This is a genomic window from Anaerophaga thermohalophila DSM 12881, from assembly GCF_000191885.1.
GTDB classification, from domain to species: Bacteria; Bacteroidota; Bacteroidia; order Bacteroidales; family Marinilabiliaceae; genus Anaerophaga; species Anaerophaga thermohalophila.
In genome coordinates, this window is sequence record NZ_AEWI01000007.1 from 57,672 (window position 1) to 115,342 (window position 57,671).

The following is a 57,671-nucleotide window of genomic DNA, read 5'->3' on the forward strand; positions in this document are numbered from 1 at the left end:
ATCCGGGCACATCCATATGCTGTTGAGGAAATTGAAGGTGTTCCTGTGTCTACGCGTACAGCAAGCTCTTATGTTAATCCGATTGCAGCTTCTGAAAAAAGTGGGTATAATAAGGTAAAAACCAATATCATTCAAACGAATCTTTCGTTGAATTATCACATGCCGTTTATTCGGGGATTACAAGCTAAGTTTCTCGTGGCTTATGACATGTCAAATCAAACATCAAAATCTTTCTCTACGCCATATTATACTTATGTCGCAAATCTTCCAACAACTCCTGAGGGAGACATCAATTATTCCTATACATACGATCCCAGGGGTGAAACTGCAAGTCTGGCAGAAGGATCATCAAAGTATACCCATCTGACTACCAATACCAGTCTGAAGTACGATAATCAATTTGGAAAACATAATATCTCTGCTCTTGCTCTGTTAGAAACAATCGAAAGAGAAGGAGATAATTTTGGGGCTTATGGTTATGGTTTCGATATTCTTGAATTGGATGAGCTCGATTTTGCCACACTGCAAGAGAAAACCGATGTCTCCGGTGGCAGCTATAAACAAAGAGAAGTTGGAATTGTAGGCAGGCTTAATTATGATTATGCTTCCAAATATCTTGCAGAACTTTCATTCCGATACGACGGAAGCTATGTATTTGGCGGTATGAACGACCGTTGGGGTGCTTTCCCCGCTGCTTCATTAGGCTGGAGAATTTCTGAGGAAAGCTGGTTTGATAACCTTAATTTTATTAATAATCTAAAGCTCAGAGGTGGTATAGGTTTGACCGGTACAACAGAAATTCCTCCTTACTATTACCTGAACACTCTCTCGTTTCTTAACAATCCGGCTGTAGTTATTGGCGGAGAGCCTAAAAATGGTTTGATAACTTCCCGTCCGGCCAACAAAAACCTGACATGGGCGAAGTCTTTGCAATATAATGCAGGTTTTGATGCTATTTTCTGGAAAGGCAAGTTAGGCGTTGAGTTTGATGTTTTCTATAAATATATTTATGATATGCTCAGCTCTGTAGATGCTACTTACCCTCCATCATTTGGAGGTTATGTTCCGGGATATGCAAACAATAATGAGCAGGACCATAAAGGTTTTGAATTTAATTTATTCCATCGAAACAGGTTGGGTGACTTTTCATATAACATTAACGTGAACGGAACCTATACCAAGAGAAGATGGTTGAGGTATGGAGATTCGCCAAACACGCCTGACTGGCTTAAACTTACAGGAAAAGAAGTTGGTTCACAGGTTGGCTTTATTGCTGAAGGTTTGTTCCAAAGTCAGGAAGAGATCAATAATTCTCCTTTGATTCCGGGGAAAGACGTTCGGGTCGGTGATATTAAATACAAGGACCGCAACGGCGATGGAGTCATTACTTACGAGCAGGATCGCGGATACATCGGGAAATCAGCCTATCCCAAGTTTATCGGAGGATTTTCTTTTTCCGGGGAATGGCGAAACTTTGATGCTTCATTTCTTTTCCAGGGTGCTCTTGGTCGTGATGTAGCCCTTACCGGCGTCTATCCAAGTGGTATAATGGACAATACTTCAATGACAAAGCCATTCTATCATGGAGGAAATTCGCCAAAATATCTGATTGAAAACTCTTGGAGGGAAGACAATCCGGGTGGAGAATTCCCAAGGCTGGCCGTTGTGCCTGCTAGTACCAATAATGGGTATTCCTCATCGTTCTGGTATCGCAATGGTGATTATCTGAGACTTAAGAATTTGCAAATTGGATATACGTTGCCTCAAAGATGGATTGCATCTTTAGGAATGAGTACTTTAAGAATTTATGCTGAGGGTCAGAACCTTTTAACTTTTAGTGGATTGAAAAAGTATAACATCGACCCTGAACAGCCGGGTGTATCTAATGGATACTATCCTCAACAGCGAATTTATTCAATGGGTGTTAAACTGACATTTTAATTTTGAGCACTATGAAAATTATTTATAATATAGCCTTTATTCTGGGTGTTATTGGTTTTGCAGGTTGTGATGATTACCTGGACACAACCCCGACAGACAGGATCTCCGATGAAGTGGTGTGGGCAAATAAAGATAATGTTAACCTTTATGTCAATGCATTTTATCCTTACCTCGACCGTTATGGAAATTTTGGAACTTCACAATTTAATGGGAGTCTGACCGAAGGGATGACCGAAACGTTGAAGTATGGTTCTTATGTTCCCGGAAGTAAAGCGGGCGATGCGAATCTGTATGTTTTTGATCCGGAGATGATCTCTCCATCAGGAAATCTGCTGGATACATGGGGAGAAACCTATGAGAGAATCAGGCGTGTTAATGAATTTCTGGTTGGTTTAGAGCAATATTCTGAGCTTGATGAGGAAACCAATAATCTTTTTGAAGGGCAGGCACGTTTTTTTCGTGCATTTCTTTATTTCCAGCTTGCTAAGCGACATGGCGGGGTTATTCTTTACACGGATATGAATCTTCAAAAGGATAAAGACCGTTCAACAGCTGAAGAAACCTGGAATCTTATCGAGAAAGACCTTGATTTCGCTGCTTCGGTTTTGCCCGTTCAATGGAATGATGCCACAAGTGAACGTGTAACCAAAGGTGCTGCTTATGCTTTCAAATCGAGGGCAATGTTATATGCAGAACGTTGGGAATCTGCAAAAAATGCAGCCGATTCGGTGTTGGCATTGGGAGTTTATAGTTTAACCGACGAGTATGAAGATGCCTGGAAGGGCGGTAATTCTGAGTCTATTCTTGAGTATAATTATTTGCTTACCGGGCCCAATCACACTTTTGATAAAGCTTATGCCACTTATGGTGAGATTGAAAATCAAGGGGGAAGCGGAACACCTACCCAGGAAATGGTTGAAGCTTATGAGAAAGCCGACGGCACTCAGGTAGACTGGTCGCCCTGGCATGTTGAAGGTGGAACTACTACACCTCCTCCTTATGATGAGTTGGAACCGCGTTTTCATGCTACAGTTATATATAATGGTTCTGACTGGATGGGAAAAACCATGGAAAATTCAGTGGATGGCACCAATGGGAGGTACATGGGATACAGAGAAGATACCTACACAAAAGGACGTACAGTTACTGGTTACTATCTTCGCAAATACCGTGATGAAGAACATACCGATCTGGTTACATACAACAGCACCCATCCATGGGTCGAATTACGACTGGCCGAGGTATACCTGAATCGTGCCGAAGCCCATTACAATTTAGGAAATAGCGGAAAAGCTCTGGATGATCTGAACAAGGTCAGAGAAAGGGTTGGTCTTCCTGACAAAACAGGACTGACTGGCGATGAGCTTTTTGAGGCCATCCGTCACGAAAGGAAAATTGAACTCGCCTACGAAGGACATCTTTACTGGGATATGCGTCGTTGGCGACTGGCTCATACAGAATACAACGGTTACAGGGTACATGGAATGAAAATTTCCCAATCTGCTGGAGGTTTTCTCTATGAATATGTTGACTGTGATCTTAAGGATCGTAAATTCCTTGAGAAGACTTATGTTCTGCCCGTTCCTTATAGTGAGCTGGCAAACAATTCAGCAATAGAACAATATGACGAATGGAAATAAAGCGGAAAACTATGAAAAGAAATATAATTTTTGCAATAGCTTTATTACTCACCTTTATTGGTGGGTGTAAAGAACCGGATGAGTTGTTGCCCTCAGTCTCAAGAGAGGGAATAAACAGCATTACAGCAACTTTTCCCGATGGTACAGGTGAGTTCACCGGAACCATTGTAGAAGGAACCAATGAGATCGTGATCCCCATTCCCTACTATTTTCCCGTGAGTAGTAACAACAGGGTTACCGAGGAAATGATTTCAAATATGAGGGTTCGGGCCAACCTTGATGATAACGTTACCGTTTCTCCTCCGCTTCTGTATATGGATTTGTCCAAGGACAATGTTATTACGGTGAATGATCAGCTTGGGGAAGAACACAAATACATTGTTCGGGGTGAAATACGGAAAAGTTCGGAATGCCGGATCAAAGAATTCAGTTTACCGGAACTTGGTCTGACAGGAGTTATTAATGAATCTAAAAAAACAATTTCGCTGGTGGCTATTGGTGAACTTGAACCTGCTCTTGCCGATGTCACATTATCGTATCATGCTACAATTTCTCCGGATCCCCGCGAAGAGGCCCTTGACTATAACGAAGAGGTGGAACTGACTGTCACGGCTCATGACGGAGTGACCCGGAATGTATATACAGTGAAAAAAGAAGTTCCCGAAAAACTTCCCTATGGAATTCGTTCTGGAAGTGCAAAGCTTATGTTTGCTAAGCAATTGAAGGCTGACGTGGGAATTACTGTTGACCATCTGACAGGCGGTATGGCCGTAACAGACGAATACGTTGTTCTTAACACAAGAAACCAGAATAGTATTTATCTGGATGCAAAGAGCGGCGAGAAAGTTGGAGAAATAGAACTTGGTTCTGCAAAAGGGAATTTAACAAACTTTTATAGCACTGCCGATCGTGCTGGAAATATTTTGATCTGCAACCTTGCTCCCAATGATGGGGCATTCAGAATATGGAAAGTAGCTTCAGTCTCAGATACCCCCGAGTTGATGATAGAATGGGATGGTGGTGTTGCCGTAGGCCGGAAAATGTCTGTTCAGGGTGATATTAACGGAGATGCAATTATTACTGCGCCAATTCTTGACTATGGTCAGCAATTTGCCCGTTGGACGATTTCCGGAGGCGTTTTAGCATCCCAGACACCTGAAATTGTAACCATGAGTGGTCTTGAAAAAGGTTGGACGACCAATGTTGATATTGTCCACACTTCAGGTTCTGACGTTAACAGCGACTATTTTGTGGCTTCTTATTCCGACAACACCTTTGCCTGGGTAGACGGAAGCACCAACGAAGTAAGCAGCAAACTGGAGTCGATTAGTGTGAATTATATTCAGAATGCTGTTGATTTTGTTGAGTTCAATAATGCTCAATATACTACTGTCAACTGGGTAAACAGTTTTACCTGGGGTGCAGCAGATATGGTTTGGTTGTTGGATGTTAGTTCCGAAGCCAATTTTACCGGCAATCTTGCATCCGGAACCTGTCCTGCTGTTGTGTGGGAAACACCTCTGAATACTTATGGGCCCAACGCCATTTCTGGAGGCGTTGCTAATGCCAACGGAACCGGAGATGTTGCCCTTAAAGTGTCGGACGATGGTTTCTATCTCTACCTCTATTTCATGTTTACCAATGGTTATGTGGTTGGATACCAGTTCGATTGTATTGATATGTAAAAATTAAATAAGGCGATATTGATATCCGGTATTTCGGATGTCAATATCGCTGTTACTTCAATTATTGGAAATGGAGAATCAAAAGATCAAAATGATAAGGTTGTTTTTCATAATGCTCGTTCCTCTGATGTTGTCTTCTATGTCGTGCGACAAAAATGATGAGACAAAGCCCGGGTGGGAGTGGGATGATAATGAAGAAGATTCCAAACCCAGAGTGTTGTGGATAGATGCTGCTGCCAACTTTATTGATTTTGCTAACAGCAAGGATAATATACTTCGTGATCTTCAATTGGCTAAGGATGCAGGTTTTACAAGTGTCGTGGTTGATGTTCGCCCAACTACTGGTGATGTACTGTTTAACACAGATGTTGTAGAACAGGTTCAATGGCTGGGGGCCTGGCTGACCGAAGGATATTCAAAGGTTGAAAGGACCGCAACGTGGGATTATCTGCAGGCATTTATAGATGCAGGGGATGAAGTGGGGCTGAAAGTTTATGCCGGGATTAATACCATGGTAGGAGGTAACACGACGAGTCTGGGGTCAGAAGGTGTTCTGTTCAGGGATCAGGAGAAAGAAGAATGGGCAACACAGCTGCTGACCGAAACAGGAATTCAAAGCACTATGGAGATTAGTGGAACGGGTGCTAAGTTTTTTAATCCTGCCCGGGAGGATGTGCAAAATTATATCTGCGATATGCTTGAAGATTTAGCTGCTTATGAAGGGCTGGAAGGCATTATTCTTGACAGAGCCCGTTTTGCTGGACTGGATAGTGATTTTTCCTCATATACCAAAGAAAAATTTGAGAACTACCTGGGGTATTCGATCCAAAACTTTCCTGAAGATGTTATGGCCGCCGGTACTACACCCGGTAATCTCCCGTCTTCTACTCCCGAATATTTTAAAAAGTGGCTGGAATTTCGTGTTATGGTGATGCACGATTTTTTCGAAAAGGCAGCAGAAAGAGTGAGATCGGTGAATCCCGATATAAAATTCGGGGTATATGTAGGAGGCTGGTATTCTACCTATTACGGAGTGGGCGTTAATTGGGCAAGTCCTGATTATAACACAGCTTCGGACTATCCTGCATGGGCAACTTCTGAATACGATAATTACGGATATGCGGATATCATGGACATAATACTGATTGGGGCTTATGCTTCGCCAACCAGGGTTTATGGTACAACTGAATGGACGATTCAGGGTTTTTGTTCACAGGCCATGGATAAGATCAAAGGAGATGCCGCTGTTGTTGGAGGGCCTGATGTAGGAAATGGAGAATGGGCCACTGCCGGCGACGAGGTCACTGATAATGCCATCATTGAATCGGTTGATGCTGTTATGGATGTTTGTGATGGTTATTTTCTGTTTGATATGATTCATCTTAAACAAAAGGATCAATGGGATGCAGTAAAAGAGGGAATTGACAATGTAATAAGCAACGAAGAGAATTGATAGTTTTTCATTTAACGACCGGATTTTTCAATTGAGTTAACAATGAAATTGATTGTCTGACATATCAAAATGACCGGTTGTTGTTTAGTGTTTTTACACTCTTTCTTCGAAAATCAGGTTTTTTAAAAAAAGTAGTTAGAAATAATTTTCCGGGTTAATTAAAAAAAACACAACCATGCATTGCGTTATGCCTATTAAGCGACTTTTGCTAATGGTTCTTTTCGGGGTATCCATAGTTGGATGTGGCAGGACCGAAAAAAGAACAGACGCAAAAGATGTGGAGGAGTCTTTGCTCGAAAAGGATTATATAAACACTTATTTTCCATCCGAAGTGAAACCTGCCGCGAGTAAAGAATGTTTTTCCGGTGCTTATTATCGGAAAATTGTGTCATCACACGACTCGTGGGTTGGTATTGAAGGAAAAGTTGTTTTACCGGAGATTGAATTTGATTCGTCCCGGGATAATCCTGAAAAACCAGCACAATTCATGGATAATCCTTCAGTATATGTTGGAGGTAATTCGGAAGGACAAGAAACGGATTTAGGTCTTACCTGGGAAGTTATAATAGATGAAAATGGTAATGTTACAGATGACAGAAGGGCTTTTCGGCCATTTTTAAGGCGTACTGCTTTCAATCCGACAGGACAAAAGGCAATATATGAAAATGCTCCTGCAGTTGACAGTTTTTATTGGTATCCGGGAGATACGGTTACCATTTCTCTACGCCTCATTGAGGATAGAAAACTCTTGTTTGAAGTGGAAGGAAGCAGGAAGACATTTCGAAAAAAGTTTCAATGCGACGGATATAGATATGACGTTCCGGCCGAATACAAGAGGGTTAATGCCATTGACCAGGTAGGGAATGAAGGGAAAGAAGTTTCTCCAACAAGGACTGTGGTAAAAGCCTCAACCTGGCTCTACACTTCCTTATATAGAAACTTTCAGGACGAAATACTTTCTGTCCCCATGCATCAAGGACGATATACTGATATGCGATGTCCTGATGAGACGTATTTTGATATTTCCTGCTCCGGTGATGATATGGAAATCGGTGCTGAAACAATTGTGATTAATGGCGATGGAATTTAGAAACAAAAGAAAAATGAGATTGAATTTTTTTGAGTAAAAAAATCATACTTCATGAATAAAATAATAATTTTAATAATAAGTGTATTTTTTTGTTTAACCTCCTTTGCCCAGCAGAATTATTCAAGAGCATCATTGTGGGATGATGACATTGCTAAGTTTAAGCAAAATGACCTTAATAGCCCTCCTGAGGAGGGAGGTATTCTTTTCATTGGTAGTTCTTCGTTCAGGGCCTGGCGTTCTCTGAATGATGATTTTCCAAAATATAATGTTCTCAACAGGGCTTTCGGTGGATCGCATATGGCCGATCTCATTTATTACTTTGATGATATTGTTGTACCATATAACCCTTGTCAAATCATCGTTTACGAGGGCGATAATGACATTGCTTCCGGAATGAGTCCTGAAGCTTATCTTCAGGATGTCATCACCTTTACCCGGCTGGTAGAAATTTTTCTGCCCGGAACAGAGCTTGCTTTCGTTTCAACAAAACCCAGCCCGGCAAGAGAAAAATGGTCTGATGAATATCAAAAAGCCAACAGTCTGGTAAGAGATTTTTGTATGAGCAAGCCACATTTAAGATTTATCGATGTCAGCCAGTTGATGATCGACAAAAACGGAACAATTAAGGACGATATCTTTCTGGGCGACAAGATACATCTTAATCCTTCAGGATACCGGTTATGGGAAACCCTTGTGCGACCCTACCTGAGCGATTGTGGGAAAAAATGAATCGAGTTTAGGCGTGGTTGATAAATTGTTTTTTATGTAAATAAATTAGAATTATGAAAAAAGTGCCATTATTTATTACAGCTATAATTTCTGTTTTGGTCGCATTTTGCAGTCCTTCAAACAATCAGACTGAAGGAGAAAAGCCGGTTTATATGTGGTTCGATTGCGAAGCCAACTATGAGCGGTTAAGCTATCCCGATTCCATCCGATATTATCTGAAAAAAGTAAAAGATATCGGCGTTACTGATGTAGTGGTTGATGTAAAAGCAATAATGGGAGAAACGTTGTATGATAGCGAGTATGCTCCGTATATGGGGGAATGGGAAGGCGTTGAAAGAAGCAGGGATTATGATATGTTGGGAATATTTATTGAGGAAGGTAAAAAGCTTGGACTTGGTGTGCATGCATCGATGAATGTTTTTGCCGGAGGACACAATTTCCACAACCGGGGAATTATTTACGAAGATCATCCGGAGTGGCAGTCGATCAACTATTGGTGCGATTCTATTGTGCCTATTTCAGAAATGAAATGGCATTACAACGGTATGTTAAATCCTGCACTTCCTGATGTTCAGAAATATCAGCTGAATATTATTGAGGAAGTAGTCAGTAAATATCCGAAACTGGATGGTCTGGTACTTGACAGAGTGAGGTATGACGGTATTACTTCTGATTTTAGTCAGTTTTCGAAAAAAGCTTTTGAAGAATATGCTGGTGTAGAAGTAGAAAATTTTCCAGATGACATCCTTTATTGGGTTCAGGATGAAAATGGAGAGTATGAGTGGAAGCAGGGCAAACATTTCAAAAAATGGATTGAATGGCGAACATCTGTTATCTATAACTTTTTTGAAGACGCGCGGGAAGTTACAAAACAAGCTAATCCTGATATTCAGTTTGGCACCTATACCGGTGCTTGGTATCCGGTTTATTATGAGTTAGGTGTCAATTGGGCCAGTAAAAGGTACGACCCTTCCAAAGATTACGATTGGGCAACCGAAAACTACAGGAATTACGGATATGCAGAACTGCTCGATCTTTACATGACCGGCCTCTACTTTTATGAAGTAACCATTGAGGAAGTTGAAAAACTGAACGAAGTGGCAATGGAGAAAAGAGGAGAAGCTGCCATGGGTGAAGGGAAAGATTACTGGTACTCCGTTGAGGGTAGTGCCCAACTTGCCAACAAGGTGATTAAAGGTGCTGTGCCTGTAACCGGTAGCTTGTACGTTGAACAGTATGAACAGAATACCGGGCAGTTTAAAAAGGCTGTGAAAATGGCTTACAACAAAACTGACGGACTAATGATATTTGATATTGTACACATCATAAATAAAGACTGGTGGCAGGTGCTGGAAAATGCAATTTCTGAAGCCCGGCAAGAAGAATAGAGTGGAATACTTCTCTATTTTTTCAGTACGGGAAAAAAACAATACGGTATCTAACATATAATTCTCGAATAAGAAACTGAATAACATGGAAGTCTGACATTAGAAAGCTTTTTAGCTTGAATCAAGCGATCAGTGTCTGGTCAGGAGTAGCCTTAAAGTATAATAATTTGTTGGAGTTAAGGCCTGTCCAAACGCGTTGCAAGCTTGTGCCGTTAGGCTTTTATTTCTAATTGGCAGACTTCTTTTAATAACAATAAGACTATTTCAATGAACTTATCACTCATCGATATTGGCGTTGTTCTGGCCTATCTGGCGCTGACATTATTCATCGGATTCTGGCTGTCGAAGCGAGCAACAAAAGACCTTCAGGCTTATTTTCTGGGAGGGAACACCATCAAATGGTATTACCTGGGACTTTCCAATGCATCGGGGATGTTCGATATCTCCGGAACCATGTGGACGGTTACCATCGTTTTCGTTTACGGACTGAAAAGTGCGTGGATACCTTGGTTATGGCCTGTCTGGAATCAGATATTTGTGATGGTTTTTCTGGCCATTTGGATGCGGCGTTCCAACACAATGACCGGGGCTCAATGGATTACCTTCCGTTTTGGAGATGGAAGGGGAGGTCGACTTTCACACATAATTGTTGTGGTATTTGCCGTGGTTAGCGTCATTGGCTTCATCGCTTACTTCGTGGAAGGCATCGGCAAATTTGCCACGACCTTCTTTACGTGGGACCTTTCCACAATTATTTTGGGTTTACACCTCACCTCGGAACAGGTATATGCCCTTATCATCATCGCTATAACTACTATTTATACCATGAAAGGCGGGATGTACAGTGTTGTCAGTACCGAAGTGCTTCAGTTCCTGATCATGACCGTGGCGTGTATTTCAATTGGAATAATTGCCTACAACCAGGTGACACCAGAGCAACTCTCTGCCGTTATTCCCGATGGGTGGACCAATCTGTGGCCCGAGTGGCGACTCAGCCTTGATTGGTCGGAAACTTTCCCCGAATTGAATGATAAGATAGGTGCGGATGGTTATGAAATGTTTGGAATGCTGTTAATGATGATGATCCTGAAAGGCATCTTTGCCAGTTTGGCCGGTCCTGTTCCCAGTTACGATATGCAACGAATCCTGAGTACCAGAACACCTGCCGAGGCAGCAAAGATGAGCGGTCTGACTTCCCTGGTTCTTTTTATACCCCGTTACCTGATGATTGGAGGTTTTGCCGTGATGGGACTGGTTTATCTTAAGCCGGAATTAATGAAAATGGGGGCCGATATTGACTTTGAAATGGTTCTTCCTCTGGCTATTCGACAATTTGTGCCTGTCGGCATTAAAGGATTGCTGTTGGCCGGATTGCTGGCTGCCTTTATGGGGACTTTTGCCGCCTTTATTAATGCAGCACCGGCTTACCTGGTCAATGATCTTTATAAAAAATACCTGAATCCTGATGCATCCGATAAAAAGTTGGTTCGCTACAGTTATATGTCTAGCTTTTTGCTGGTACTCATCGGGGTAACCTTTGGATTGTTTGCCAGGTCGCTGAATAGTCTTACATTGTGGATTACATCCTCTCTTTACGGGGGTTATGCCGCAGCCAACGTGTTAAAATGGATTTGGTGGCGTTTTAACGGTATGGGGTATTTCTATGGCATGCTCGGAGGCCTGGTGGCCTCGGTTATTGTACCACCAACTGTAAGAATATTCGTTCCGGGTGCCATTGATATTTATATGTATCCTCTTGTTTTGCTCATTTCTATGGGGGCATCTGTACTGGGGACGCTCCTTACCAAACCGGAAGATATGGAAACCCTTAAAAAGTTTTACAGGCAAACCAAACCATGGGGTTTCTGGGAACCCGTTAAACGTGCAGTGATGAAAGAAGACCCTTCCTTTGTGCCTAATAAAGATTTCAAGCGCGATGCTTTTAATGTGGTAGTGGGAATTACCTGGCAGATGTCAATGGTTGTTTTACCGCTCTATTTCTTATCGGGCGAATATACTTCTGCCTGGGTTTCGCTTGGGGTATTTATCGGAACAACAGTATTGTTGAAGTTTTTCTGGTATGACCATATAAAAAATATTGAATAATGGGTAAGAATATGTTAAACCATCTGAAGCGTTCGAAAACTCTCTGGGGAATAGTTTTTCTTTTTTCTGGTTTGGCGGGTAATGCATCAGGACAGGAGGCAAAAGTTGATACTTCTTATGATAATAATTATTACCTGAATAAACGAACGATGTATGAAACGGTTGAAGTAAAGCCCTGGCATGTTGTTTTTCTGGGCAATAGTATAACGGAACGCGGGCTTTGGAATGAATGGTTCCCCTCGGTTCCTGTTGTAAACAGAGGTATTGGTGGGGATAACTGCTGGGGCGTCTATGCCAGGTTAAATCCGATATTAAAAGGGAAACCGGCTGCCATTTTTATGATGATCGGAATCAATGATCTTGGTCGGGGCCTTTCGGCGGATATGATTGCTTCTAAATATGCACAAATTATTCAGAAGGTGAAAAGTGACAGTCCCGGTACACGCCTGGTACTTCAGACGGTTTTGCCGATTAACGAATCTACTGTAAGATACGACTACATGAAGGGCAAAACTTCTGCCATTAAAACACTGAATGAGCACATCCGTGAATTAGGAAACAGGTATAACCTTCAGGTCATTGATCTTTTCCGTGTTTTTGCAGGAGACGGCGATCAGTTACCGGAAGAATTTTGTGTTGACGGACTCCACCTTAACGAGAAAGGATATCAGATTTGGGTTAAATACTTTAAGGAACATAAGGTGCTCTGTCAATAGAATTTTGAAAAACAGTATTGTTAACGATTTAAGACGATAATTGGATGAGAATCAAAGGAACATTTTTGGACGAGATAAGTCATGATATTCCCCATCAAAACTGGGGGAGAGAAGAATGGAAAAAAGATTTCGGCTACATGAAAAAAGCCGGTATTGATACGGTTATTCTCATTCGTGCGGGTTATGGAAAATGGCAGACATTTCCTTCAGCTGTTTTGACCAGCCATGAAGGGGCCTACCGTCCACCGATCGACCTGGTTCGTATGTTTCTGGAGCTGGCTAGTGAATTCGGGATGGATTTTTATTTCGGATTGTATGATTCGGGAAAATATTGGATCAATGGAAAATTCCAGAAGGAAGTAGATATCAATAAAGAATTCATCGACGAAGTCTGGAATAATTATGGTAAAATGTCGGCTTTTAAAGGATGGTATGTTTCACAGGAAATCAGTCGGAAAACCGGACAGATTATTGATTTGTATGCAGGCCTGGCCAAACATTGCAAGGATGTATCTGACGGACTGCCGGTACTGATTTCTCCTTATATTGATGGGATTAAAAATGTAAGTCAATTTATTACCGATACAACAAAAAGTAACGGCATAACGCTAAAACAGCATGAAAAAGACTGGAGTGAAATTTTTGACGGCATTAAAGGTGCGGTGGATATTGTCGCCTTTCAGGACGGTCATGTGGATTACGATGATTTGACGGGATTCCTTCAGCTCAATAAATCGCTGGCCCATCAATTCGGTCTTGAATGCTGGACCAATTCGGAATCTTTTGACAGGGATATGCCGATCAAGTTTATGCCGATTAAGTGGGAAAAGCTTCGATTGAAACTCGAAATGGCAGCTAAAGCAGGCATTGAAAATGCCATTACTTTTGAGTTTTCGCATTTTATGAGTCCTCAGTCGGCTTATTTGCAGGCAGGTCATTTGTATAACCGCTACATGGAATATTTGAATCAGTTTAAAAGCAAAAAATAATGGACTTCACAAAACTGGCTGTTCAATATAAGGATGAACTTTTAACGAACATAGTTCCTTTTTGGCTCGATAAATCGCGGGATGATGAACATGGCGGGTTTTTTTCGTGTCTCGATCGGGAAGGGAATGTTTACGATACCGACAAATTTGTCTGGATGCAGGCCCGTGAAGTCTGGCTCTTTTCGATGCTTTACAATCGGGTGGAACAAAAATCCGAATGGCTCGAATTTGCACGACAGGGAGGTGACTTTTTAAAAAAATACGGCCACGATGGCTACGGAAACTGGTATTTCAGTCTGACCAAAGAGGGAAAACCACTTGTTCAGCCTTACAACATTTTCTCTTTCACCTTTGCAGCCATGGCTTTTGCCCAGCTCGGACTGGCCACCGGGAACGATGTATATACCGCTCTTGCCCGGCAGACTTACGATCGCATCCTGGAGCGCCAGGATAATCCCAAAGGGAGGTACAACAAAGCTGTTCCCGGAACCAGAAATCTGAAGAATTTTGCCCTCCCAATGATCATGTGCAACCTCAATCTGGAGATGGAGCATCTGCTTGGAAAAGAGTTTGTTGAAGAGTCGGCTGGAAAACTCATAGACGAAGTGATGAATGTCTTTTATCGCCCCGAGTTTGGCCTTATTGTGGAAAATGTGAACCAGGACGGTTCTTTTTCCGATACGTTCGACGGAAGACTACTCAACCCGGGGCATGCTATTGAAGCCATGTGGTTTATCATGGATCTGGCTGAGCGACTTAACAGAAGGGATGTTATTGAGAAAGCACAAGCCATCACCTTGCAAACCCTTGAGCACGGATGGGATCAGGAGTTTGGGGGTATTTTCTGTTTTATGGATGCCAAAAACCGGCCACCTCAACAACTTGAATGGGATATGAAGCTTTGGTGGGTGCATCTGGAAACACTAATTTCCCTGATTAAAGGTTATCGTCTCACCGGTTCGGAAGAGAATCTCCGGTGGTTCGAAAACGTACATGACTATACCTGGAATCATTTTAAAGATATCAGGTATCCTGAGTGGTTTGGTTACCTGAATAGAAGAGGCGAAATTACGCATAACCTTAAAGGCGGAAAATGGAAAGGTTGTTTTCATGTGCCGAGAGGTCTGTTTCAGTGCTGGAAAACACTTGAAAAGATTACCTGGGAACCGGAAATGAAAAAGATGCTCTGAAACAGTTTGGTGGTGGTTAGGCATTGAGCATGGAATAAGGCTATTAGATTATTAGGAGAGTAGAAATATAGACGCTGAGCGGTGAGAGAATGGTAGCACCGATGTCGTTGAATTCATTAAATAAGCTTCGAAGCTGCGACAGTGCTCTTAATCTGAAAAAGGTTATTAGAATGGAGCCTGAAAGGCTGTCATATATATGCGCAAAAAATATCGACGCCGAAGGTGTCGTCCATTCGAGACATAAGATATTATGTTGTTGGATGTTTCAATACATCTAATCCTCATGCGTCAAGGTGTCTATTAATTGAGCGGCTTTATTACGATTTTCATCAGACCAATAACTTTACTGATGAAACGAGCATGACAAGATTTGTCACAAAAGAACATGTATAAACACCATCTAACCTTTAATCATCTGAGAAACCAAAAACAAGGAATAGATTCTTCGTCGTTACCTCCTCAGAATGACATTAGACAGTCTGTCATTCTGAGCGGAGCGAAGAATCTAACATTAATTAAAGTATGATAAGTTGCATCATTACAATAACTTATATAAATTTTATACGGATGAAACGAGCATGACAAAGTTTGTCACAAAAGAACATGTATAAAACACAATCATGCGAGTTCCATCAAACCAATGACTTAGCCTTATTTTATACTGATGAATAACACAAAATACATCATTCTTTTTAGTCTCCTTTTTTCATTCTTTTTTACTTCTTGTACAAAAAGGAATTCTTACGATGTTTTGGTCGTTGGCGGTGGTGCCAGCGGCAGTATGGCCGGTATTCAGTCGGCCCGGATGGGAGCTGAGACTCTCATTGTTGAAGAAGGACCCTGGCTGGGCGGGATGTTAACTTCTGCCGGGGTAAGTGCCATTGATGGTAATTATAATTTGCATTCCGGGCTGTGGGAGGAATTCAGACAAAAACTCTACGACTATTACGGAGGATCTGATTCTGTGAAGACTGGCTGGGTCAGTAATGTTTTGTTTGAGCCATCTGTCGGTGAAAAATTGATCAGAGAAATGGCTATGAATGAACCGAACCTTGATTTGGTTTTTAATACAAAGCTGGATACCCTGGAAAAAACTGATAACGGCTGGCTTTTGCAGCTTGTCGGACCGGATGGAACAATGACCGTGGAAGCTTCGGTCGTTATTGATGGAACAGAACTGGGTGATGTCGCAAAAATGGCCGGAATTCCTTATGATATCGGGATGGATTCACGTTATGAAACAGGGGAGGATATTGCTCCCGAGAAAAGTAATGATATTGTACAGGATATGACTTATGTGGCTGTCCTTCAGGATTTTGGTAAAGATGCTGACAAAACCATTGATCGTCCCGAAAATTACGATCCTTCGCCGTTTTTTTGTACCTGCCGGGGCGTTTGTGATCCCGATACGATCTCGCGTACTCTTTGGCCGTGCGATAAGATGATGGAATACGGCAAACTTCCAAATGACAAATATATGATCAACTGGCCCATTTACGGGAATGATTATTATCTGAACGTTATCGAAATGACTCCTGAAGAACGGGAAGAAGCTTATCAAGAGGCCAAATGGTTTACGCGTTGTTACATATATTATCTGCAAACTGAGTTGGAGTTCAATCACTTGGGAATAGCGGACGATGAATTCCCAACCGAAGATGGTTTTCCGTTAATTCCCTACCATCGTGAGTCACGACGCATAAAAGGGAAGGTCACGTTTACAGTTAATGATCTGGCACGTCCCTTCGATCAGGAGAGGCCTTTATATCGCACCGGAATTGCCGTGGGTGATTATCCAATAGACCACCACCATGCAGCATATCCCGATCAGTCAAAAGTGCCTGACTTGCATTTCTATCCGGTTCCTTCTTATTCTCTGCCTTTGGGAACACTAATTCCTAAATCCACTGAAGATTTTATTGTAGCCGAGAAATCGATTTCCGTTACCAATATTGTCAATGGAACAACACGATTGCAACCTGTTTGTATTCTCATAGGCCAGGCTGCCGGTACTTTGGCTGCACTAGCAGTTAAGGATGATGTTACACCCTCTGAAGTCCCCGTTCGTGAGGTGCAATCCCATCTTCTGAAAGCTGGTGCATATCTGATGCCTTATTCCGATGTTACCCCCGAAGATGCTTTCTGGGAGGACGTTCAGAAAATCGGTGCTACCGGAATTATCCGGGGTGAAGGCAAAAATATAGGATGGTCGAATGTGACGCTTTTTCATCCCGACTCGGTGATGACCGCTGAGGCTTTAAAGATTGGATTAAATGACTTTGTTCCGGAAATGGATTATACTTTCAAAAATGAGACGCTTTCTGTAGAGGAAGGAATTTCAATCGCTTATGAACTGGCAGAATACTTAGGGAAAGAAACTGCCGGCAATGATCAACTGAAAACAGGACAAAATATTTGGAAAGAACTTAATTATGGCACTTTCAATCCCGAAGCTGATCTTACAAGAAGCCAGATGGCTGCTTTGCTGAGCCGTATCGCTGATCCGTTTTCGGTTGATGTAAATATCAAAGGTCGTATTTATTAAAATGCAGTATATTAGGCCTATATGAATCATCTTATATATCTAAAAATCTAACGATCTATTGAGACACGCACTAAATAGTGCTCGTCTATAAACTCGCAAAAAGTTTTCACAATATGTGTGTCTGTTCAGAAAGTCTCATTTACAAGGCTTGCGAAGTCCGAAAATACGGAGTTTACTTTTCGTAAAAGAGTAGTTTTCGGACAAGTGTAACGCAGTAAATGGCATTTTATGGACAGATTGCGCCAAGCTAAGCCCGTGAAAAGGGGATTAGCAAAGTTCTTTGAAACTTTTCATCAGAAACCTGTAGGTAACCAAACCTACCTGGGAAAGCCTAACCAGCACCCGGAACCGAGTGTTGCGTAGTTATCAGAAATGATGGCACGAATCGTACACAGGGAATGCAAAAGCCGTGTGACTGAGCCTCGAAAATAAAGCTAATGTCGTGGTTTTCATGATTCTGTCCATGGGAACGGAAGCACAGTAACCGTTATGGTAAGGAGACTATGCCTGACCGGGGTCGACGAGCAAGGCAAATGCATAAGAGGTTTCTACGGGAACTTGGGAGAGCCTCCCACCTCCATACGAGAGGCGGTCAATAAGGGCAGACCGCACCCGAAATGTACTGGCCAGTCAGGTTCGTATTACCATCTGACAAGGCGTAAAGAAACAGGTAATACCGTAAATGGTATCCTCAACCGAGGGAAACCGAAGGAGAGGAGACGGGTGAAGGCAGTCTTAGCATCCCCATAGTACCGGTTGAAATCTGGCGAATCAGCCCCATGAGAGCCAGAGAGTAGGGAAGGGAAAACTTATCCGGGCAAGGATAAGGGATGCCTAAATATTGGGATTGCAGTTTAGAAACATTAAATGTACCAGTGACATGGAAGAAATGTCAACCGTAGAACTGCAAATAGCAGAGCGGGCAAGGAAATTCAAAGAAGAACCACTAACGAACCTGAGTCAGTTCATCACCCCCCAAATGCTATACAAAGAGTTCATGAGGCTCAACAAGTATAGCTCAGCGGGAACAGACGGACAAGATTGGTTTAATTACGTGGGGATAGCAGAGGAGCGTTTACCGGAGTTGCTCTCCGAGTATAAGTCGGGACGCTACAAAGCGCCTCCGATACGGCGGGTCTACATTCCCAAAGGGAAGACTGATAAGCGTCCGTTAGGTATACCCACGATAGAGGATAAGGTTCTTCAATCAGCAGTACGGCGGGTAATGGAACCTATTTACGAGGAGATTTTTAAAGACTTCTCGTATGGATTCAGACCAAACAGTTCGTGCCACAAGGCTATAGCATACATGTTTCAGCAGGTTAGTTTTGGAGGAATGCGCTATATCATAGATGCAGACATACAAAACTACTTCGGAAGCATCAATCACGGCCAATTAAGAGAATTTCTTGACCGAAGGGTGAAAGATGGAAAGATACGCAAAATGCTGGATAAATGGCTCAAAGCAGGAATACTTGAGGATGAAACCTTGAGTTATCCGGAAGAAGGGACACCTCAAGGTGGTATAGTATCCCCACTGCTGAGTAATATTTACCTGCATTATGTGTTGGATGAATGGTTTTCAGAAGTTATCCAACCCAGATTGAAGGGCAGGAGTTTTATAGTTCGTTATGCCGATGACTTTGTACTCGGGTTTGAGAGAGCAGAGGACGCAAATCGAGTAATGGGAGTGCTATTCAAACGATTTGAGAAATATTTTCTGCGGTTGCATCCGGGAAAGACCCGGTTGATAAACCTTAACAGACCTGAGAGAGGAAACAGGAGTTTTGATTTTCTGGGATTACTCATTACATGGGAAAAAGCAGAAAAGGGAAACTTGTACTCAAACGCAAAACGAGTAAGAAGAAATACTCAGAGGCTCTAAATAAAATGGGAGAATGGTTGAAATGCAACAGGCATAATAAAATCAGGGATATTATCCGGGATTTGAATGTCAAACTGCGTGGATACTACAATTATTATGGAATAACGTTCAATTCCCGAAGGCTGGCCGGTTATTTTCATGAGGTTAAGGCCTTATTACATAAATGGCTGAACAGACGAGGGGGTAAAGCCACGTGGCAATGGGAGCGGTTCACCAAATTGGTGAACCATTGGCACCCATTGTTAAAACCCAAGATATATCATTCTTATCTATCAGCGAAACCAAATTGAGAGGAACCGTATGCGGGAAATCCGCTCGTACGGGTCTGTGGGGGAGCGGCGAAGTAATGAGCCGCTCTACCCGGACACTAAATAAATTTTTTACGAATGAAGCAATTTTCAATAGCTCTTATGGTGTTAACTGCACTGAGCGCCTGTCGTTCTAATAAATTAGAGGTAATCGCTCATCGCGGTGCTTCGGGAAGCGAAACAGAAAATACGATTGAGGCTGTAGAAAAGGCCGTAGAATTAGGCAGTGATGCAATAGAGGTGGACATCTGGAGAACAAAGGATGACTCGCTTGTGGTTTTTCATGACCGTAATACCGCCCGCTTGAGTGTGGACTCACTTGTTGTACCGGAATCGGAATATAAAGCTTTGAAGGAACTTTCCATTAGCGGCAACACTAAAATACCTACACTGAGGGAAATTTTGGAAATACTTCCTTCAGATGTCAGACTTTTTATTGAAATAAAATGTTGTTGGGAAGAAGGTGAGGCAGGAAATGTCTTTCCGATGCTTTCCGACTTATTACAGGGAACCGGGAAAACGAACCAGACTGTAATTATCTCTTTCAATCCGGCTAAGCTGAAAGAGGCTTCAGATTATTTGCCCAAAGTGCCCCTTTATTGGCTCGTATGGGAGAAAAAGCCGGTTGATGAGCTGATTAAAACTGCCCTGGAATATGATGCCGATGGTCTTAACGTCCATTTTAATGTTTTGAGTGAGGAGCTGATGAAAAAGGCGAAACAAAACAACCTTGAAGTTTTTGTGTGGACTGTTAATGATGAGGGTAAGGTTGCAGAGATTCGTCATAAATACAGAGGGATAGAAGGAATTACCACTGATTATCCGGACTTGATTAAAAAACGGCTTAAACTCAATCGACGATGACAGACAAAAAAGTTCGATTTGAAGCATTGGATGCCCTTAGAGGATTGGCTATTTTATTGATGGTTTTATCGGGTACCGTCCCTTTTGAAGGAGCTCTTCCCGGATGGATGTACCATGCACAATTGCCGCCTCCCGATCATGTTTTCAATCCGGATATTCCCGGCATTACCTGGGTCGATCTGGTATTCCCCATGTTTCTTTTTTCGATGGGTACAGCCATCCCTTTTTCGTTTGGCGGACGCATCGACCGGGGAGAACCAACATTCAGAATCACCGGCCATTTGGTGTGGCGTTTCTTAGGGTTGGCGCTGTTTGCCATAATTTCTCAACATGCCCGTCCCTGGGGATTGGAAGCTTCAGAAAACATAAAATGGGCGCTCGCTCTGGTTACAATGGCAGGCATGCTTTTGGTTTTTGCATCTCCCGCTTCAGGATGGTGGCACAATAATAAACGATGGATGTCTCTGGCCGGATGGGGATTGTTGATCATTCTGTTTAGTGTGCTGCACAAAAATGGCATACGTGAGTTTTCAATACAGCATTTCGACATTATTATAATGGTATTGGCCAACACAGCATTAGGCGGAGGTATCCTTTATATGATCTACCGCCGATGGAGCAGTTCGTTATGGATTGCTTTTGCTCTGATGGCGGCTTTCTTTTTAGGTGCCCGTGATGGAAGCAACTGGGTGAGTAAACTTTATAACTGGTCGCCTTTATCATGGCTGATGTCATGGAACTACCTGAAATATCTGATAGTACTTATCCCGGGTATTTATACAGGTATTGTAGTAAGAAATGCATTAAAATCAGATAGTAGAGAATCAGAGGAAAATAAAGATTTGCTCCGCTCAACAACCATTCTGATTTTATCCGGAGCCACCATTGCTGTATCGCTTACCGGGTTGTATGTTCGTGAAATGATGACGACCTTTTTCATCGTTTTTGGGATGTTGATTTTGCTTTGGCTGCTTATCAAAAAGTGGGAAGTGGTTTGGCGTTCGGTTTTTCTGAAAGTAATGCCGGTGGGTATTGTTCTGATCCTTGCTGGCTGGCTTGTTGAACCTTTGCACGGGGGCATAAAGAAGGATCCGGCCACTTTAAGCTATCTGACGCTTACAGCAGGACTTTCTATCGTGTGTTTATCAGGACTTATGGTTTTGACAGAGGTGTTAAATCTGAAAAAATATCTGTATATCCTGACCGGTGCCGGAAAGAATGCTATGATGGCCTATGTAGCCGGTAGCAATTTGATTATGCCCGTTTTGGCTCTGACCGGTTTGGATGCATTGTTTGTCAGTTCCGATTATCCCGTATTCCTGATGGTTGTCAAAGCAATTGTAATAACTTTGGGCGTTGGTTGGGTAAGTGCATTGGCGGCACGCAAGAAGCTTTTTATGAGAGTGTGAAAAAATAACAGTAATAAATTAAGAAAATGAAGTCCATTCTTTTAATAACAGTATTTTTCTATTTAATGCCTGCAAGTCTTATTGCTCAAAATAAAGAAAACTTCCTTCCTGCCACTCACGAGCACCTCAATTACATGGGACGAGTGGATTTTTCAGGTAACCAGATCGCACGTTATGATTGGCCGGGAGTAACGGTACGTTTTCGGTTTACCGGAAATGAGCTGAAGTTGTATTTTAAAGGAGGGGAGCGAAATTATTTTGATTTGTTAATTGACGGTGAGCTGTTGAAGGTTTTGCATGCGAAGGGAGATACTATTGCTGTCATTAAAGGAATAAAAGGTAAAGGGCCTCATGAAGTTCAATTTATTAAACGTACCGAAGGAGAAATGGGGGAGACTCTTTTTTATGGTGTTGAACTGGCTAAAAAAGGAACTTTGCTTCCCGGGGAAGTTAAAATTAACCGCCGCATAGAATTTATCGGCAACTCTATAACATGCGGTTATGGTGCAGAGTCGGAAAGTGCTGATGATGACTTTGACCCACAAACGGAAAATGTAAATAAGTCCTATGCAACTATATTGGCCAATGCTTTTAGCGCCGATTATCATGTGGTAGCTCATTCCGGCCTCGGGGTGGTTCGCAACTACGGCGATCCTCAAAAAGTTTCTACTACCCTGGCCACAATGCCTCAACGCTTTGCCCGCGTAATGGATATGAAAGATTCTCCTGAATGGGATTTTTCCAAATGGACACCTGATGCTGTAGTGATTAACCTTGGAACCAATGATTTCTCTACACTTCCGCATTCCGATAAAGTAATATTTCAGCGCGCTTATGAAGACCTGGTATTGCAAATCAGAGAGGTTTATGGTGCAGTGCCTGTTTTTTGTGTTGTCGGCCCTATGACCGACGAGCCATGCCATTCGTATGTTAAGGAGACAGTCAATAGCATCAGGCTCGTTTACAACGATTCAAACGTTTTTTTTACAGGAATTCCTCCTGCCTTGCTTGACCGGGAGAATGATCTGGGCGCCGATGCACATCCCTCTTTTCAGGGGCAACAAAAAATTGCCGGTCATTTAATCCCCGTAATGAGCACCGTTTTGGGATGGGATTATAAATGGGAATAACCGGGCGGCATCAGATAAGATCGTGTTGTTTAAAAACCATTGCAGAGGCTCCGATACTGCCACTTTCGCTGCCCAGTTGAGATGTTTTGAGTGTTACATATTTTAGAGGAAGTGTGAGGGCTGTTTTATTCATGCCGGTTTTTATGGAATCTGAAAACATATAGCCTGCCTGTGCAAATTTCCCTCCGATAATAATTAATTCCGGATTCAAAAGATTGACAATATTGCCCAGAGCCATCCCCAGAATTTCTCCCATTTCCTGAAGGAGATTGATACATAATCCGTCGCCCTGGTTGGCTGCTTCAAGTATGTCGTCGTAACGAATATCTTCAAGCGGTTTGTCATTTATGGCCAGCGACGTCCCTCCCTCTTTTATGGCTTGCTTGAAGTTTTCTTCCAGGGCATAACCGGAGACTTCCATTCCAAGACACCCTCTCTTCCCGCAGATGCATAACTTGTCGGAATTCCCCATTTGCATGTGACCGAACTCGCCGGCAAATCCCATACCTCCTGTAATCAGCCTCCTGTTGGCGATGATGGTCATTCCCAATCCCCGGCTCACATTCAGGATCAATGCATTTCGTGCCTCTTTCGCCTGCCCCAAAACTTGCTCCGCCAGGCCCATAACATGCGTGTCATTGTCAACAAATACCTGCTTATCTAATCTTTCCGTCAGATATTGGCCGACCGATTTTTCGGTAAAAGTGAAAAAGTTATAAGACTCGCCTGTCAGACTGTTGACACGTCCGGTCAGACCAATGCCTATGCCAAGAATATTATCCATTGAAACATCACAATCATCAAGGGTTTCACGGATAAAGGAGACGACTTCCTCGAGACATTCGGGCGTATTTTCCAGTCTGAATTCCCTGTTCTGTCTTTCAAGCATGACTTCCTGATCAAGACGAACAACAGAAACGCTGATTCTCTTGAACAGAATTTCTACTCCTACGGCATAAAACCTGTTGATGTTTAAGGAGTAAAGAGTGGGGCGACGCCCGTTGTCGGTCTCTTTTTTGCCCTCTTCCTGTACCAGGTCGTCTGTAATAAGCTCGTTAATGAGCTTGATAACTGTCGGCGTACTGATCCGCACCTGCTTCTGAAGTTCAGGTATGGTCAGTGCATGATTGGATTTGGAAAGGGTTCTTATTATTTTATTTTTCTGTTTAGCCTGCCGACTTTGATTACTCACTTCATCAGAGTCGGATAACACAGTTCGAAGATTCATGGTTGAGGTATTTAGTGCCTGTCTATAATCTGATAATTGTTTGTATACAGTTGCAATACGCCGTTTTTAGTGTTCGTCTATAAATTCGCAAAAAATTTTACAATATGTGTGTCTGTTCAGAAATTGCCAGTTGCAAGGCTTGCGAAGCCGGCAAAAACGCAGTTTACTTTCCGTAAATGAGTATTTTGGCGGCGAGCGTAACACAGCAAATGGCACTTTATGGACAGACACTATTTAGTATGTGTCTATAAAGTAGGAAAAGTTTCCTACTTATCATGTGTCTGTTCAGAAAGTGTCATCTACAAGGCTTGCGAAGTCCGAAAATACGGAGTTTACTTATCGTAAATGAGTAATTTTCGGACGAGCGTAACACAGTAAATGGCACTTTATGGACAGATACTATCTAAACAGTGTTTTGTATTGATATTTATTATTTAACCACTAAAATAAGGGCAGAACCCAAAAATTAAACTTATAGCTTCTAAAATTCAGCATACCAATATTATGTGAATCATCCTCCATTTAAAAATATGACGGTCTGTTGCGCTTTGTAAATCTCTTTTTATTAATTGTGGGGTAAATTTTAAAAAAATTTTTAAACTAACCAAGTTTTACCTGAATTCCTGCAAACATAAATATGGTTTTTGGCGGCAAGCGTAACGAAGCAAATGGTACTTTATGGACAGACACTATTTAGTGTTCGTCTATAAACTTGAAAAAATTTTCACAATATGCGTGTCTGTTCAGAAAGTGCCAGTTGCAAGGCTTGCGAAGTCCGAAAATACGGAGTTTACTCATCGTAAATGAGTAATTTTCGGACGAGCGTAACGAAGCAAATGGTACTTTATGGACAGACACTGGTTAGAGGCTGTTTGTATTGCTCTGGATCCTCAGATTTGCAGGTATTGGCAGCAGCCGGGCTTACCTCGATGCCTGGTGACAAGCATTATAGTCTTTAATCATAGTGGTAAGATAATCCAGATCAGACATCCGGGATGAGGTCTGTGTTTTTTGTTCTATGGCCTGGCGGGTGTTACTCAGCAGTTCAATATAATTATCGGGCCTGCGATTGGGATCTTTAGTAATCTGCACTACCTCTTTTATGGTTTGCACATCTTTATCGGTAAGGCGTTCTGCTTCGGGAAAGCGGGGTTGGTAGTCTTCTTCCACATCCATCCAGAGCGTTTGCTGAAATGTGTTCTTTTTTCCGGTTTTGAGTACTGTTGTTCCGGCAGCAATATCCCCCAGCCGTTGTCCTTTACCGTTGATAATAATGATTAGCGTGGCAAGTGCGCCCGAAGTAAAGGTAATATCAGCAAGCCGGAATATCCAGCGAATAAAACATCTGCCGGCAGTGAGTTGTGAACCATCGGCCTTAAATACCCTGATGTTCATGATTCTTTTTCCCGGACTCTGGCCGTTAAAAAAGATTTCAAATATCAGGTGGTAAAAGAAAAGGGGAGAAAAAAGGAAAACAATGCCCCAGGTTTCCAGTCCAAGCCAACCCGATAAAAAGACTCCAACCAGAATGGAATACAGACCCATAAATACCGCATCGAAAAAGAATGCCAAAATGCGGTCGGCAATGCTGGCTACAGGAAATTGTAACGAAACGTTTTGAGTGGTATTAAGTTCAATAGTTTCCATCAGATAAGCGGGTAAAGTTGATTTTTCTGCAAACAAAAGTAATAAAAATATTTTGCCTTTCTTTCTTGTTTAAGAGTTGGTTGTCAAATAATTCTATGATGCCGGTCGAAGTGGTTGTATATGGTTTTAAACAAAAAAGTGTCCGGTCAGGCTCTGAATGTTGTGTTTTTTTGTTTAAATTGGCCGGAGTTTAACGTTTTCAGAATGCGTGAAATAACCTTCATCCAGAAAAACCGTAAGCGTTGGCAGGATTTTGAAACCAAAATTGCCACCCCTCAGCGGATGAATCCCGATGAGCTGGCTGACCATTATATTCAGCTCACCGATGATTTATCCTTTGCACGTACTTTTTACCCCGAATCCTCTGTTGTACAGTATCTCAATAATCTGGGCAGCAAGGCTTATCACCTTATATACCAAAATAAAAAGGAAAAATCGACCCGTTTTCTTACATTTTGGACCAGAGAGCTTCCCTTCGATTTGTATCAGGGACGCCACTATTTCCTTATTTCACTAATTGTGTTTTGTGTTTCTATGCTTATCGGCGCCGTCTCTGCATTCGATAACGATGATTTTGCCAGGTTGGTGCTTGGCGACCAATATGTTAATATGACCCTTGACAATATTGAAAAAGGAGACCCGCTGGCCGTTTACGGACAAATGGGGGAACTCCCCATGTTTTTGATGATAACCGGAAATAATGTACTGGTCTCTTTTGTTGTTTTTCTTTTCGGATTACTTACCCCTTTGGGAACAATGTTTCATTTGTTTCGGAATGGTGTGATGGTAGGCGTTTTTCAGTCATTTTTTTACCAGCACTCACTCTTAACGGTATCTTCGCTGGGAATATTCCTTCATGGTACTTTGGAATTGTCGGCTATTGTGCTGGCCGGTGGCGCCGGCATAATACTCGGGAAGAGTTTTATCTGGCCGGGAACATTACCACGAAAAACCGCTTTTGTCAAAGGAGTGCGCAAGGGAACAAAAATTATGCTTGGCCTGGTTCCTTTCTTCATTCTCGCCGGATTTATCGAAAGTTTTATTACCAGGTATTACAATCAGATGCCCCTTGCTGTTAATGTACTGATCATTATAATTTCATTGGTGCTTATTGTCGGCTATTTTGTTTATTATCCATATTATATTCATCAAGGTGTAAATGCCCCTAAAAACAATCCGTTATGAACAAACCGGAAATGGAATTAAAAAAAGAAAGAGATTTTTCTGATGTTTTCAATGCTTCGTTTGCGTTTATTACCCAGGAACTGAAGAAACTGTTTCAGGTCATTACCTTGTATGCCGGTGTGCCAATTATTATTGCGACTATAATGAGTGCCTACTATGTTCAGGATACCTTTACCTCTGTTTTGCAGGTGGTGCAGGGTGGAACCGGAAGCAATACCCCCTCGGCCTGGCTGGTGTTATTGACCATTATTTTTGGAATGCTGGCCCAGCTTTTTATAAGCGGACTGGTACCGGCCTATTTTGGCGAATACGAAGAGAAAGGAAAAGGGAACTTTAGTTCGCTTGATGTCTGGAACAGATTTGTCAGACATTTTGGTGCCATCATTGGTTACAGTATTGTGGCCGGTGTGATTGTGATTTTCGGGGTGATACTTTTGGTTATTCCTGCCATTTATCTTTGGGTGCCGTTGTCGTTTATTCTTTATGTAAAGATTATTGAAGACAAAGGATTTGGTGAAACATTTTCCCGTTGTTTTCAGTTGATACGCAACAATTGGTGGATTACTTTCGGTATCCTTCTCCTTTCATACCTGATTATTAGTATTGTGGGCACATTATTTTCGATGCCTGCCATGATTATTGCCGGCGTTGAAGGATTTCTGGTAGGCTCCGGTCAACAGGAGGCCGTGAACAGCGATTCTCTTGCTTTCATCATAACGACCATTTTGGGGGGCCTGGGACAGTATCTGATTTACCCTGTCTGGAATATTATTGTTGGCTTCCAGTATTACAGTCTTCGTGAACAAAAAGATCGCGAAACATTGATGGATAAGGTATCTGCAATAAATGAAGATGTATAATGCCGAAAGCCGGATTTCTGTTTTTACTCTTTTTCGTTGTTTCTTTATCGCTTTTGGGAGAAGAAAGAGATTTGTCTTTTATTTCTTCCAAAGATGAAGTCTCCGTTTGGGATAACAGCAAAGTAGAGTACCGTCATCCCCCTTATGATAAGATAGAAGAATGGAAATCCAACCCTGACTATACTTACGACAGGGATCAGGGACCTGGATTTTGGAATTATGTTTTATCCCGTTTGTTTGGCTGGTTGTTTTCTGTTACCGAAGGGCACCCCTGGTTTTTTTATTTACTCGTGGTTATAGGCGGCCTGTTTGTACTGTATTTGTTGCTGAAATTTTTGGATGTACCGGTGAGTGGTCTGTTTGTGCTATCGCATCGGCAGGAAACATCCGGTCTGCAGTTTGGCCGGGATGAACAGAATTATTCCCCGGAAAAACTCGGGGAAATGTTAAAGATGTATCGCAACAACGGGGCTTACAGAGAAGCTGTGAGGATATTGTTTCTTCTCTATTTACGGGAACTCCAGGCAAAGGGTAAAATTGTCCTGAAACATTACAAAACCAATTTGGATTATTACCGTGAAATACAGAACTTTCCGGAAAGGGAGCAGTTTCGTAAACGAATGCAACTGTTTGATGTAATATGGTATGGTCATATCGATATTTCCCGCAGCCAGTATGATAAGGTGGAGGAGATTTTTGTACCTGTTAAAGAAGGAGGGCCTTTGTCATGAGATTCTCATCCCGGAAAGAAAAGATATTGACATGGGCAGTAGCCATTGGTCTTTTACTGCTTATCATCGCAGCGGTTTTTGCACCCCGGCCGATAGACTGGAGTTACAGTTTTTCCAAAAATGATAAAATTCCGTTTGGCAATAACCTTGTCTTTGAGTCTCTGGGCGATCTTTTCCCTGAAAAAGAAATTGTTACTTCATGGACACCGCCGCATGCTTTTCTTGACAACAAGATACCTCTGAATACCAATTTTATTTATATCAACGGCCGCATAAAAACGGAGCCGGAAGATGCCGAAGAAATATTAAAAACTGCTTCGGCAGGAAATCATATATTTATTGCAGCAGAACGCATTTTCGGTGCACTTGCCGATACTTTCAAGCTGGAATATAAACCCGATCTTTTGCCCAATATGGATTTCTTTGCTTCCGATTCTGTCGGGTTTTATTTCTCCAATAAAAAACTGAGGTCGGGGTTCGGCTATTGGTACTCGCGTTGGATGACAAGGTTTTACTTTTCAAGATACGACACGGCAAGGACCACGGTTTTGGGGCATGACAACAAAGGAAATACAAACTATATCAGAATCAAATTCGGCGACGGGTATTTTTACTTACATAGTAATCCTGTTGCTTTCACAAATTATCATCTTTTATCGCGAAATAATAGTGAATATATTTTTAAATCATTATCTTATTTGCCTGCACAGTCGACAGTATGGGACGAGTTTTATAAACCACGGTCGATGCATCAGGAGGGACTTTTCGATTACATCCTTGACAACCGGTCGTTGAGGCTGGCATGGTATACCCTCCTCTTTGGAATTATTATGCTGATGTTTTTTGGCAGTAAAAGGGTGCAACGCCCCATTCCTGTTATAAAAAGGCCTCAAAATACATCGCTGAGCTTTATAGAAACAATGGCCCGGCTATATTACCGCAGGCACGACCATCTGGATATCGCACGGAAAAGATTTACGTATTTCCTTGAGTTTCTACGCTCGCGATATTTTATCAACACCGCGGTTGATGAAAACCGGATTATCTCGGAAGTATCCCGGAAGTCCGGTGTTTCAGAGCGATCGGTAGCAGCCCTCTTCAGCATGGGAAATCGCCTGCATAATTTGAAACAGATTTCGCAGGAAGACCTGGAGCAGTTTAACCGGCAAATTGAATTTTTTTACAATAATTGCAGATAAATTATGGCATTAGAAAATTTACCTAACGACGACGGTAATTCATTATTTGAAAGCCGCTTAAATGTTGAAGAACTCAATCATGCAGCTTTCAGGATACGAAATGAAATCGGGAAAGTCATTGTGGGCCAGGAACGTGTTCTGGACCACTTGCTGACGGCGCTTCTGGCCAATGGACATGTGCTTCTTGAAGGGGTGCCAGGCATTGCCAAGACAATGATAGCCAAATTGCTTTCACGGTGCATCAATACCGGATTTTCAAGGATACAGTTTACACCCGACCTGATGCCTTCGGATGTGTTGGGAACAATGGTATTCCACTCCGGGCGTTCGGAATTTAAGTTCAATAAGGGGCCGGTTTTTTCCAATATTATTCTTATTGATGAGGTGAACCGCGCACCAGCAAAGACACAAGCCGCTTTGTTCGAGGTTATGGAGGAGCGGCAGGGCACTATCGACGGGATTACACACCCGATGGAAAAACCTTTTATTGTTCTGGCGACTCAGAACCCTGTTGAGCATGAAGGTACGTATCGACTGCCCGAAGCTCAACTGGACAGATTTCTCTTTAGAATAAAGCTGGATTACCCTACTCTTGATCAGGAAGTGACCATTTTGCAAAATGTCCAGGAGCGTGGTAATGTCCTTGAAACAGAAGCCGTATCGCCCGTTATTTCTGCTCAGGAGATCATTGATTTTCAGGAGTTGATAACCAAAGTGGCTGTTGATCATGACATACTCAGCTATATTGCCAAGATTATTGACAAAACCCGTAACACAAGCAGCCTCTTTCTTGGAGCAAGTCCGAGAGCCTCAATTGCCGTTCTGCGGTCGGCAAAAGCTTTTGCTGCCCTCGAAGGGCGCGATTTTGTAATTCCAGAAGACGTGAAGGAGATGGTTATTCCGGTTCTGAATCACAGGGTGATACTTACTCCGGAAAAAGAAATGGAAGGGCTTCAGCCCGAAAATGTTATCAGGCGTATCGTTGACTCGGTGGAAGTGCCAAGGTAATCCTCACTAACAATTTTAACGAATGACCATTCAATCAACATATTTGCGACCTCATTTTTATTATGGTCTTTCGGTTCTGGTAGTTTTATTTCTGCTGGGGCACTTCTGGTATTCTTTTTTTATTGCGGGTCTTGTTGCCGTTGCAGTCTTTTTTTCACTCGCAGTTATAGATATTATGATCTTATACCGAAGAGGAGGCCGCATACTGGAAGGAAGCCGTCAACTGCCGCCACGGTTCAGTAACGGAGATGTGAATAACGTTTCTGTTGAACTGATGAATTTTCTTCCTGTGAGGATCCGTTGCGAGGTGATTGATGAATTACCACCACAATTCCATATCAGAAATTTTTACCGAAAGGGTTGGTTATCGCCTGGTGAAACATGGTCATTTACTTATTCTTTGCGTCCCGTCGAACGAGGTGAATACCATTTTGGAAATCTTAATGTTTATATATCTACCCGACAGGGGTTTTTATCGCGCAGGATAAAGGCAGCTTCACCTGCTATGGTAAAAGTTTACCCTTCTTTTGTGCAAATGCGTAAGTTTGAGATAATGGCCATTTCCGACCGTTTAAGCGAAGTGGGGATTAAGAAGGTGAGAAAGTACGGTCATCAGATGGAATTCGATCAGATACGCGAATATACCAAAGGAGACGATATTCGTACTATAAACTGGAAAGCTACCGCCAGGCGTGCGCAATTGATGGTTAATCAATATCAGGATGAAAAATCTCAGCAGGTTTTTTCGCTCATCGACATGGGGCGTACTATGAAAATGCCTTTCAACGGTACTTCGCTGCTCGATTATGCCATAAATACCTCCCTTGTGCTCGCCAATATTGCCATGCTGAAACACGATAAAGCCGGTCTGATCACCTTTAATGAGAAGGTGAGGGGCATACTGCCTGCCCATAGGGAACCCCATCACCTGCAAACCATTATGGAAATGCTTTATAATCAGCAGACCGGTTTTCTGGAACACAATCTTGAAGCCTTGTACGCCGTGGTTCGGCATAAAATACCACAACGAAGTCTGCTGGTACTTTATACCAATTTTGAAAGTCTTAAGTCGGCTCATCGTGAAATGCCTTTTCTCAGAAGACTGGCATCCAATCACCTGCTGATGGTTGTGTTCTTTGAAAATACGGAAATTGAAAAGCTCATTCATAACCAGGCGGGCGATGTTGAAGATATTTACCGGCAGACCATCGCTGAAAAGTTTATGTTTGATAAGAAACTTATCGTTAAAGAGTTGGAAAGAAACGGAATACACGCCATCCTTAGTAAGCCTGGAAAACTGACCGTAGCCACAATTAATAAATATCTGGAGTTTAAAGCAAGGGATTTGATTTAGATGGTAGTAACCCACAGGCAGAAGTTTTACAGGCAGAAGGCAGAAGCTATGTGTTAGACGTTAGATAAAAAAGATGTCTAACCTCTTAAATGTACGACACCTTCGGCGTCGGTATTTCCTTTATGCCGATAATGTATAAACATAGGAGCCTTTTGGCTCGCTTCTCATCAGGCAATACTTGGCAGGTCAAATAGTACATAGTTGAGCCCAGTCTAAAAAGCATCTTTGTTGCCAAACTCGTTGTTGTTTTAAATTTTTGCATCCTCATTAACAACAAGTTAACTCCGGTGCAAAAATTTAACACGCCTGGATTTTGACAAAAATATGCTTTTAGACTACACTCATAGTTATATCCGTGTTATTTTATGAAAATCTAAAATCAGTTGTTTGCATTTAAAGTAAAGAAGGCCACCTTTTAAAGTCTTCAAAAACGCTGCATGTCAGCGCCTTCCTGTTTCAGAAATTAAACCCGAAATTAAAATACCACCTGATGCGGTTATCGGTGTTGTTGCTCCCCATGCCTAATTGGAGTGGGCCCAGAAAACTGTTGTAAGCGATCATTAGGCCATATCCCAGCACCTGTTCTGTTTTGTCCAGACCTATGGGTTCTATTACTTCCGGTAAGTTCAATTCCGAAATAAGAATACTGCCTGTTGCATTTAAATGTATCTGCTTAACAATGTTGTACCGCAGATTAATCTCTCCCAATCCGAAGTTTTCTGCAATTTTCTCCCGGAAGGAATACCCGATAAAATGAACTTCATTACTCCGGTTGTTGAAGGGCAGCCCGCCTATAAAGGAAAGTCCGAGCAGGGGAGGCGTGCGACTGATTATTTGTCCCGATGCCGTTATTCCCGCTGTCAGTTTCCGGTTTATTGGAATAAACTTTCGAAGCTGTCCCTGCAATGTAAAATAATTCTGATAAGGGGATTCAGTTATGGCTGAAACCATCTCTTCTCCTTGGGAAGAGCCTTTGTAGAGCTGCTGTACATCGATGTTGAATATATAACTTAGCTTTATTTCCGAACCTCTGACAGGGAAGTACCTGCTGTCTATCGAACTGTAAATGAAGTCAAAATTAGACGAAAGAAAGTTGTTTCCGAAACGTTCCACGCCGGCATAGAAAACATCATAGAAACCGGTTTTGTTTTGAAGCGTGGATTTGGCATATTTAATGTAGGCATCCATTTGCCAGCGTGTGCCCAGGGCTGTCATAAAACCGAGTCTTGCCGCTAAATAGCGATGATTAAAAGTACCGTATTTGGAACCGTTGTCAAGATAAACAGGCAGGTTATTGCTTTCATATTCAAGCTCTGTTTTGCCTGCTGTGACCTGCTTTTCGCCCATGAAATTGATTTGTGAAATGCTGAATTTTGGCGTTTCCGAGATGTCAGCGGTAAAAGAAGTACGCGAAGTACGGCCAAAAAGATTCCTGATGGTGAGGTTGGACATAATTCCGGCTTTGTATTCATTATCGTAATGCAGCGAGAATTTTGCTTTTGCCCGGGGGCTTTCTTCCAGATTCAGAGTAAGCAAGTACCCTGAATTTAAAGGTTCTATCCGGTAGGTTATATTTTCGAAGTAACGGGTACCCATAGCTCTTTTAAGTCCCGTATCCATCATTTGGGGAGTAATGGTATCGCCAGGTTGTATGCCGATATGCCCAAGCAGAAATTGCCGGTTAATGTTTTGTAACCCGTTAATTGCGATTTGAGAAATTACAATTTCCCGGTTTTTGTTCTTATCCACCCTGGGCCGGTTTGACATCCATTTTATTGAATCGACCAGCTGGCGGATTTGATCGGTTTTTGCTTTGGCTGCCAGTTCTCCCTGTTCAATGATTTTCGGGGCATCGAAGAAACTTCCGGTGCTGTAATCCTCAAGGTCGGGGGAGATGAAAAGGTCGGTATGCCTGATGGCTCTTCGTGTAGCAATATTTCCTGCAAGGGTGGCTGATGCCATTAATATTTCGGGAAATGTTTTCAGTTTGTCCTCTTCCTGACCGTCCTGGAATCCGACATTTATGCCAATGATGATATCTGCTCCCATTTGTTTACACAACCGGACAGGAAAATTGTTGAGTATCCCGCCGTCGACAAGCAGGAGTGTGTCGATCTTAACCGGTGAAAAAAACGTTGGTATCGACATGCTGGCCCGCATGGCTGTGGCCAGATCACCTTGACTGAAAATATATTCTCTTCCGCTTTTCAAATCGGCAGCTACACAACGAAACGGAATGGGGAGCTGATCAAAGTCGTTAATATCGGCAACGTGCCATGTCAGATTTGAAAAAAGAGCACTGATCTGTTGTCCTTTGATCAGGCCTGATGGTATTTCCAGTCCGTTTTTTGTGATGGTAAACTCTGCCTGATAACGATTATAGTCTTCTTTTTCGTGAGGTGAGACACTTGAAAGGGGCAAAGCATCGGAAAGCAACTGCCCCCAATTTACATTATTGACAATGGAGTCGAGCTCATGTGCACTGTATCCCGAAGCATAAAGGCCGCCTATAATACTTCCCATGCTGGTGCCTGTTATGTAATCCGGTACTATTCCCTCTTCTTCCAGTACTTTGAGAACCCCGATATGTGCCAGACCTTTGGCTCCGCCCCCACTAAGTACCAGACCGATTTTGGGACGAGGGGATTCCTGGGCACCAACCCTGACTCCCCCAAAAAAAATGAGGAAGAAAAGAAGAATTATTTGTTTTCTCATTCGAACGTAAAGATTTTTACAAATTTATAGGAATCCAATTTATCCTGTTGTAAAAGTAGATTAATAATTGATTAAAATGAGCTTTTTCCAGGGTAAAACGACGAAGAGGAAGTCTGAAAGCCAATTTTAACGTAATTCCAGAGCCTTCATTACAATGCGAAGTGTATCCTGGGGAGAAAGCCCCGAAGTATCGGCAATAATTTGTGCTTTGTTGTACCAGGGATCACGTTCCGAAAGTTTTGTTCTGATAAAATTCAACAGCTCTGTTTCGCTCTTCCCGGCTATCAGTGGTCTGTGATCCCGGGAGGGAAGGAGGCGTTTTGCAAGGGCTTCGGGAGATACTTTCAGATAGATGGTCAACCCGTGCCGGTTCATGAAATCCATATTGTCCTGAAAACAGGGAGCCCCGCCCCCGGTTGCAATAATTGCATTGGTCCTGTCTTTTGTCGAGAGCAGGATATTATGTTCGATCGACCTGAAACCGTCTTCCCCGTATTTTGAAAACAGTTCGGAAACAGAAGCTCCTTCCTGCTTTTCAATTAGATGGTCAAGGTCCAGGAAGTCACGGTTGAGGGCATCGGCCAGCATCCGGCCAAATGTGGTTTTGCCACTCCCCATGAATCCTGTTAGATAAATTGGTTCTGCCATGACCGTTCTCTTTATATTTCAGAAAATGGACATCTGTCCCTTGTCTTCATCCTCATGTGTGTCTTTCTTTTCTTCAGATTCGGTTTCAGGTTCGGGTTCAGGCTCTTCTCTGACGATGGGCTCCAGTTCCATTATGTTATGTACCTGGTAAGTGGTTAATCTTTTTCCTTTAGCCCGCCAACCCTTAACATTTATAAATTCGGCAACCTCTACGATTTTCTTCTCCCGGTCTTTGTCTTCACCGCCAAATTTTATTTCCAGTCGTGGATAATCCACTTGTGTCAGGCGTATGAGTCGTGATTTGGGATTATCTCCGATAAATCTTTGCGGCTTGCTGACGGGTTCGACCTGGAAGCGTTTCACGTAATAGTAATCCTGGTCGGCATCATAATAGACAGCAGACCAGACAATGTCGGGATTGAATTTTTCGATGCAAAGGATGTTGTCTTCATAATGATTGGCCAGATCGTAATTGGTTTGGAAAAAGTAGCCGTCTGTGGTCATTACAAGTATCTGGTCGCCAGGGTGGAACTCTCCTAAATATTTTCCGTGTCCGTCTACATTCAGCCGTAGAATTTCCGGCTCGAACCATATTTTCCGGCCCCCCAGTGTGCTTTCTCCTTTTTTCTTAAGCACTATTTTGTGGATGTCGTATTTTGTGAGGATGTTGCCCTGCGCACCTCGTCCTTTTATGGCCAGTTCGGCCATGTCGAATTCAAAAAACTGATTTCTGAGGCGGGGACGGGGTTTCAGGGTTATCTTCAAAATTTCGGCTTCGCCATTGGGGTTAGCGCTGAAATAGAGCACTTCAGAGCCCGGTGTCCCTTTGGTCAGGTTGTACTCTTTATCGCGTGTAACGCCTGTTACTGCAAAGCGTTTGACATAGGTATTGCCTCTTTTCCCGTCGCGATAAACCACATTGTAAATGGTTCTGCTATCATTGCGCTTGAAGACGGCAATGTGAATAATATTTTTACCTACAAAAGATTTTTCCTGCACCTTGGTGACCAGGTACCGCCCGTCTTTGTAAAAGATGATGATGTCGTCAATGTCCGAACAGTTGCACACAAACTCATCTTTCTTCAGGGCTGTCCCCACAAATCCGTCTTCACGGTTGATATAAAGTTTCTCATTTTTTACAACTACTTTAGAAGCTTCTATGTTTTCGAAACTTCTTATTTCCGTCATTCTCGGATAATGGGAACTGTACTTCTTTTTCAGGCCCTTGTAATAATCAATGGTGTAGGGGATAATGTTGTTAAGGTTATACTCAACCTGTTCGAGTTCCTCTTCCACCGAAGCGATATATTCATCGGCCTTTTTTGAATCGAATTTGGAAATTCGCTTAATCTTGATCTCTGTCAGCTTGATGATATCATCGCGCGTTACTTCACGTTTTAATAAATTTTTGAAGGGTTCCAGTCCATGATCAATGGTCTTGATGATGGCTTCGTAGGTTTCGCACTCTTCAATGCGCTGGTATATTTTTTTTTCGATAAAGATTTTTTCCAGTGATGACAGGTGCCATGCTTCTTCAAGCTCTTCTTTTCGAATTTCGAGTTCGCGGGTCAGAAGGTGTACCGTGTGGTCTGTGTTTGATTTAAGTATTTCGCTTACAGTGAGGAATGCCGGTTTTTCGTCACGAATTACGCAGGCATTGGGAGAGATGGAAAGTTCGCAGTCGGTAAAAGCATAAAGCGCGTCGATGGTTTTGTCGGGCGAGGTTTTGTCGGGCAGGTGAACGAGTATCTCTACCTTTTGGGCGGTATTGTCATCAATTTTTTTGATTTTTATTTTGCCCTTTTCATTGGCTTTGAGTATCGACTCTATTAAGGTAGTGGTATTTTTCCCGTAAGGAATATCCGAAATAACCAGTGTTTTATTGTCAAGTTTGCTGATTTTTGCCCGTACCCGCACTACTCCGCCTCGCAGGCCGTCGTTGTATCTTGACACGTCCATCATTCCGCCCGTGGGAAAGTCGGGATACAATTCGAAAGGCTGACCTTTCAGGTAAGCGATGGAAGCGTCGATGAGTTCGGCAATGTTGTGTGGTAATATTTTGGAAGCGAGGCCAACGGCAATGCCTTCTACTCCCTGGGCCAGAAGTAACGGGAATTTAACAGGCAAAGCCACCGGTTCCTGATTCCTTCCGTCGTAGGAAGGTTTCCATTCGGTGATTTTAGGGTTAAACACGACATCGAGAGCAAACTTGCTTAGCCGGGCTTCGATGTATCGTGGGGCCGCTGCGCTGTCACCCGTAAAAATGTTTCCCCAGTTTCCCTGCGTGTCGATAAGCAGGTTTTTCTGTCCCAACTGCACAAGCGCATCACCGATTGAAGCATCACCATGGGGGTGATACTGCATGGTGTATCCAATAATATTGGCCACTTTGTTATACCGCCCGTCTTCTATTCTGCGCATGGCATGCAGGATGCGACGCTGCACAGGTTTCAGCCCGTCGTGAATATGAGGTACCGCCCGTTCAAGGATGACATACGATGCATAGTCGAGAAACCATGAACGATACATTCCCTGTAGCGGGGTGATTTTTACATCGTTGTATTCATCCTGTCTTTGTTGCGACAGGTTATCGCGATTCTCTCCTTTTTCTGGCTCTTCGTTGTTTCCTTCGGGTGTTTCCGGATGTTTATTGATATCGTCACTCATTTTTTAAAGCATTTCTTCATCAACCACCAGGTTGTCAATGATAAAATTCTGCCTGTTTGGCGAATTTTTTCCCATGTAAAATTCCAGCAGCTCTTTAAAGGCGTCCTCTTTTTTCATACTAACCGGCTCCAGGCGGATATCCTTGCCTATAAAATGCTGGAATTCGTCGGGGGAAATTTCTCCCAGCCCTTTAAATCTTGTAATTTCGGCATTTTTCCCGATTTTTTTTATAGCATTCAGACGTTCCTGTTCGGTGTAACAATAAAAGGTTTCTTTTTTGTTTCGCACCCTGAAAAGCGGAGTTTGCAGGATAAACAAATGTCCGTTTTTTACCAGTTCCGGGAAAAATTGCAGAAAGAATGTCAGCAATAGTAACCGAATATGCATCCCGTCAACGTCGGCATCAGTAGCGATGATTACCTGATTGTAGCGCAGGGCTTCAATTCCTTCTTCGATGTTGAGCGCTGCCTGAAGCAGATTAAATTCTTCGTTTTCGTATACCACCTTGCGGGTTAGACCGTAGGTGTTGAGTGGCTTTCCTTTCAGACTGAAAACCGCCTGGGTACTAACGTCGCGGGCTTTGGTGATGGAGCCCGAGGCAGAATCACCCTCGGTAATGAAAATAGAGGTTTCCAGCTTGCGTTCGTGATTGGAATTGAAATGGATCCTGCAATCGCGAAGCTTTTTGTTATGCAGACTAACTTTTTTGGCGCGTTCGCGTGCCAGTTTCTGGATGCCTGAAATGGCTTTTCGTTCTTTCTCCGATTCCAGTATTTTTTTATGCAGGATTTCTGCGGTATCGGGGTTTTTATGCAGGAAATTATCAAGCTTTTCTTTGACAAAATCAAGCATATAGTTTCGTATCGAAGCCCCGCCGGGTGACATATCCTTTGATCCCAGCCTGGTTTTTGTCTGCGATTCAAATACCGGTTCTTCAATTTTTATACTGACCGCGGCAACAATTCCCGAACGGATGTCGGAGACATCAAAACTTTTATTGTAGAACTCACGAATTGTTTTTACATAAGCCTCTCTGAAAGCCAGCAGATGGGTTCCGCCCTGAGTAGTGTGCTGGCCGTTAACAAAAGTGTAGTATTCTTCGCCGTACTGATTGCAATGGGTTACGGCAATTTCCAATTCATCGTCTTTCAGCGATATGATAGGGTACAAACCGGTTTCGGTCATCTGTTCATCCAACAGGTCGAGCAGTCCGTTCTCGGATCGGTATTCTTCACCGTTAAAATGAATGGTGAGTCCGGCATTCAGGTAAGTATAGTTTCTAAGCAGCGAGCTTATGTATTCTTCCTTGAATGCAAAATCGTTGAAGATGGATTCATCAGGTACAAATTCGACAAAGGTACCATTGGGCTCTTTTGAGGGTTCTACCGGGGCATCTTCTACCAGTTCTCCTTTGCTGAATACAACTCGTTTGGTCTCCCCGTCGCGAAAAGCCTGGATGACAAACCGGTCGGAAAGGGCATTGACTGCCTTAATTCCCACTCCGTTCAGCCCAACTGATTTTTTAAATACTTTGCTGTCATATTTGGCACCGGTATTCATTTTGCTGGCTACATCCAACACCTTTCCCAGCGGAATGCCCCGCCCGAAATCTCTCACTGACAGACGCTTTTCAGAAAGTTCGATGCGTATGTCTTTTCCAAATCCCATCATAAATTCGTCGACCGAGTTGTCCATGACCTCCTTTATGAGGACATAAATCCCATCGTCGGCAAAAGTCCCGTCGCCGAGTTTTCCGATGTACATACCCGGCCTTCGCCTTATGTGTTCTTTCCAGTCAAGTGTGCGTATGGTTTCTTCCGAATAGTTCTGCACCATTTTGCCTTACATTTAAGTTGTGTCTTTTTTTGGTTATCCTTATTGCTGCAATTTGTGCGGTTTTTCATGCTGTTGCAGGTTGTTTGTACAGGTTTCGGACAGCATTTTACGAATATTTAGTGCTTGTCTATAAACTCGCAAAAATTTTTACAATAAGTGTGTCTGTTCAGAAAGTGCCAGTTGCAAGGCTTGCGAGGTCCGAAAATACGGAGTTTACTCATCGTAAATGAGTAATTTTCGGACGAGCGTAACACAGCAAATGGTACTTTATGGACAGACACTATTTATATTGTTCCGCTCCTGCAGAAACAAGCAATAATCCAAAGTCCGAAAATCTTCCTCCTTCCGGGAAAATTCTTCCAAATATAATTAAAAGGAGAATTCTATCGTAATCCCTGTTGGCAGATAAAATTTTTATTTGATGCAAATCAGGGGGTTTCGAAACAAATTTTTTTATCGTATCAATTCTGCCCTGTTGGTATCCAGTTTCAGAAAAATAAACAGCAAGACTGTAAACCCCCAGAAAGAAGAGCCGCCATAGCTAAAAAAGGGTAGCGGTATACCGATAACAGGAGCCAGGCCAATTGTCATTCCTATATTGATAACAATGTGCATGAAGAAAATGGCGACCACACTATAACCATAAATGCGGCTGAAATCGGAGTGTTGTCTTTCGGCCAGATATATGATGCGCAAAAGAAGGGTCAGGAACAGAAGTATTACTATGGAGGTGCCTAAAAAGCCCCATTCCTCCCCGACTGTGCAAAAGATAAAGTCGGTACTTTGTTCCGGCACAAAATCAAATTTGGTCTGGGTGCCTTGCAGAAATCCCTTTCCCGAAAATCCGCCTGAGCCAATGGCTATCTTCGACTGGTTAACGTTGTATCCTACTCCTTGCGGGTCGTCTTCCAGGCCTATCATAACCAGTATCCTGTTTTTCTGATAATCGGAGAGTACCGAATCGAAAAAATAGTTGGTAGAATAGGTATAGCCCAGCATTGCCCAGAGCAAGACCAGTCCGATTCCCAATTGAGGCAAACGTTTAACGACGGCTTTAATACCAAGATAAGCCGAGGTAATGCCGGCACTTATCATGAATGGTAAGGCATACCCGGTTTCTTTATCCAATACATTGAAAATGCCTACTGTAAGGGCAAAAGTGACAGCTGTAATGCCGAGAGAGATAATGACCGTTTTCTTCTGTTTTGTGAAATAGATAATTGCACAAAAAAGCACGAATAGTCCCGCGTAAATAAAAATGGTTTCGTAAAGCAGAGAAAGGACGAAAACTATTGCAGCCAAGGCACCGAGAAATAATATTACCGCGGGCATTCCTTCGCGGAAAAACACCAGGAAGAAGGCAAAATAAACAAGAGCAGACCCCGTGTCGTTTTGTAATAATATGATCACTGCCGGCAAGAACACCACGGCTGCCATTTTCAGGATGTGCCGCAACCGATTCATCTGGAAGTTGTACCGGCTCATCACCCTGGCCAGGGCAAGACTTGCCGCTACTTTTGTGAGTTCAGACGGCTGGAAGCGGACGGGGCCAAACTGAAACCAGGCTTTCGCTCCATTAATCTCTACACCAAAAAAGAGAGCCATCAGCAACAGGAGCAACGACAATCCGAAAAAGATGTATGAAAACTCTACGAAGAATTTACTGTCGATGAGAAAAAGAATGCCTATCGTTAATACCGACAAACCAATCCAAACAAGTTGTTTGGAAGGCTCGGATGAGAAGTCCCAGAAAGAGCCGGCTTCCGGATCGTAATTGGCAGCATAGATATTTATCCAGCCAAAAGTGACCAGTAAAATGTAAATTATGACCGTCAGCCAGTCAATATTTTTGTATGGTCTAATCGTTACTCTCATTTATCAGATCGGCTTCTAACATTCGTTGTTCTATCCATCTCCGGGTTCTGTGTATTTCCCCGTTGAGGTATTTTTCTATAATCAGGCTTGAAATGGGGGCTCCGTAGGTAGAGCCAAAGCTTCCGTTTTCAACATAAGTGGCAACGGCGATTTGTGGATTGTCTTTAGGTGCAAACGCGATAAAAATACTGTGGTCGTCGCCATGCGGATTTTCTGCTGTTCCGGTTTTTCCGCAAATTCTGATGCCGGGGATTTGCGCAATCCGGGCGGTGCTACCTTTTCCTCCCCAGATGGCCAGTTCCATTCCGTCGATTACCGGATCGAAATGAGCAGAGTCAATACCTACATAATGTGGTTCAGCGAAACGGGATGGAATGGTATCATTTTCGATTTCTTTTGCAACATGAGGCGTATACCAGTGTCCCCGGTTGGCAATAGCGGCGGTCATGTTTGCCATTTGAATGGGCGTGGTCAGCAGTTCTCCCTGTCCAATGGCCAGGGATATCACAGTCAGCGATCCCCAGCTTCCACCATATATCTGGTCATAATAATCGTTGTTGGGGACCAATCCTCGGGCTTCGTTACTCAAATCGGTGCCCAGACGGTATCCGAAACCGAAATCTACTAAATAATTTTTCCAAACGTCAAGGCCCGTTTTGGGTGAACCGTATTCAGGATTGTCAAGTATGCTGCGGAAAACATTACAATAATAGGCATTACATGACATCTGGATGGAACCACGTAAATCCAGCGGACTCGGATGAGAATGGCATCCTACCGATAGCGAAGGTGTATGATAACCCCTTTGGCAACTGTAGCGTGTTTCCGGCATAACGACGCCTTCCTGTAGCCCTATCAGTGCGTTAATGGTTTTGAACGTGGAGCCGGGAGGATATCCCGATTGAAGCGGCCGGTTGAAAAGCGGATAAAGGGTGTCATTGGCCAGTTTTGGAAAATTAATATTCCGATTTCGTCCAACAAGCATCGATGGGTCATAAGATGGTGAAGATACCATGGCCAGAATCTCACCGGTGGCCGGTTCGATGGCGACAATGCTTCCCACTTTGTTCTGCATCAGGAGTTCCCCGTATGCCTGGAGGTTGTGGTCTAATGTTAAGGTCAGGTTTTTCCCCGAAACAGCCGGTTCGTCGTACCGTCCTTCCCGAAAAGCTCCTTTCTGGCGCCCATGAACATCCACCAGGACATATCTGGCACCTTTACGACCCCGCAAGGCTTCTTCGTAGGTTTTTTCCACTCCGCTAATGCCCCAATAGTCTCCCTGGCTGTAATATGGATGCTTCTTTAATTGTTGTTCGCCAATTTCACCCACGTAACCTAGAACATTGGCAGCATTTGAATATTCATATTTCCGGACAATTCTTCGCTGACCGAAAAAACCCTTGAATTTGAAAAGTTTTTCGTGAAAATATCCATATTGCTCTGCCGGCATCTGCTTGTAAAATATTGACGGCTGGAAGGATGAAATTTTTCTTGCCTGCAAATCTTTTTTCATGTTTTGAAACAGACTTCGTACCTTTTCAATTTCAAGGCCCATGCTCTCTGCCAGCTCTGCCGTATCAATTTCTCCCATTTCCCTCGGAACAACCATAATGTCATAAACGGCCTGGTTCGAAACCAAAAGTTCTTTATTGCGGTCGTAAATCAGACCCCGTGCCGGGAATTCGGTAATTTTTCTTCTGGCGTTACTCTCGGCCGAATACTTGTAAGAGGGATCGAACACCTGCAGCATAAAAAGCCGGATGACAAATACGATGGTTACAATAACCATGATGAGTCGTATTACGATGGTTCGATTGTTTTGATTTTCCACTTACCAGGGTTTTACAGAGTTCGGGATTTATTTCTGGCAAACAGCATGGCAATAAAGATAAATATCAATGAAGCCAGTGCACTAAGTACGCTTTTCCAAAATATGAGGAAAAAATCGGCCATACTGAATGCTTCCACGAAAAACAAAAACAGGTGATGGGTCGTCACCATTATGGCAGCGTATTTAAAAAACCATCCAAAGCCATAATCAGCCGGAACGGGAAGGGTTCCGGGCTCGTACCCGTCGCGGGGCGAAAAAGAGCTCAGAACAAACGGGCGTAAAAACGCCATGAAAACAGTTGCCGATGCGTGTATTCCCCATGTATTCATAAATATGTCAAGAGTGAGGCCGGTAATGAATCCAAGTATTAATAACAGCCATCGGGGCGTGGAGAAAGGCAGGGTAATGATAAACAACACATAAATATAGGGGTTCATGAATGTACTAAGCTGAAGATTATTCAGCAACAATACCTGAATAAGGATAAAGGCTACAAAATTGAATAAATATCTTGGTAACCAGTTAATCATCTTCGTTTAGTTTTTCAAGTTCCCGTTGTTCTTCTGCACCTGTTTTTTCCACAACATGTACATATTGGAGTTGTTTGAAATCGACCGACAGCAAAACCCGTATATCATAAAATCCTTCTCCCTGATTGATGGATATTTCATCGATGGTTCCGATTAATATGTTTTCGGGGAAAATGGATGAGTAGCCACTGGTTACCACAGCATCCCCCACCGAGGGAGATGCATGGGCAGGAATACCGCTTAAAGTGGCGTACCGGTAATTTAAACCTTCCCAGCCCAGTGAACCGAAAAATCCTGTATCACGCAAACGCGCCGATATCTGAAGTCTGGTGTTCAGTAAAGAAATCACGGTAGAATAATTGTCCGAAGTGTTGAGCACCACACCTACCAGTCCTCTCGATGAAATAACTCCCATGTCGGGGTGTATGCCGTCATCAGCACCTTTGTTGAGTGTAAGATAGTTGAAATGCTTGTTCACAGAGTTGTTGATGACCTTTGCCGGGGTGTAGCGGTATTTTTGAGAGCCAATACTGTCAATATAAAATCTCGTAGCAGAAGTTGTCAAAAAATCTGTTTTTTCCAATTGATTCCGGAGTTCTGAGTTTTCCCGGAGCAGTTCTTCGTTGGTCTTTTTCAACCTGAAATATTGAGCAACAGAACTGAATTGTTCGTAAAAAAAACCCGAAATTTTATTGGAAGAGCTTAAATAAAAGTTTCTGTGATACTGATTGTAATTAAATATAAACGAAAAGCTGATGATTTCCAGTAAAAGAAACAACAGCAAAAAATGATAGCGAATGATGAAACGGAAAAAGTTTCTCATTGTAAAAAGTTAATTCTGACCTGAGCATCTATCTTATCAGGAACGAAAATTTATGTCTGTTTTTAAGTGCAATTCCCGTACCTCTTGCCACCGCGTGCAAAGGGTCTTCAGCAATGTGGAACGGGATGTTGATCTTTTCGGTCAGTCGTTTGTCCAACCCCCTGAGTAAAGCTCCTCCGCCTGCCAGATAGATACCGTTCGTAACAATATCGGCATAGAGCTCCGGAGGTGTTTGTTCCAGAGCATTCAAAACGGCGGTTTCCATTTTAGAGATGGACTTCTCGAGACAGTGGGATATTTCCTGGTATGAAACCGGAACTTCAATAGGGAGGGCGGTCATCTGATTGGGCCCCTGAACGATGTAATCGGCCGGCGGGTCATCAAGTTCGGGGAGGGCCGATCCCACTCTAATCTTGATTTCTTCGGCGGTACGTTCGCCGATTTTAATATTGTGCTGGCGCCGCATATATTCCATGATGTCGGTGGTGAGGTCATCACCGGCAATACGTATCGATTTGTTGGTAACAATGCCTCCAAGTGAGATGACGGCTATTTCGGTTGTTCCGCCACCAATATCGACTACCATGTTGCCCTCGGGAGCTTCAACGTCAAGCCCTATACCGAGCGCAGCAGCCATGGGCTCATATATCATGTAAACTTCGCGGCCTCCGGCATGTTCGCCGGAATCGCGTACGGCTCTTATCTCTACTTCGGTGCTCCCGGAAGGGATACAAATTACCATTGTGAGAGAGGGAGTGAAGACCCGATTCTTTTTGTTGATCATTTTGATCATGCCCCGTATCATTTGTTCGGCGGCATTAAAATCGGCAATGACACCGTCGCGAAGAGGGCGGATGGTATATATGTTGTCGTGGGTTTTCCCGTGCATCTGGCGTGCTTTTTCTCCAATGGCTTCCAGTTTTTCGGTACGGCGGTTCAGCGCCACAATGCTGGGTTCATCCACAACTATCTTATCGTTCTGGATTATTATGGTATTGGCCGTCCCCAAGTCCATGGCCAATTCCTGAGATAAAAATGAAAACAATCCCATTGTTTAATGTTTTATTAATGTTTAAAGTGACGGGTACCGGTAAATACCATCGACATTTGACGGGCGTTACAGAAATCTATTGAATCGTTGTCGCGAACCGATCCGCCCGGCTGAATAACCGCTTTTATCCCTGCCTCGTGTGCAATCTCTACAGAATCGGAAAAAGGGAAAAAAGCATCGGAAGCCATGACGGCCCCTTCGGTCTCAAAATCGAATGCCCGGGCTTTGGCTATCGCCTGTTTCAGTGCGTCAACACGTGAGGTTTGCCCAATTCCGCTACCGATCAGCTGCTTGTTTTTGGCAAGCACAATGGCATTGGACTTGGAATGTTTTACAATTTTATTGGCAAAAAGAAGATCCTCAATTTCACTATCGGAAGGACTTGAATTCGTGACTGTTTTTAAATCTTGCCGTGTTTCAATCCTGAGGTCTTTATCCTGTACCAAAACCCCGTTTAAGAGGGTTCGGGAACTTTGTCCGGATATCTTGGCAGATTTTTGTAAAAGTATAATGCGATTCTTTTTTTGCTTCAGAATATCGAGAGCGTTATTGTCATAACCGGGAGCAATGATCACTTCGAAAAATATCTTATTGATTTCGCCTGCAACTTCTGCATTAATCCGGTCATTGGTGATGATGATTCCGCCGAAAGCAGAAACAGGGTCACCTGCCAGTGCCTTCTCCCAGGCATCCGATATGTTGTCACGCGATGCCAGTCCGCAAGCATTATTGTGCTTTAATATGGCAACAGTTGTTTCGGGAAAGTCGGAAATTAAAGAAACCGCAGCATCAATGTCGAGCAGATTATTGTAAGATATTTCTTTACCATGCAATTGCTCAAACAGCTGGTCGAAATTTCCGTAGAAAACACCCTTCTGATGGGGGTTTTCTCCGTATCTGAGTGTTTTACTGTCATCGATGGCCTGGCGGAATGCCGGGAAATCATCTTGCCGGTTGAAATAATTGAAAATGGCCGTGTCATACCCTGAAGAAACTGAAAATGCTGCAGTTGCTAAATAGCTACGGTCTTCCAGTGATGTTTCACCGTTTTGTTCATTAAGGATGTTCAGCAGTATTTGATATTGCCTTTTTGAAGGAACAATTACTACATCTTTGTAGTTTTTTGCCGCCGCACGAATGAGTGCGATGCCCCCGATGTCTATCTTTTCAATAATGTCCGCATGAGAAGCCCCCAAGGCCACTGTTTCTTCGAAAGGATACAGGTCAACAATAACGAGGTCTATTTCAGGAATTTCGAATTCCTCTATCTGTTTCTGATCCGTTTCAACATTTCTACGGCCAAGAATACCGCCAAAAACTTTGGGATGGAGCGTTTTTACCCGGCCCCCCAATATAGAAGGGTAACCGGTGAGTGATTCCACAGCTGTTACTTCAACCCCCAATCCTTCTATAAACGACTGGGTGCCTCCGGTTGAATATATCCGGACACCCAGAGCATTTAATTTTTTTACTATTTCATCGAGTCCGTCTTTGTGATAAACCGATATTAAAGCTGATTTTATCCTTTTTGTATCTGCCATTTTAATTTCTTAATATCTATTGGTCTTAGAATAGTCGCAAAATTAAGAAAAAGAGAATATTTAGCAATAGATGGAAGATAAATTATATCGGTTGGTAACAATTGGTTAAACTTTATTTTGAAGTGCCGGCAAAATATTCCACGTGAAAGACCCTATCCTAATGCAACATCTAAAAACATCATAACTGCAAAACCAAGCATTGCTCCGATTGTAGAAAAATCAGTCTCGTTTCCGGTTTGTGATTCAGGGATTAACTCCTCAACAACAACAAATATCATTGCTCCTGCGGCAAATGAAAGCGCGTAAGGCAATAATGGAGTAATTGTCAATACCAGATAGGCACCTGTTACCCCTGCGATTGGTTCAACAATACCTGAAAGTTGACCATAATTAAAAGCTTTTAATCTTGACAAACCTTCCCTGCGAAGTGGGATTGAAACGGCTGCTCCTTCGGGAAAATTCTGTAATCCAATCCCAAATGCAAGTGCTATTGCTCCGGCAAGCATACCTGTATCCGGATTATTTGCCAAAGCGCCAAAAGCAACTCCAACAGCTAATCCCTCAGGAATATTGTGTAAGGTGATTGCTATAACAAGTAAAATGCTTCTCTTCCAGGTTGTTTTAATTCCTTCAGCGTCATCTATTGATAATCCCATATGAAGGTGAGGTAAAATTTTATCAACTATGAGCAGAAAGGCTCCTCCTGATAAAAATCCGATTACCGCAGGAGCCCAGGGAAGATTACTGCTTTGTTCCGACATTTCAATTGCCGGCTTCAATAAAGACCAGAAACTTGCAGCAATCATCACTCCTGCAGCAAATCCTAACATTGAATTAAGAATCTTCTGATTTATTGTTTTAAAAAAGAATACCATTGAAGATCCTGATGCTGTAATAAACCAGGTAAAAATTGTCGCCCCAAGTGCAAGCAAAACAGGATTATAATTAAGTAGCCATTCAATTTCCATTAGCATATAATTAGTCTAAGTTATTGGACTTATGCAACTTATCATACTTTAACTGGTATAGGATATTTAGAGGTCAGGTTCTTCGCTTCGCTCAGAATGACAAACAGCTAAGGTTGAGGTTGAGGTTGAGATTGAAGTTAAGGTTGAGAGTTCACCACAGTTGACGCAGATGAACGCAGATTATTTTTATTAACATCAATAAAAATCACATTTTAGTCTGTTTGCTTTTTTAGATTCTCCCTTTCGTCAGAATGAAAAGGGCCTCTTGTCATTCTGAGGAGGTAACGACGAAGAATCTGTTCCCTGTTTTTGGTTCCTTTGATGATTAGAGGTCAGATGGCGTTTGCAAATGTTCTTTTGTGACAAACCTTTTGCCATGCTCGTTTTATTCATCAAGTTTCCCGACAACTTCGTAACCAGTTTTTTCTATATTTACCTGCTTGTAAATGATATTGTTGTATTCCATGAAAGGCTTGCCGTCGATTTCTATTTCAGCAGCATCGGATGGCAGTTGGCTTACAATTGCTCCAACGGGCGGGTCTGCAACAACATATTCACTGCTGGCTTCATCCAGGGTGTAAAATATTCCTCCGGCATAAAAGAAAACGCGCGGACCGACAACTACCCGTACATATCCGGCAGGCAATGCTGCAATCCGGATACCCACGGGCGGTACCGTACGTATATAAACCCCATTATTGGAAACATAAAACGTACCGCCATGAAAGTAATAAGGAACGTTACGGTAACGGATAACAACTGCGCTCTGTGGCAAGCTCCTTACAGTCCGGACCACCGGTTTTTTCCGGTAAACCACTGTTCCGCGCGGCCCTTGCACCACCGTCCGGCGTGGGGTGTTGATTACTCTTCGTTGTGCATACGACTCTGAAGTTACACCCAGCAGAATGACGAATAAAATCAATACAAATTGTTTTGCTTTCATAATTTCTATTTTTTAATTACTTGTTCAATTATTCAACCCCGCCCTCTTTCTTTCGTTCATTGGCCATCTCCTTGGCTTTTTTCCGCATTTCTTTCCGTTTGTCGAGGTAAAATTCAAACTGTTCTTCATTTAGCAGTTTCTTTAGCTTTTTGTCTTTCTCTTCCGATATTTTCCTGGCCGCTTTCAGCTTGCTTAAATTGCCATTGATTTCCTTAATTTTTTCCATCTTCAGGGCATATTCCAGGTTCAGGGCCTCAACTTTTACCAGCTGCGAATCGTTTAACTGCAGGTTTTCTTCCATCCATTCTGTTTGCATTTGGGCACGTTCTTCAGGTGTAAGCTGCATCCCGAAATTCTGGGCAAAAGTGGCAAGCGGAAAGAGGGACACAAAAATAAAGTTAAAAATTATTTTTCTCATAACAGTTTTTTTTATTTAAGTATTAAAGAGTGAACTAAAAAACCATGCCGCTATCATTCTTTTTGCCGGCATGGTTTCTTTTTAAACTTTATCTGGTTATCAATTTACCAGACTTACCTTTCAATTTACTGAAAGACAGGTATTAGTATTAAAAATATTCGAAGAAGTTTATTGCTCTTCCACTTCCCCTGTTTCCAAATTGGTAACATAACGGGTTCCGGAAATTTCAATGATAGCTTCCCGGTTGCCGGTAAACGTAATGGTTCCATCATAGCTGAACGAACCGTGACTACTACTGCCTGATATCAAGAAATGAATGGTTCCGTTGTCGATTTCCTTAGGTTCTTTTTCAACGGCTACATCAACAAATTCAAATTGAATCGTGGCTTGGCGGGTTGCCTGGTTACGGATTTTAGACTCGAAACCGCCGCTTCGCTCCCACGTGCCGTTTATCAGGTACATATCGGAAGTATATTCAATGTTTGTGATTTCAAAATCACCGCTCACCGAGTGAGTGGAAGCCAGGCGGGGGGCATCAAATTCACCGTTGTAGCTAAAGCCTACATCCAACTTCAAGGGGTTTCCCAACTCGTCGCACTCCAATGTGTAATTGTAGGTTTTGGTGTTATTATAGGTAATTACACCGGTTCCGGCAGTGACCATTGTTGTGTCAGCCGATTCGCCACAACTTAGACTTTTGCCAGTAGTACCAGCCGATTTCATGCCACTTTCATAATCTACTGCCTCGTTGGCAAGCGCGGCGGCAGTTTCAATATCCGATGCGGCACCTGAGGTTCCGCTGGCCAGTGAAGAGGCCACCATTTCGGCTGCTTCTGTTTCAGTAGCCGGTAAGTCATCGGCTACCGTTTCGTCATCCTTGTTACAGGAAGTAAAAATTAACATTCCCGAAAGGGTAATAATACCTGTTAATAAAAGATTTCTTGTTTTCATTTTTTTAAATTTTAAGTTAATTAAATGATTATTAAAAATTGTTTTCTTTTAAATGGGTCAGAATGGTTTCCAACCGATTAATCCACTTTGCCCGAATGTCTTCCGTTTTTTTGATTTGTTCCGGTGTGAGGATGGCTTTTAGTTCGGTGCTTCGCTTTTGGTTGAGATCCAGCAGTTCAGCAATATTTTCCATTGCCATACCTTCTACTTTCAGGTAGGGCTGGCTCAACTTAGCATATTTCAGGTTAACCTGTAAGGCTCTTTCGGCCTGGGCTTCCTCCATGTCAAGTTTGTTTTTCATGACCATAGTAATAACTTGTGCACGTGTTTCCGGACTCTTCCTGAACAACTCGCGAAAACAATCTTGCCTGCCCTGCGCAAAACTGCTGAACGTAATTATTACAAGCAGTACTGCTGTTCCAATAAAAATGTTTTTTATTTTCATCATATTTCATCCGTATAAAATTTGTTTATTAAGGTCTGATGGAACTCGCATGCAAGGGTTTATACATGTTCTCTTGTGACAAACTTTGCCATGCTCGTTTCATCAGTATATAATTTACTTAAGTTATTGGTCTGATGGAACTCGCATGTAAGAACTTATACATATTCTTATTGTAGCAAACTTTGCCATGCTCGTTTCATTTTAAAATCCGCTTCAAACTTATGTCCTCCATGCCGCGTTATGGAAAACTTTTCATCAAACTGCACATTCTTTTATACCAACAACCTGACAACTCAATAAGCGACTCGTTGAATCTTTTGGCCATTGGTTGAACCTTAAAAGGCGTTGGTTTAATCAGTTTATCCTGAATTGATTAATTTTGTACTATTGCAATATGAAGAAATTGCTTGTACATATCAGTGTTTGGTTGATCCTTACTTATTTCCTGTATATTCCCTTCGCGTTGTTTTTGCCATGGGAAATGGCAATAGCCAGGGCGGTTGCCGGAATTTCGCTGATTGCCGGTATGTTCTATATTTCCGGGTGGGTGCTGGCCTCCCATTTTTTGGTCAGGCGTAAAAAGTATGTGTTGTTCTTTCTGTCTTCCATTTTGTTGTGTATTGTGTTTTCCATAATACGGGTCAAGTTACTGGGCTTGTTTCCTGAATCTGTCCCGGCCTTTACCGGTCGGGTTCCAAGAGAATTTTTTGAATCGAAAAGGGATTTGAATCCGGGGTATAATCCTGAATTGCTTAACCGTTTAAAACCAGGCAGGGCTGCCTGGTTACCCGGATTTATTATGAACGTGGTTATCCTGTTTGTCGCGACCTTGTTTAGACTGTATGAACATAAGGCGGAGAAAGAGCAGGAAAGCCGTGAAGAATTACAGCGCAGCCAGGAGGCGCAGATTCTCTACCTGAAATCGCAGGTCAATCCTCATTTTTTGTTCAATACGCTCAATAATCTTTACGGGCTTACCTATTCCAAATCGGAACTTGCCCCTCAAATGGTGCTGGGCCTTTCGGACACGATGCGCTACCTGATTTATGAGACCGAGCAAAAGTTAGTGCCGGTGGAAAAAGAACTGGATTTTATCCGGAATTACCTTGACCTCGAAAAAAAGCGCATCTCACACCCTGAAAATATCCGTCTTTCGGTTAACATGACCAGACAAACGGGTTTTATCCCGCCTTTGCTGTTGCTTCCTTTTGTAGAAAACTGTTTTAAACACGGAACCATCGGCCGGGAAGATGAAGGGTGGATCGAACTGGATATCTGGGATGAGAAAGAGCGCTTCTTTTTTGTTTGTAAAAACAGTTACCGGGAAGATAAAAAAGCAGGACAAACGAAAGGGGCAGGGCTTGGATTGGTAAATGTAAGGAAACGGCTGGACCTGATTTTCGGGGAAAATTATGAACTTAAAATCGTGAAACAGGAAGATGAGTACATGGTATCGCTCCGGTTTCCGGTTTTTTCTAAAAAAGAAGAGTTGTAATGGAAAGGATTAAATGTATTGTGGTGGATGATGAACCGATTGCCCGTCAGTATTTAAGCGACTATGTTGCAAAAATGCCTCAACTTGAGCTACTGGCTGTTTTTAGCAGTGCAAAGGACGCCTGGGAAATTATCGGGTCAGGGGCGGCTGAACTGGTTTTCCTGGATATTCAAATGCCGGGACTGACGGGGATTGAACTTATCCGCACCCTTCAAAAAAAGCCGGCGATTATTCTTACCACGGCTTATTCCGAGTATGCCCTCGAAGGCTACGAACTGGATGTGGCCGACTACCTTCTGAAACCCATTTCTTTTGACCGGTTTGCCAAAGCCGTGAACAAAGTGGCCGAACGTTTGGAAAAACAAATCGGCAGCATCAGTACCGGCTTGTCACCGACCGGTGAAAACGAAACAACCACCCGCGATTTTATTTTTGTTAAATCGGGCTACAAGTCGGTGAAGGTGAATGTCAGTGATATCCTGTACGTGGAAGGCATGAAAGAATACGTGGTCATCCATACGAAGGACAAGAAATTTACCAAGCTCGACCGGATGAAAAACATGGAGAATTTTCTAAAAGGGAAAGGGTTTATCAGGGTGCACAAATCCTATATTGTTTCTGTGAAGAATATTGATTCTGTTTTTGGGAATACGATTGAAATTAACCAGAAACAGTTGCCACTTGGACGAAGTTTTAGAGATGAGGTAAACAATGCGTTGGGAATAAGCGAATAGATGCATGTTTTCTGAATTGTTTTGTTCACTTCTGCCTTGCCTGTGGAATACGAAATCCCGACGATTGGTACAATTTACCCGGGAGCTTCAACCGATAATGGTTCACCCTGTGAAAATTATATTTAACAGGGCAAGCCATACATCCATTGTCCCGGCAGGATACTATTGGAAGGTCAACAGGTTTTGTTAGAGACATAAGTCACTGTAGAGCAATTACATAGAGCGAATTCGTGTCGCAATAACGTTTCCGTGAATGATGTCGTTTGGCGATTCGAAGTACAAACTTGTCAAACCGCTACACCGTATTTTAGATGTAACTCCCTCGAATGTAGCACTATCTGCCAAATGTGCTATACATGATGTCAGGGAATCGTGCTTTCATTATTATTTATCTTCCGGGCTCTAATATAATTTTTATGTATGAGTACGGTCTAAAAAGCATCTTTGTTGCCAAACCGGTTGTTGTTTTAAATTTTTGCATGCCATTAACAATAAGTTAACTCCGGTACAAAAATTTAAAACGTCTTGATTTTGACAAAAATATGCTTTTTATAGCGCACTCATGTATAACCAATTACTTTTCAATTTCTCCTGCTTTCTTTAGCGACAATTTAGCAATTACAGGACCTATCACTTCATGGATAACCGTAGCTCCCAGGATAATATTGATGAACTCATCGGAAATTGATGAAAAGACGGGATTATATTTTATCATAAGAGCCAGACCAATAACAATTCCCCCCTGAGGTATTAAACCACCGGCAGTATATTTTTTAACTTCCGGGGATGCTTTTCTTGCTCCAACCCATACACCTGTAAACTTCCCTAAAGCTCTTAATAGAACAAAAAGAAGCACAACTAAAAAGACATTACCTAAAACAGTAATATCCAAATGCATACCACTAATGGTAAAGAAAAGAATAAAAACCAGCTGTTCAGTGTATCTTTCGAGCAATTGAAAGATTAATTTTTGTTTTTTGTTAAAATTTATAACCATAAAACCCATAAACATTATTGCAAGCAATTCATCTACTTCCAAAAAAGAGGAAATGCCAAAACACAAGCTCAGAAAGCCTATAATGATAGTAATCATCATTCCTTCAGAACTTTTGGCGAGATGTTGTGACACTTTATTAAAGATAAAACCTATGACGCCACCAACCAATAAAGCTCCAAATAATTGTCTTACAACTAATAAAGCTACAGAACCAATTTCTATATCTTGTGACGAGACAAAAGGAGTGGCAATGGCAATGGCAATACTGAATAATAATAATCCCATGGCATCATCAAAAGCTGCTACCCCCATGATAGTTGACATAACTTTACCTTTTGCTTTATATTCATGGGCTACGGCAAGGGTGGCGGTGGGATCTGTTGGGGCAGCAAGAGAGCCCAGCATAAGACTCAATGGAATATAAACAGTCATGTAAGTGGCATCATCAATGTTTAATAATAAGGGAGAAAGAAGAATAAAGCCAAGCATTACAAGTAAAAAAGCAAAGGTGGATTCTCCTAATGTAATTTTCAGAATTTGCCGCCCTTGATTTTTGATTTTAGAGATTGATAAAGTACCCCCAACTGAAAATGTAATAATACTTAATGAAATATTGGTTACTATTTTTGTGTGATCAACAAACGATTCCGAAACAAAAGGAGCTATCCGGGGACTTAATAAAATTCCTGCAATAATATAACCTGTGACTTTTGGCAAATTAAATTTATCGACAAGTTCTCCAAGTACGAAACCTGCTATAATAATTATTCCAATTAATGTTATGCCACTCATCTTCTCTCTATTTTTGGTACCGGCAATTATAAATATGCATCCTTATTTGCCGACAACACTACATCACTATTTGCCGATTTTGGTACATTGTTATTTTCCGGTTACACTAATGGTCTGGCGCAGTCTACTCGATTGTAGCATGTGCATTAATTATATAGGAGGGAGTGAATTTCTTTCTGAAGTTGGCCAAGGTCTCTTGTCACAATGGCCCAAATTATATCCTCGGATACGGAGTCATAGCCATGAATTATTCGGTTACGAGTATCAACAATTTTTCGAGCATGGCTTATTTGTATCTCAGGGTCAAATTGCAATATCCTATTTACCGCTTCCCCAATTATTTCGATGTTTCTTTCAACCGCTTTTCTTGTTTTCAAATCTTTCTGGAACTCGAAGAAATTTATAGTTTCGGGCAGAAAGCTCTCTTTTTCTTCAATTGACTGCTTTATGTCTTCAAGCCAAGTTTGGATTTCTTTTTGCATAAATCTGAATTTTGGTTCTTTCAATTTCGCTCTTCAGGTACTTGTTTCTAAGGGCCTTTTGTTCTAACAGGTCGATTTCTCTTCTTAGGATTTCCTTTAGTTCAAACTTCAGGTTAAAGTACTTATCAGCATACGATACAGGATCACTATCATCAATGTCTACCAATAAATCGATATCACTGTCGGGATTAAAGCTGTCATTCGTTACAGAGCCAAATGCAAACAGAGCTCGGACTTTGTTTATTTCGCAAAGCCTGTTGATCTGCTCAATATGTTGATCTATTATTTTCATCATAAACCAAAAATACAACTTTTTTCAGTATAATGCTTTAGTGAAAAATTGGCTTCTCCTTTTTTTTGCATTTGCTAACCGGGTAGCTTACGCCCCCTATGAACCGTGCGTGCCAGTTTATGCATTCATAATTGATATTTTAAGGAATGCATGATTTTCAATTCCCGGCACACGGCTCAGGCACTTTTAAGTCCGTTCCGGTGAGGGAAGACCCGGCTGCTATTACTATCTATATTATCGTTGACAATAAAAGTAGTAATTTGTCTTTATTCTTTAGCTAAGGTTTCTTTTCTATAGGCTCATCCTGTCTGCCGGCTGAACAACATCTTCGTATGAGCTGCGTTAAACGCTCATAACCTGTCAGCTTACCGTTTTGGCAGGGAGCGTATCAGTCTTGGTTTTCGCTCTTACGCCTTTACGACAGTTGCGGAATATTCAAATATTTTAGCCATGCTCACGCATCCATGCCCTTAATCGGTCTAAGACCCCGATGACACTCCGCCTCGCGGTTTCGTGCCACGCCGTGGGATACGAAATCCGGGCGATTGGTACACTTCTCCCGGGAGCTTCAACCGATAATGGTTCACCCTGTGAAAATTATATTTAACAGGGCAAGCCATACATCCGTTGTCCCGGTAGGATACTATTGGAAGAACAATAGGTTTTATCAGAGGTGTAAGTCTCTGTAAAACAATTATATAGAGCGACTTCGTGTCGCAACAACGTCCCGGCTATATTCGCCTGGCCCGTGGCTTTCAGACCAGCTGCGATTTTATCAGCTTGAACGCATGGAAGAGGGTAATACAAGACCCTCAATATGCTGTGGATGCCACAGTTAGCGTATTATAGCTTTGTTGTGCAAATATTGCTTATTACGCCTCTATCATATTTTTCCTCGTATTCATTAAACTCGCATTTCGAAAATGTCTGTTCACTTCGTTAATCAATTTATAAGGTCGATTAAAAGCTTCTTGAGATAGCTTAAAATAATCTGAAAGTTTCCTTATTGTATCTTTTGAAAGTCCTTTATGATAATTAAGAATCTTAGATATTGTTCCTTTTGATAAATTCAATATTTCAACCAAATCTTTTGCTTTCAAATCATGCTCTTCCATCAACGCTTTAAGTAATTCTATTGGGTCAGAATCTTTAAAGGTATTATGCTCTTTATCCCATTTTTCTATCAAAAGAGTAAGCAATTCTATCTCATCTTTGGTAGCTTTATTGTCTTTAAGAATCAAATCCTCTAGGATGTCGCAATATTCTTTGTACTGCTCCACATTTTTTATTACTGTATATTTTAATGTTTCCATCTTTTTTCTTTTTTTAATTACGATTAATAAACATCAATCTCGTA

47 protein-coding genes (2 of these 47 cut by a window edge) are annotated in these 57,671 nt (G+C 42.4%); 25 read left to right on the forward strand and 22 right to left on the reverse strand.

Annotated features, from left to right (window positions below):
* The 17 genes from ATH1_RS0102980 to ATH1_RS0103055 all read left to right on the forward strand — a co-directional run.
* A protein-coding gene (locus ATH1_RS0102980) for a SusC/RagA family TonB-linked outer membrane protein (RefSeq protein ID WP_010417288.1) crosses the window boundary here: on the forward strand, positions 1-1,941 show its 3' portion. The gene continues 1,155 nt to the left of window position 1, outside the view; the window shows 1,941 of its 3,096 coding nt (coding positions 1,156-3,096); its start codon lies off the left edge, out of view; the stop codon is at positions 1,939-1,941.
* 11 nt (positions 1,942-1,952) lie between these two features.
* Positions 1,953-3,581 (forward strand): RagB/SusD family nutrient uptake outer membrane protein, encoded by a 1,629-nt coding sequence (locus tag ATH1_RS0102985; protein WP_010417290.1) that lies wholly within the window; start codon positions 1,953-1,955, stop codon positions 3,579-3,581.
* Positions 3,582-3,592: 11 nt separating this feature from the next.
* On the forward strand, positions 3,593-5,266 hold the full coding sequence (locus tag ATH1_RS0102990; RefSeq protein ID WP_029163934.1) for a DUF5018 domain-containing protein: 1,674 nt from the start codon (positions 3,593-3,595) through the stop codon (positions 5,264-5,266).
* Positions 5,267-5,336: 70 nt separating this feature from the next.
* Positions 5,337-6,719, forward strand: a complete 1,383-nt coding sequence (locus ATH1_RS0102995) for an alpha amylase family protein (protein ID WP_029163935.1) — start codon at positions 5,337-5,339, stop codon at positions 6,717-6,719.
* Between the two features lie 175 nt (positions 6,720-6,894).
* Positions 6,895-7,809 carry a hypothetical protein gene (locus tag ATH1_RS0103000; RefSeq protein WP_245531691.1) on the forward strand — a complete coding sequence of 305 codons (915 nt, stop codon included), beginning with the start codon at positions 6,895-6,897 and terminating at the stop codon, positions 7,807-7,809.
* A 51-nt stretch (positions 7,810-7,860) separates the two neighbouring features.
* Positions 7,861-8,538 (forward strand): GDSL-type esterase/lipase family protein, encoded by a 678-nt coding sequence (locus tag ATH1_RS0103005; RefSeq protein ID WP_010417298.1) that lies wholly within the window; start codon positions 7,861-7,863, stop codon positions 8,536-8,538.
* 53 nt (positions 8,539-8,591) lie between these two features.
* A complete protein-coding gene (locus ATH1_RS0103010; RefSeq protein WP_010417300.1) occupies positions 8,592-9,926 on the forward strand; it encodes an alpha amylase family protein in 1,335 nt (444 codons plus the stop codon).
* A gap of 267 nt (positions 9,927-10,193) precedes the next feature.
* A complete protein-coding gene (locus tag ATH1_RS0103015; RefSeq protein ID WP_010417302.1) occupies positions 10,194-12,032 on the forward strand; it encodes a sodium:solute symporter family protein in 1,839 nt (612 codons plus the stop codon).
* On the forward strand, positions 12,032-12,748 hold the full coding sequence (locus ATH1_RS0103020) for a GDSL-type esterase/lipase family protein (RefSeq protein ID WP_010417304.1): 717 nt from the start codon (positions 12,032-12,034) through the stop codon (positions 12,746-12,748). The genes ATH1_RS0103015 and ATH1_RS0103020 overlap by 1 nt, the downstream gene beginning before the upstream one ends.
* 44 nt (positions 12,749-12,792) lie before the next feature.
* Positions 12,793-13,737: a DUF4434 domain-containing protein gene (locus ATH1_RS0103025; protein WP_010417307.1), complete on the forward strand. Its 945-nt coding sequence runs from the start codon at positions 12,793-12,795 to the stop codon at positions 13,735-13,737.
* Positions 13,737-14,927 carry a n-acyl-d-glucosamine 2-epimerase gene (locus ATH1_RS0103030; RefSeq protein WP_010417308.1) on the forward strand — a complete coding sequence of 397 codons (1,191 nt, stop codon included), beginning with the start codon at positions 13,737-13,739 and terminating at the stop codon, positions 14,925-14,927. Before ATH1_RS0103025 ends, ATH1_RS0103030 begins: the two co-directional genes overlap by 1 nt.
* A gap of 664 nt (positions 14,928-15,591) precedes the next feature.
* Entirely contained in the window at positions 15,592-17,472 is a 1,881-nt protein-coding gene (locus ATH1_RS0103035; protein ID WP_010417310.1) for an FAD-dependent oxidoreductase, read from the forward strand.
* Between the two features lie 880 nt (positions 17,473-18,352).
* Positions 18,353-19,357: a reverse transcriptase domain-containing protein gene (locus tag ATH1_RS18840; protein WP_010417312.1), complete on the forward strand. Its 1,005-nt coding sequence runs from the start codon at positions 18,353-18,355 to the stop codon at positions 19,355-19,357.
* A 5-nt stretch (positions 19,358-19,362) separates the two neighbouring features.
* Complete coding sequence (locus ATH1_RS22105; RefSeq protein ID WP_245531692.1) at positions 19,363-19,647, forward strand: group II intron maturase-specific domain-containing protein; 285 nt, start codon at positions 19,363-19,365, stop codon at positions 19,645-19,647.
* 96 nt (positions 19,648-19,743) lie between these two features.
* The gene (locus ATH1_RS0103045; RefSeq protein WP_010417316.1) at positions 19,744-20,529 is read left to right on the forward strand and encodes a glycerophosphodiester phosphodiesterase; all 786 of its coding nucleotides are present in this window, start codon (positions 19,744-19,746) and stop codon (positions 20,527-20,529) included.
* Positions 20,526-21,938, forward strand: coding sequence for a DUF5009 domain-containing protein (locus ATH1_RS0103050; protein WP_010417318.1), 1,413 nt, complete (start codon positions 20,526-20,528; stop codon positions 21,936-21,938). The genes ATH1_RS0103045 and ATH1_RS0103050 overlap by 4 nt, the downstream gene beginning before the upstream one ends.
* A gap of 26 nt (positions 21,939-21,964) precedes the next feature.
* Positions 21,965-23,068, forward strand: a complete 1,104-nt coding sequence (locus tag ATH1_RS0103055) for an SGNH/GDSL hydrolase family protein (RefSeq protein ID WP_010417320.1) — start codon at positions 21,965-21,967, stop codon at positions 23,066-23,068.
* A gap of 10 nt (positions 23,069-23,078) precedes the next feature.
* On the opposite strand, the gene ATH1_RS0103060 is transcribed toward ATH1_RS0103055, so the two are convergent.
* Positions 23,079-24,296 (reverse strand): ROK family protein, encoded by a 1,218-nt coding sequence (locus tag ATH1_RS0103060; protein ID WP_010417322.1) that lies wholly within the window; start codon positions 24,294-24,296, stop codon positions 23,079-23,081.
* Between the two features lie 921 nt (positions 24,297-25,217).
* Positions 25,218-25,943 (reverse strand): RDD family protein, encoded by a 726-nt coding sequence (locus ATH1_RS0103065; RefSeq protein WP_010417327.1) that lies wholly within the window; start codon positions 25,941-25,943, stop codon positions 25,218-25,220.
* Between the two features lie 204 nt (positions 25,944-26,147).
* Between ATH1_RS0103065 and ATH1_RS0103070 the strand changes: the two genes are divergently transcribed.
* Genes ATH1_RS0103070 through ATH1_RS0103095 form a run of 6 tightly spaced genes read left to right on the forward strand, consistent with a single transcriptional unit; the run spans position 26,148 to position 32,280 of the window.
* Positions 26,148-27,128 (forward strand): stage II sporulation protein M, encoded by a 981-nt coding sequence (locus tag ATH1_RS0103070; protein ID WP_029163936.1) that lies wholly within the window; start codon positions 26,148-26,150, stop codon positions 27,126-27,128.
* Entirely contained in the window at positions 27,125-27,988 is an 864-nt protein-coding gene (locus tag ATH1_RS0103075) for a DUF7847 domain-containing protein (RefSeq protein ID WP_010417334.1), read from the forward strand. Before ATH1_RS0103070 ends, ATH1_RS0103075 begins: the two co-directional genes overlap by 4 nt.
* Positions 27,988-28,719: a hypothetical protein gene (locus tag ATH1_RS0103080; RefSeq protein ID WP_010417336.1), complete on the forward strand. Its 732-nt coding sequence runs from the start codon at positions 27,988-27,990 to the stop codon at positions 28,717-28,719. The genes ATH1_RS0103075 and ATH1_RS0103080 overlap by 1 nt, the downstream gene beginning before the upstream one ends.
* Positions 28,716-29,918 carry a DUF4350 domain-containing protein gene (locus tag ATH1_RS0103085; RefSeq protein ID WP_010417340.1) on the forward strand — a complete coding sequence of 401 codons (1,203 nt, stop codon included), beginning with the start codon at positions 28,716-28,718 and terminating at the stop codon, positions 29,916-29,918. The genes ATH1_RS0103080 and ATH1_RS0103085 overlap by 4 nt, the downstream gene beginning before the upstream one ends.
* 3 nt (positions 29,919-29,921) lie before the next feature.
* A complete protein-coding gene (locus ATH1_RS0103090; RefSeq protein WP_010417343.1) occupies positions 29,922-30,926 on the forward strand; it encodes an AAA family ATPase in 1,005 nt (334 codons plus the stop codon).
* Positions 30,927-30,948: 22 nt separating this feature from the next.
* Positions 30,949-32,280, forward strand: a complete 1,332-nt coding sequence (locus tag ATH1_RS0103095) for a DUF58 domain-containing protein (protein WP_010417346.1) — start codon at positions 30,949-30,951, stop codon at positions 32,278-32,280.
* 456 nt (positions 32,281-32,736) lie between these two features.
* Here the strand turns inward: ATH1_RS0103095 and ATH1_RS0103100 are convergent, their stop codons facing one another.
* From ATH1_RS0103100 to ATH1_RS0103175, 15 genes are all read right to left on the reverse strand, one after another.
* Positions 32,737-34,995, reverse strand: coding sequence for a patatin-like phospholipase family protein (locus ATH1_RS0103100; protein WP_010417349.1), 2,259 nt, complete (start codon positions 34,993-34,995; stop codon positions 32,737-32,739).
* 126 nt (positions 34,996-35,121) lie between these two features.
* A complete protein-coding gene (locus tag ATH1_RS0103105) occupies positions 35,122-35,643 on the reverse strand; it encodes a shikimate kinase (RefSeq protein WP_010417352.1) in 522 nt (173 codons plus the stop codon).
* Positions 35,644-35,661: 18 nt separating this feature from the next.
* Positions 35,662-38,310, reverse strand: coding sequence for a DNA gyrase/topoisomerase IV subunit A (locus ATH1_RS0103110; RefSeq protein ID WP_010417353.1), 2,649 nt, complete (start codon positions 38,308-38,310; stop codon positions 35,662-35,664).
* Between the two features lie 3 nt (positions 38,311-38,313).
* Positions 38,314-40,146, reverse strand: coding sequence for a DNA topoisomerase IV subunit B (locus ATH1_RS0103115; RefSeq protein ID WP_010417356.1), 1,833 nt, complete (start codon positions 40,144-40,146; stop codon positions 38,314-38,316).
* A gap of 453 nt (positions 40,147-40,599) precedes the next feature.
* Entirely contained in the window at positions 40,600-42,021 is a 1,422-nt protein-coding gene (gene rodA / locus ATH1_RS0103125) for a rod shape-determining protein RodA (RefSeq protein WP_010417361.1), read from the reverse strand.
* The gene (gene mrdA, locus ATH1_RS0103130) at positions 42,005-43,852 is read right to left on the reverse strand and encodes a penicillin-binding protein 2 (RefSeq protein WP_029163937.1); all 1,848 of its coding nucleotides are present in this window, start codon (positions 43,850-43,852) and stop codon (positions 42,005-42,007) included. Before mrdA ends, rodA begins: the two co-directional genes overlap by 17 nt.
* Positions 43,853-43,863: 11 nt before the next feature.
* On the reverse strand, positions 43,864-44,382 hold the full coding sequence (locus tag ATH1_RS0103135; protein WP_010417364.1) for a hypothetical protein: 519 nt from the start codon (positions 44,380-44,382) through the stop codon (positions 43,864-43,866).
* Positions 44,375-45,205 (reverse strand): rod shape-determining protein MreC, encoded by an 831-nt coding sequence (gene mreC, locus ATH1_RS0103140; protein WP_010417367.1) that lies wholly within the window; start codon positions 45,203-45,205, stop codon positions 44,375-44,377. The genes ATH1_RS0103135 and mreC overlap by 8 nt, the downstream gene beginning before the upstream one ends.
* Before the next feature lie 28 nt (positions 45,206-45,233).
* The gene (locus ATH1_RS0103145; RefSeq protein WP_010417370.1) at positions 45,234-46,256 is read right to left on the reverse strand and encodes a rod shape-determining protein; all 1,023 of its coding nucleotides are present in this window, start codon (positions 46,254-46,256) and stop codon (positions 45,234-45,236) included.
* Between the two features lie 14 nt (positions 46,257-46,270).
* The gene (gene purH / locus ATH1_RS0103150) at positions 46,271-47,797 is read right to left on the reverse strand and encodes a bifunctional phosphoribosylaminoimidazolecarboxamide formyltransferase/IMP cyclohydrolase (protein WP_010417373.1); all 1,527 of its coding nucleotides are present in this window, start codon (positions 47,795-47,797) and stop codon (positions 46,271-46,273) included.
* 152 nt (positions 47,798-47,949) lie between these two features.
* Positions 47,950-48,765 (reverse strand): ZIP family metal transporter, encoded by an 816-nt coding sequence (locus tag ATH1_RS0103155; RefSeq protein ID WP_010417375.1) that lies wholly within the window; start codon positions 48,763-48,765, stop codon positions 47,950-47,952.
* A gap of 385 nt (positions 48,766-49,150) precedes the next feature.
* Positions 49,151-49,708 (reverse strand): DUF6515 family protein, encoded by a 558-nt coding sequence (locus ATH1_RS20030; RefSeq protein ID WP_010417379.1) that lies wholly within the window; start codon positions 49,706-49,708, stop codon positions 49,151-49,153.
* Positions 49,709-49,736: 28 nt separating this feature from the next.
* Entirely contained in the window at positions 49,737-50,126 is a 390-nt protein-coding gene (locus ATH1_RS18850) for a hypothetical protein (RefSeq protein ID WP_010417381.1), read from the reverse strand.
* Between the two features lie 168 nt (positions 50,127-50,294).
* Entirely contained in the window at positions 50,295-51,077 is a 783-nt protein-coding gene (locus ATH1_RS0103170; RefSeq protein ID WP_010417385.1) for a hypothetical protein, read from the reverse strand.
* Between the two features lie 31 nt (positions 51,078-51,108).
* Positions 51,109-51,525, reverse strand: a complete 417-nt coding sequence (locus ATH1_RS0103175; RefSeq protein ID WP_010417388.1) for a hypothetical protein — start codon at positions 51,523-51,525, stop codon at positions 51,109-51,111.
* 391 nt (positions 51,526-51,916) lie between these two features.
* Between ATH1_RS0103175 and ATH1_RS20035 the strand changes: the two genes are divergently transcribed.
* Positions 51,917-53,017, forward strand: coding sequence for a sensor histidine kinase (locus ATH1_RS20035; protein ID WP_010417392.1), 1,101 nt, complete (start codon positions 51,917-51,919; stop codon positions 53,015-53,017).
* On the forward strand, positions 53,017-53,751 hold the full coding sequence (locus tag ATH1_RS0103185) for a LytR/AlgR family response regulator transcription factor (protein WP_010417394.1): 735 nt from the start codon (positions 53,017-53,019) through the stop codon (positions 53,749-53,751). The genes ATH1_RS20035 and ATH1_RS0103185 overlap by 1 nt, the downstream gene beginning before the upstream one ends.
* A 574-nt stretch (positions 53,752-54,325) precedes the next feature.
* Here the strand turns inward: ATH1_RS0103185 and ATH1_RS0103190 are convergent.
* The 5 genes from ATH1_RS0103190 to ATH1_RS0103210 all read right to left on the reverse strand — a co-directional run.
* Positions 54,326-55,540 carry a cation:proton antiporter gene (locus ATH1_RS0103190; protein WP_010417398.1) on the reverse strand — a complete coding sequence of 405 codons (1,215 nt, stop codon included), beginning with the start codon at positions 55,538-55,540 and terminating at the stop codon, positions 54,326-54,328.
* Between the two features lie 146 nt (positions 55,541-55,686).
* On the reverse strand, positions 55,687-56,022 hold the full coding sequence (locus tag ATH1_RS0103195) for a HepT-like ribonuclease domain-containing protein (RefSeq protein WP_010417400.1): 336 nt from the start codon (positions 56,020-56,022) through the stop codon (positions 55,687-55,689).
* On the reverse strand, positions 55,994-56,317 hold the full coding sequence (locus ATH1_RS0103200) for a nucleotidyltransferase family protein (protein ID WP_010417402.1): 324 nt from the start codon (positions 56,315-56,317) through the stop codon (positions 55,994-55,996). Before ATH1_RS0103200 ends, ATH1_RS0103195 begins: the two co-directional genes overlap by 29 nt.
* 869 nt (positions 56,318-57,186) lie before the next feature.
* The gene (locus ATH1_RS0103205) at positions 57,187-57,627 is read right to left on the reverse strand and encodes a helix-turn-helix domain-containing protein (RefSeq protein WP_010417405.1); all 441 of its coding nucleotides are present in this window, start codon (positions 57,625-57,627) and stop codon (positions 57,187-57,189) included.
* Between the two features lie 23 nt (positions 57,628-57,650).
* Positions 57,651-57,671, reverse strand: partial view of a type II toxin-antitoxin system HigB family toxin gene (locus tag ATH1_RS0103210; RefSeq protein WP_010417408.1) — the 3' end only. 312 nt of this gene lie beyond the right edge of the window; 21 of the gene's 333 nt are visible here — the last part of the coding sequence; its start codon lies beyond the right edge, outside the window — the gene reads right to left on this strand; its stop codon occupies positions 57,651-57,653.

What these genes read in the sequence shown, in the direction of transcription:
- ATH1_RS0103185 (WP_010417394.1), top strand. Translation starts at nt 53,017, where the DNA reads ATGGAAAGGATTAAATGTATTGTGGTGGATGATGAACCGATTGCCCGT.
- ATH1_RS0103075 (WP_010417334.1), top strand. Translation starts at nt 27,125, where the DNA reads ATGAACAAACCGGAAATGGAATTAAAAAAAGAAAGAGATTTTTCTGAT.
- ATH1_RS0102995 (WP_029163935.1), top strand. Translation starts at nt 5,337, where the DNA reads ATGGAGAATCAAAAGATCAAAATGATAAGGTTGTTTTTCATAATGCTC.
- ATH1_RS20035 (WP_010417392.1), top strand. Translation starts at nt 51,917, where the DNA reads ATGAAGAAATTGCTTGTACATATCAGTGTTTGGTTGATCCTTACTTAT.
- ATH1_RS20030 (WP_010417379.1), bottom strand. Translation starts at nt 49,708, where the DNA reads ATGAAAGCAAAACAATTTGTATTGATTTTATTCGTCATTCTGCTGGGT.
- ATH1_RS0103155 (WP_010417375.1), bottom strand. Translation starts at nt 48,765, where the DNA reads ATGGAAATTGAATGGCTACTTAATTATAATCCTGTTTTGCTTGCACTT.
- mreC (WP_010417367.1), bottom strand. Translation starts at nt 45,205, where the DNA reads ATGAGAAACTTTTTCCGTTTCATCATTCGCTATCATTTTTTGCTGTTG.
- ATH1_RS0103175 (WP_010417388.1), bottom strand. Translation starts at nt 51,525, where the DNA reads ATGATGAAAATAAAAAACATTTTTATTGGAACAGCAGTACTGCTTGTA.
- ATH1_RS0103050 (WP_010417318.1), top strand. Translation starts at nt 20,526, where the DNA reads ATGACAGACAAAAAAGTTCGATTTGAAGCATTGGATGCCCTTAGAGGA.
- ATH1_RS0102990 (WP_029163934.1), top strand. Translation starts at nt 3,593, where the DNA reads ATGAAAAGAAATATAATTTTTGCAATAGCTTTATTACTCACCTTTATT.
- ATH1_RS0103010 (WP_010417300.1), top strand. Translation starts at nt 8,592, where the DNA reads ATGAAAAAAGTGCCATTATTTATTACAGCTATAATTTCTGTTTTGGTC.
- ATH1_RS18840 (WP_010417312.1), top strand. Translation starts at nt 18,353, where the DNA reads ATGGAAGAAATGTCAACCGTAGAACTGCAAATAGCAGAGCGGGCAAGG.
- ATH1_RS0103100 (WP_010417349.1), bottom strand. Translation starts at nt 34,995, where the DNA reads ATGAGAAAACAAATAATTCTTCTTTTCTTCCTCATTTTTTTTGGGGGA.
- ATH1_RS0103020 (WP_010417304.1), top strand. Translation starts at nt 12,032, where the DNA reads ATGGGTAAGAATATGTTAAACCATCTGAAGCGTTCGAAAACTCTCTGG.
- ATH1_RS0103005 (WP_010417298.1), top strand. Translation starts at nt 7,861, where the DNA reads ATGAATAAAATAATAATTTTAATAATAAGTGTATTTTTTTGTTTAACC.
- ATH1_RS0103085 (WP_010417340.1), top strand. Translation starts at nt 28,716, where the DNA reads ATGAGATTCTCATCCCGGAAAGAAAAGATATTGACATGGGCAGTAGCC.
- ATH1_RS0103135 (WP_010417364.1), bottom strand. Translation starts at nt 44,382, where the DNA reads ATGATTAACTGGTTACCAAGATATTTATTCAATTTTGTAGCCTTTATC.
- ATH1_RS0103025 (WP_010417307.1), top strand. Translation starts at nt 12,793, where the DNA reads ATGAGAATCAAAGGAACATTTTTGGACGAGATAAGTCATGATATTCCC.
- ATH1_RS0103045 (WP_010417316.1), top strand. Translation starts at nt 19,744, where the DNA reads ATGAAGCAATTTTCAATAGCTCTTATGGTGTTAACTGCACTGAGCGCC.
- rodA (WP_010417361.1), bottom strand. Translation starts at nt 42,021, where the DNA reads ATGAGAGTAACGATTAGACCATACAAAAATATTGACTGGCTGACGGTC.
- ATH1_RS0103195 (WP_010417400.1), bottom strand. Translation starts at nt 56,022, where the DNA reads ATGCAAAAAGAAATCCAAACTTGGCTTGAAGACATAAAGCAGTCAATT.
- ATH1_RS0103000 (WP_245531691.1), top strand. Translation starts at nt 6,895, where the DNA reads ATGCATTGCGTTATGCCTATTAAGCGACTTTTGCTAATGGTTCTTTTC.
- ATH1_RS0103170 (WP_010417385.1), bottom strand. Translation starts at nt 51,077, where the DNA reads ATGAAAACAAGAAATCTTTTATTAACAGGTATTATTACCCTTTCGGGA.
- ATH1_RS0102985 (WP_010417290.1), top strand. Translation starts at nt 1,953, where the DNA reads ATGAAAATTATTTATAATATAGCCTTTATTCTGGGTGTTATTGGTTTT.
- ATH1_RS0103110 (WP_010417353.1), bottom strand. Translation starts at nt 38,310, where the DNA reads ATGAGTGACGATATCAATAAACATCCGGAAACACCCGAAGGAAACAAC.
- ATH1_RS0103115 (WP_010417356.1), bottom strand. Translation starts at nt 40,146, where the DNA reads ATGGTGCAGAACTATTCGGAAGAAACCATACGCACACTTGACTGGAAA.
- ATH1_RS0103030 (WP_010417308.1), top strand. Translation starts at nt 13,737, where the DNA reads ATGGACTTCACAAAACTGGCTGTTCAATATAAGGATGAACTTTTAACG.
- ATH1_RS0103200 (WP_010417402.1), bottom strand. Translation starts at nt 56,317, where the DNA reads ATGATGAAAATAATAGATCAACATATTGAGCAGATCAACAGGCTTTGC.
- ATH1_RS22105 (WP_245531692.1), top strand. Translation starts at nt 19,363, where the DNA reads ATGGGAGAATGGTTGAAATGCAACAGGCATAATAAAATCAGGGATATT.
- ATH1_RS0103070 (WP_029163936.1), top strand. Translation starts at nt 26,148, where the DNA reads ATGCGTGAAATAACCTTCATCCAGAAAAACCGTAAGCGTTGGCAGGAT.
- ATH1_RS0103145 (WP_010417370.1), bottom strand. Translation starts at nt 46,256, where the DNA reads ATGGGATTGTTTTCATTTTTATCTCAGGAATTGGCCATGGACTTGGGG.
- purH (WP_010417373.1), bottom strand. Translation starts at nt 47,797, where the DNA reads ATGGCAGATACAAAAAGGATAAAATCAGCTTTAATATCGGTTTATCAC.
- ATH1_RS0103190 (WP_010417398.1), bottom strand. Translation starts at nt 55,540, where the DNA reads ATGAGTGGCATAACATTAATTGGAATAATTATTATAGCAGGTTTCGTA.
- ATH1_RS0103055 (WP_010417320.1), top strand. Translation starts at nt 21,965, where the DNA reads ATGAAGTCCATTCTTTTAATAACAGTATTTTTCTATTTAATGCCTGCA.
- ATH1_RS0103015 (WP_010417302.1), top strand. Translation starts at nt 10,194, where the DNA reads ATGAACTTATCACTCATCGATATTGGCGTTGTTCTGGCCTATCTGGCG.
- ATH1_RS0103105 (WP_010417352.1), bottom strand. Translation starts at nt 35,643, where the DNA reads ATGGCAGAACCAATTTATCTAACAGGATTCATGGGGAGTGGCAAAACC.
- ATH1_RS0103080 (WP_010417336.1), top strand. Translation starts at nt 27,988, where the DNA reads ATGCCGAAAGCCGGATTTCTGTTTTTACTCTTTTTCGTTGTTTCTTTA.
- ATH1_RS0103090 (WP_010417343.1), top strand. Translation starts at nt 29,922, where the DNA reads ATGGCATTAGAAAATTTACCTAACGACGACGGTAATTCATTATTTGAA.
- ATH1_RS18850 (WP_010417381.1), bottom strand. Translation starts at nt 50,126, where the DNA reads ATGAGAAAAATAATTTTTAACTTTATTTTTGTGTCCCTCTTTCCGCTT.
- ATH1_RS0103035 (WP_010417310.1), top strand. Translation starts at nt 15,592, where the DNA reads ATGAATAACACAAAATACATCATTCTTTTTAGTCTCCTTTTTTCATTC.
- ATH1_RS0103065 (WP_010417327.1), bottom strand. Translation starts at nt 25,943, where the DNA reads ATGGAAACTATTGAACTTAATACCACTCAAAACGTTTCGTTACAATTT.
- ATH1_RS0103205 (WP_010417405.1), bottom strand. Translation starts at nt 57,627, where the DNA reads ATGGAAACATTAAAATATACAGTAATAAAAAATGTGGAGCAGTACAAA.
- ATH1_RS0103060 (WP_010417322.1), bottom strand. Translation starts at nt 24,296, where the DNA reads ATGAATCTTCGAACTGTGTTATCCGACTCTGATGAAGTGAGTAATCAA.
- ATH1_RS0103095 (WP_010417346.1), top strand. Translation starts at nt 30,949, where the DNA reads ATGACCATTCAATCAACATATTTGCGACCTCATTTTTATTATGGTCTT.